This window comes from Rhizobium sp. 01L419 (assembly GCF_056400025.1).
This window is the reverse complement of sequence record NZ_JBFTSM010000001.1, coordinates 559,627-617,297: the sequence shown is the minus strand read 5'-3', so window position 1 is coordinate 617,297 and position 57,671 is coordinate 559,627. Positions and strand designations below refer to the sequence as shown.

Annotated in this window: 54 protein-coding genes and 1 pseudogene (2 of these 55 only partly in view); 24 read left to right on the top strand and 31 right to left on the bottom strand. The window is 61.1% G+C overall.

What is annotated here, in order from left to right; translation table 11 throughout:
* From AC1DUP_RS03050 to AC1DUP_RS03040, 3 genes are all read right to left on the bottom strand, one after another.
* Positions 1-2,129, bottom strand: the 5' portion of a protein-coding gene (locus tag AC1DUP_RS03050; protein WP_477832045.1) for an AsmA family protein. It extends 1,588 nt beyond the left edge of the window; only the first 2,129 of its 3,717 coding nucleotides appear in the window; the start codon lies at positions 2,127-2,129; the stop codon falls past the left edge of the window.
* Between the two features lie 89 nt (positions 2,130-2,218).
* Positions 2,219-3,631: an FAD-binding oxidoreductase gene (locus AC1DUP_RS03045; protein WP_477832044.1), complete on the bottom strand. Its 1,413-nt coding sequence runs from the start codon at positions 3,629-3,631 to the stop codon at positions 2,219-2,221.
* Between the two features lie 101 nt (positions 3,632-3,732).
* Positions 3,733-4,785: an aldo/keto reductase gene (locus tag AC1DUP_RS03040; protein WP_477832043.1), complete on the bottom strand. Its 1,053-nt coding sequence runs from the start codon at positions 4,783-4,785 to the stop codon at positions 3,733-3,735.
* A gap of 97 nt (positions 4,786-4,882) precedes the next feature.
* On the opposite strand from AC1DUP_RS03040, the gene AC1DUP_RS03035 reads away from it, so the two are divergent.
* Both AC1DUP_RS03035 and AC1DUP_RS03030 read left to right on the top strand, forming a co-directional pair.
* Positions 4,883-5,785 carry a LysR family transcriptional regulator gene (locus tag AC1DUP_RS03035; protein ID WP_477832042.1) on the top strand — a complete coding sequence of 301 codons (903 nt, stop codon included), beginning with the start codon at positions 4,883-4,885 and terminating at the stop codon, positions 5,783-5,785.
* A 151-nt stretch (positions 5,786-5,936) separates the two neighbouring features.
* Complete coding sequence (locus tag AC1DUP_RS03030; RefSeq protein ID WP_477832140.1) at positions 5,937-7,031, top strand: AbrB family transcriptional regulator; 1,095 nt, start codon at positions 5,937-5,939, stop codon at positions 7,029-7,031.
* 42 nt (positions 7,032-7,073) lie between these two features.
* On the opposite strand, the gene AC1DUP_RS03025 is transcribed toward AC1DUP_RS03030, so the two are convergent.
* From AC1DUP_RS03025 to AC1DUP_RS03015, 3 genes are all read right to left on the bottom strand, one after another.
* A complete protein-coding gene (locus AC1DUP_RS03025) occupies positions 7,074-7,499 on the bottom strand; it encodes a GFA family protein (protein ID WP_477832041.1) in 426 nt (141 codons plus the stop codon).
* Positions 7,500-7,557: 58 nt separating this feature from the next.
* Positions 7,558-8,190 carry a DapH/DapD/GlmU-related protein gene (locus AC1DUP_RS03020; protein WP_477832040.1) on the bottom strand — a complete coding sequence of 211 codons (633 nt, stop codon included), beginning with the start codon at positions 8,188-8,190 and terminating at the stop codon, positions 7,558-7,560.
* Between the two features lie 106 nt (positions 8,191-8,296).
* Complete coding sequence (locus AC1DUP_RS03015; protein WP_113506904.1) at positions 8,297-9,223, bottom strand: AraC family transcriptional regulator; 927 nt, start codon at positions 9,221-9,223, stop codon at positions 8,297-8,299.
* Between the two features lie 49 nt (positions 9,224-9,272).
* Here AC1DUP_RS03015 and AC1DUP_RS03010 point away from each other — a divergent pair, with 49 nt between their 5' ends.
* A complete protein-coding gene (locus AC1DUP_RS03010; RefSeq protein ID WP_113300145.1) occupies positions 9,273-9,680 on the top strand; it encodes a DUF2000 family protein in 408 nt (135 codons plus the stop codon).
* A gap of 61 nt (positions 9,681-9,741) precedes the next feature.
* Here the strand turns inward: AC1DUP_RS03010 and AC1DUP_RS03005 are convergent.
* The 3 genes and pseudogenes from AC1DUP_RS03005 to AC1DUP_RS02995 all read right to left on the bottom strand — a co-directional run.
* Positions 9,742-9,924 (bottom strand): annotated as a pseudogene (locus tag AC1DUP_RS03005) (Asd/ArgC dimerization domain-containing protein); the annotation flags it as partial.
* 156 nt (positions 9,925-10,080) lie between these two features.
* Positions 10,081-10,746 carry a YiaD family glycine zipper/OmpA-like lipoprotein gene (locus AC1DUP_RS03000; RefSeq protein ID WP_113300175.1) on the bottom strand — a complete coding sequence of 222 codons (666 nt, stop codon included), beginning with the start codon at positions 10,744-10,746 and terminating at the stop codon, positions 10,081-10,083.
* A gap of 155 nt (positions 10,747-10,901) precedes the next feature.
* Positions 10,902-11,312, bottom strand: coding sequence for a winged helix-turn-helix transcriptional regulator (locus AC1DUP_RS02995; protein ID WP_115034417.1), 411 nt, complete (start codon positions 11,310-11,312; stop codon positions 10,902-10,904).
* A gap of 77 nt (positions 11,313-11,389) precedes the next feature.
* Between AC1DUP_RS02995 and AC1DUP_RS02990 the strand changes: the two genes are divergently transcribed.
* On the top strand, positions 11,390-11,983 hold the full coding sequence (locus AC1DUP_RS02990) for an NAD(P)H-dependent oxidoreductase (RefSeq protein ID WP_113300143.1): 594 nt from the start codon (positions 11,390-11,392) through the stop codon (positions 11,981-11,983).
* A gap of 66 nt (positions 11,984-12,049) precedes the next feature.
* Here AC1DUP_RS02990 and AC1DUP_RS02985 read toward each other — a convergent pair whose 3' ends face one another.
* The 5 genes from AC1DUP_RS02985 to AC1DUP_RS02965 form a co-directional block, all read right to left on the bottom strand.
* Positions 12,050-13,048, bottom strand: a complete 999-nt coding sequence (locus AC1DUP_RS02985; RefSeq protein WP_113300142.1) for a flagellin N-terminal helical domain-containing protein — start codon at positions 13,046-13,048, stop codon at positions 12,050-12,052.
* A 268-nt stretch (positions 13,049-13,316) separates the two neighbouring features.
* A complete protein-coding gene (locus tag AC1DUP_RS02980) occupies positions 13,317-16,472 on the bottom strand; it encodes an efflux RND transporter permease subunit (RefSeq protein WP_113308089.1) in 3,156 nt (1,051 codons plus the stop codon).
* Entirely contained in the window at positions 16,469-17,686 is a 1,218-nt protein-coding gene (locus tag AC1DUP_RS02975) for an efflux RND transporter periplasmic adaptor subunit (protein WP_477832039.1), read from the bottom strand. Before AC1DUP_RS02975 ends, AC1DUP_RS02980 begins: the two co-directional genes overlap by 4 nt.
* A gap of 247 nt (positions 17,687-17,933) precedes the next feature.
* Positions 17,934-18,722, bottom strand: coding sequence for a helix-turn-helix domain-containing protein (locus tag AC1DUP_RS02970; RefSeq protein ID WP_113300174.1), 789 nt, complete (start codon positions 18,720-18,722; stop codon positions 17,934-17,936).
* 192 nt (positions 18,723-18,914) lie between these two features.
* Complete coding sequence (locus AC1DUP_RS02965) at positions 18,915-19,397, bottom strand: VOC family protein (protein ID WP_115034415.1); 483 nt, start codon at positions 19,395-19,397, stop codon at positions 18,915-18,917.
* 344 nt (positions 19,398-19,741) lie between these two features.
* Between AC1DUP_RS02965 and AC1DUP_RS02960 the strand changes: the two genes are divergently transcribed.
* From AC1DUP_RS02960 to pncA, 12 genes are all read left to right on the top strand, one after another.
* Entirely contained in the window at positions 19,742-20,431 is a 690-nt protein-coding gene (locus tag AC1DUP_RS02960) for a hydrolase (RefSeq protein WP_113300137.1), read from the top strand.
* 87 nt (positions 20,432-20,518) lie between these two features.
* Positions 20,519-20,803, top strand: a complete 285-nt coding sequence (locus AC1DUP_RS02955) for a XapX domain-containing protein (RefSeq protein ID WP_113308086.1) — start codon at positions 20,519-20,521, stop codon at positions 20,801-20,803.
* 27 nt (positions 20,804-20,830) lie between these two features.
* On the top strand, positions 20,831-22,717 hold the full coding sequence (locus AC1DUP_RS02950; protein WP_477832038.1) for an amidohydrolase: 1,887 nt from the start codon (positions 20,831-20,833) through the stop codon (positions 22,715-22,717).
* Between the two features lie 11 nt (positions 22,718-22,728).
* Positions 22,729-23,157, top strand: a complete 429-nt coding sequence (locus tag AC1DUP_RS02945) for a DoxX family protein (RefSeq protein WP_477832037.1) — start codon at positions 22,729-22,731, stop codon at positions 23,155-23,157.
* A gap of 128 nt (positions 23,158-23,285) precedes the next feature.
* Positions 23,286-24,107: an alpha/beta fold hydrolase gene (locus AC1DUP_RS02940; protein WP_113300133.1), complete on the top strand. Its 822-nt coding sequence runs from the start codon at positions 23,286-23,288 to the stop codon at positions 24,105-24,107.
* 49 nt (positions 24,108-24,156) lie between these two features.
* Positions 24,157-25,038, top strand: a complete 882-nt coding sequence (locus AC1DUP_RS02935) for a glyoxalase (protein ID WP_477832036.1) — start codon at positions 24,157-24,159, stop codon at positions 25,036-25,038.
* Positions 25,039-25,067: 29 nt separating this feature from the next.
* Positions 25,068-25,745, top strand: coding sequence for a YoaK family protein (locus AC1DUP_RS02930; RefSeq protein ID WP_113300131.1), 678 nt, complete (start codon positions 25,068-25,070; stop codon positions 25,743-25,745).
* A gap of 138 nt (positions 25,746-25,883) precedes the next feature.
* Positions 25,884-28,379: an ATP-dependent helicase gene (locus AC1DUP_RS02925; protein WP_477832035.1), complete on the top strand. Its 2,496-nt coding sequence runs from the start codon at positions 25,884-25,886 to the stop codon at positions 28,377-28,379.
* Positions 28,380-28,539: 160 nt separating this feature from the next.
* Entirely contained in the window at positions 28,540-29,052 is a 513-nt protein-coding gene (locus AC1DUP_RS02920; protein WP_477832034.1) for an EF-hand domain-containing protein, read from the top strand.
* Positions 29,053-29,171: 119 nt separating this feature from the next.
* The gene (locus tag AC1DUP_RS02915; protein ID WP_477832033.1) at positions 29,172-29,498 is read left to right on the top strand and encodes a hypothetical protein; all 327 of its coding nucleotides are present in this window, start codon (positions 29,172-29,174) and stop codon (positions 29,496-29,498) included.
* Positions 29,495-30,004 (top strand): GNAT family N-acetyltransferase, encoded by a 510-nt coding sequence (locus tag AC1DUP_RS02910; protein ID WP_477832032.1) that lies wholly within the window; start codon positions 29,495-29,497, stop codon positions 30,002-30,004. Before AC1DUP_RS02915 ends, AC1DUP_RS02910 begins: the two co-directional genes overlap by 4 nt.
* Before the next feature lie 206 nt (positions 30,005-30,210).
* Complete coding sequence (gene pncA, locus AC1DUP_RS02905; RefSeq protein ID WP_113308099.1) at positions 30,211-30,837, top strand: bifunctional nicotinamidase/pyrazinamidase; 627 nt, start codon at positions 30,211-30,213, stop codon at positions 30,835-30,837.
* 13 nt (positions 30,838-30,850) lie between these two features.
* Here pncA and AC1DUP_RS02900 read toward each other — a convergent pair whose 3' ends face one another.
* Together AC1DUP_RS02900 and AC1DUP_RS02895 are read right to left on the bottom strand one after the other, a co-directional pair.
* Entirely contained in the window at positions 30,851-32,443 is a 1,593-nt protein-coding gene (locus tag AC1DUP_RS02900) for a hypothetical protein (protein WP_477832031.1), read from the bottom strand.
* 99 nt (positions 32,444-32,542) lie between these two features.
* A complete protein-coding gene (locus AC1DUP_RS02895) occupies positions 32,543-32,788 on the bottom strand; it encodes a DUF2164 domain-containing protein (protein ID WP_477832139.1) in 246 nt (81 codons plus the stop codon).
* Positions 32,789-32,922: 134 nt separating this feature from the next.
* On the opposite strand from AC1DUP_RS02895, the gene AC1DUP_RS02890 reads away from it, so the two are divergent.
* Positions 32,923-33,654 (top strand): AzlC family ABC transporter permease, encoded by a 732-nt coding sequence (locus AC1DUP_RS02890; RefSeq protein WP_113308078.1) that lies wholly within the window; start codon positions 32,923-32,925, stop codon positions 33,652-33,654.
* A gap of 1 nt (position 33,655) precedes the next feature.
* On the top strand, positions 33,656-33,964 hold the full coding sequence (locus tag AC1DUP_RS02885) for an AzlD family protein (RefSeq protein ID WP_477832030.1): 309 nt from the start codon (positions 33,656-33,658) through the stop codon (positions 33,962-33,964).
* A 9-nt stretch (positions 33,965-33,973) separates the two neighbouring features.
* Here AC1DUP_RS02885 and AC1DUP_RS02880 read toward each other — a convergent pair whose 3' ends face one another.
* A complete protein-coding gene (locus tag AC1DUP_RS02880) occupies positions 33,974-35,809 on the bottom strand; it encodes an aminopeptidase P family protein (RefSeq protein ID WP_477832029.1) in 1,836 nt (611 codons plus the stop codon).
* 278 nt (positions 35,810-36,087) lie between these two features.
* Between AC1DUP_RS02880 and AC1DUP_RS02875 the strand changes: the two genes are divergently transcribed.
* Positions 36,088-36,261: a hypothetical protein gene (locus AC1DUP_RS02875; protein ID WP_477832028.1), complete on the top strand. Its 174-nt coding sequence runs from the start codon at positions 36,088-36,090 to the stop codon at positions 36,259-36,261.
* 170 nt (positions 36,262-36,431) lie between these two features.
* On the opposite strand, the gene AC1DUP_RS02870 is transcribed toward AC1DUP_RS02875, so the two are convergent.
* Both AC1DUP_RS02870 and AC1DUP_RS02865 read right to left on the bottom strand, forming a co-directional pair.
* Positions 36,432-37,310 (bottom strand): 50S ribosomal protein L11 methyltransferase, encoded by an 879-nt coding sequence (locus AC1DUP_RS02870; protein ID WP_113300123.1) that lies wholly within the window; start codon positions 37,308-37,310, stop codon positions 36,432-36,434.
* A gap of 59 nt (positions 37,311-37,369) precedes the next feature.
* On the bottom strand, positions 37,370-37,972 hold the full coding sequence (locus AC1DUP_RS02865; RefSeq protein WP_477832027.1) for an SCO family protein: 603 nt from the start codon (positions 37,970-37,972) through the stop codon (positions 37,370-37,372).
* Between the two features lie 371 nt (positions 37,973-38,343).
* On the opposite strand from AC1DUP_RS02865, the gene AC1DUP_RS02860 reads away from it, so the two are divergent.
* Entirely contained in the window at positions 38,344-40,311 is a 1,968-nt protein-coding gene (locus tag AC1DUP_RS02860) for a methyl-accepting chemotaxis protein (RefSeq protein ID WP_477832026.1), read from the top strand.
* A 2-nt stretch (positions 40,312-40,313) separates the two neighbouring features.
* Entirely contained in the window at positions 40,314-40,787 is a 474-nt protein-coding gene (locus AC1DUP_RS02855; RefSeq protein ID WP_007814360.1) for a chemotaxis protein CheW, read from the top strand.
* 257 nt (positions 40,788-41,044) lie between these two features.
* On the opposite strand, the gene AC1DUP_RS02850 is transcribed toward AC1DUP_RS02855, so the two are convergent.
* Complete coding sequence (locus AC1DUP_RS02850; protein WP_477832025.1) at positions 41,045-41,533, bottom strand: CreA family protein; 489 nt, start codon at positions 41,531-41,533, stop codon at positions 41,045-41,047.
* A 64-nt stretch (positions 41,534-41,597) separates the two neighbouring features.
* Positions 41,598-42,188 (bottom strand): 3'-5' exonuclease, encoded by a 591-nt coding sequence (locus tag AC1DUP_RS02845; protein WP_113300119.1) that lies wholly within the window; start codon positions 42,186-42,188, stop codon positions 41,598-41,600.
* A gap of 269 nt (positions 42,189-42,457) precedes the next feature.
* Between AC1DUP_RS02845 and AC1DUP_RS02840 the strand changes: the two genes are divergently transcribed.
* Positions 42,458-42,988 carry a GNAT family N-acetyltransferase gene (locus AC1DUP_RS02840; protein ID WP_113506917.1) on the top strand — a complete coding sequence of 177 codons (531 nt, stop codon included), beginning with the start codon at positions 42,458-42,460 and terminating at the stop codon, positions 42,986-42,988.
* A 183-nt stretch (positions 42,989-43,171) separates the two neighbouring features.
* On the opposite strand, the gene ligA is transcribed toward AC1DUP_RS02840, so the two are convergent.
* The 10 genes from ligA to aqpZ form a co-directional block, all read right to left on the bottom strand.
* Complete coding sequence (gene ligA / locus AC1DUP_RS02835) at positions 43,172-45,328, bottom strand: NAD-dependent DNA ligase LigA (protein WP_477832024.1); 2,157 nt, start codon at positions 45,326-45,328, stop codon at positions 43,172-43,174.
* 75 nt (positions 45,329-45,403) lie between these two features.
* The gene (locus tag AC1DUP_RS02830; protein WP_477832023.1) at positions 45,404-45,922 is read right to left on the bottom strand and encodes a DUF6886 family protein; all 519 of its coding nucleotides are present in this window, start codon (positions 45,920-45,922) and stop codon (positions 45,404-45,406) included.
* A gap of 72 nt (positions 45,923-45,994) precedes the next feature.
* On the bottom strand, positions 45,995-47,668 hold the full coding sequence (recN, locus tag AC1DUP_RS02825) for a DNA repair protein RecN (protein ID WP_477832022.1): 1,674 nt from the start codon (positions 47,666-47,668) through the stop codon (positions 45,995-45,997).
* Positions 47,669-47,673: 5 nt separating this feature from the next.
* Entirely contained in the window at positions 47,674-48,543 is an 870-nt protein-coding gene (locus AC1DUP_RS02820) for an outer membrane protein assembly factor BamD (RefSeq protein WP_477832021.1), read from the bottom strand.
* A 271-nt stretch (positions 48,544-48,814) separates the two neighbouring features.
* Positions 48,815-49,771 carry a UDP-3-O-acyl-N-acetylglucosamine deacetylase gene (gene lpxC / locus AC1DUP_RS02815; RefSeq protein WP_113506920.1) on the bottom strand — a complete coding sequence of 319 codons (957 nt, stop codon included), beginning with the start codon at positions 49,769-49,771 and terminating at the stop codon, positions 48,815-48,817.
* Between the two features lie 261 nt (positions 49,772-50,032).
* Complete coding sequence (gene ftsZ / locus AC1DUP_RS02810) at positions 50,033-51,736, bottom strand: cell division protein FtsZ (RefSeq protein WP_113300113.1); 1,704 nt, start codon at positions 51,734-51,736, stop codon at positions 50,033-50,035.
* A 56-nt stretch (positions 51,737-51,792) separates the two neighbouring features.
* On the bottom strand, positions 51,793-53,124 hold the full coding sequence (gene ftsA, locus AC1DUP_RS02805) for a cell division protein FtsA (RefSeq protein ID WP_113300112.1): 1,332 nt from the start codon (positions 53,122-53,124) through the stop codon (positions 51,793-51,795).
* Positions 53,121-54,053 (bottom strand): cell division protein FtsQ/DivIB, encoded by a 933-nt coding sequence (locus tag AC1DUP_RS02800; protein WP_477832020.1) that lies wholly within the window; start codon positions 54,051-54,053, stop codon positions 53,121-53,123. Before AC1DUP_RS02800 ends, ftsA begins: the two co-directional genes overlap by 4 nt.
* The gene (locus AC1DUP_RS02795) at positions 54,041-54,967 is read right to left on the bottom strand and encodes a D-alanine--D-alanine ligase (RefSeq protein ID WP_477832138.1); all 927 of its coding nucleotides are present in this window, start codon (positions 54,965-54,967) and stop codon (positions 54,041-54,043) included. The genes AC1DUP_RS02800 and AC1DUP_RS02795 overlap by 13 nt, the downstream gene beginning before the upstream one ends.
* A 276-nt stretch (positions 54,968-55,243) precedes the next feature.
* Positions 55,244-55,930 carry an aquaporin Z gene (gene aqpZ, locus AC1DUP_RS02790; protein WP_113300109.1) on the bottom strand — a complete coding sequence of 229 codons (687 nt, stop codon included), beginning with the start codon at positions 55,928-55,930 and terminating at the stop codon, positions 55,244-55,246.
* A gap of 276 nt (positions 55,931-56,206) precedes the next feature.
* On the opposite strand from aqpZ, the gene AC1DUP_RS02785 reads away from it, so the two are divergent.
* Both AC1DUP_RS02785 and AC1DUP_RS02780 read left to right on the top strand, forming a co-directional pair.
* Entirely contained in the window at positions 56,207-57,502 is a 1,296-nt protein-coding gene (locus AC1DUP_RS02785; protein ID WP_113300108.1) for an MFS transporter, read from the top strand.
* Positions 57,503-57,615: 113 nt separating this feature from the next.
* On the top strand, positions 57,616-57,671 hold the beginning of the coding sequence (locus AC1DUP_RS02780) for a UDP-glucose 4-epimerase family protein (RefSeq protein WP_477832019.1). The gene runs 895 nt beyond the window's last position; 56 of the gene's 951 nt are visible here — the first part of the coding sequence; the start codon lies at positions 57,616-57,618; its stop codon lies beyond the right edge, outside the window.

The window sequence follows — 57,671 nt, the reverse complement described above, 5'->3', positions numbered from 1 at the left end:
ACCTTCAACGTCATGCGGCCGTTGGCGCCTGCATCGATCGGCAGCGGATCGAGACCCGCCTGGCCAAAGAGGATCGATGGAACGGCGTTGTCGAGCGTCGCCTCCAGCGTCGTCGTGCCGTTGCCGGTCAGCGCCAGAAGGTCTGACATACGGTAGTCGAGATTGACGCGGCTACCGTTCGAAACACCTGCCAGCGTCACCGACAGCGCATTGCCGTCATCGCCCCCGAGCGTCAGCGCGCCGCGAAGAGCAGTATTGCCGTACCAAGCGGCATTACGCACCAGCCGGTCCATAACCGGGTGATGCGGCAGATGCTCACGCAGCATGGCAAAGAAGGAGCCGGGATCTGCGGACTTGAAGGTGATCTCGCCGGTGCCCTTGTAGTCGAGCAGCGACCCTTCCGCTTTGCCGGTCGCCGTCAGCTCGGCACCCGCAAGGTTCTTGATCGACATCCGGTCGACGGAAAGAGCTCCGTCGGCGAGCGTAAAGGTGGTCTCGACATTATCGGCCTGCACCCCGAAAGCCGTAAATTTGTCGGCCTTGAGCTGAGCCGCAATCTTGTGGTCGAGCACGTTGTCGCCGGCATCCTGGCCGGTAAAGAGGCCCGTTAGCGCCCGCAGCGCATCGAGATCGAGCGTATCGCCGTTCAGTGCGACGGATAGAGACGGCGTCTGGCCGTTGGTCGCCTGCCGCTCCAGCCGCCCCTTCAGCGTCGCAGCACCGATCGCGATCTCCAGGTTTTCGAAGCGCTGCAGATCATGCGTCAAGCTGACATTGGCTGAAAAGCCCGCCCGCCGGAGCTGGCGGATGGCCGGATCGACCGATCCCGCCAGCCAGGAGGCAAGCCCGGTCGGCTGGTTGGAGGCAACCACCATCTGGCCGTTGAAGGACGGATCGCCCGTGAGCGTCAGCTTACCCTTGCCTTCCACCTGCGTGCGGCCGGGCAGCGTGCCGACGGCATTGCCGATCATCCAGCCATTGCCGGCGGGCTCCAGTTCCAGCGCCACATCGCGGATCGTCGTATCGCCGGCAACGATTGCAGGCAGGCGCACGGTCGCCTTGCCCGGCACCTGCGGGATCGGCACCTGGGCGATGATCTCGATCAGCGAATTCAATCGCTGACGTGCCGAAACCGCCGGGTCGCGGTTGGTTTTGCCGGCAGCGCCCTGATTGCCGATCCGGTTCACGTCGATCTGCTGACCATCGGCGGTCAGCAGGAATTCCGGCGCGGTGCCGGTATCGAGCGTCGCCTCGCCGGAGATCACATAGGGGTCGTCCGTCGAGCCGACTTCCATGCGGTATTCGGGAATGCGGATGCGGTCGTTGGTGAGCTCGAAACGGCCCTTGAGGCGCGGCGGCGGCGGCTCCCCCTTTTCGGCCTTGCCTTCGCGGTTTTCGATCGCCGCAGAGATCGTGCCCTGATAGTTCGGACGGCTGTCGACGAGCTTCAGCTCACCATCGAGATCGACGGTGACCGGATGTTTGTCGGGTGCAAGCCGGGTGCGCATGCGCAACACGCCACTCTCGTCCGGCTGATTGCTGGAGATCGAAAAGCTGCCATGCTCGCCGTCGAGCGCGCCGTCGCCCTCGATGTGCCACGGACCTGCGAGCGACTTGGCCGACATCTCGGCATTGAGCCCGGTCACGTTCCGCGAACGGCCGGACTGGTCGTCGACGAATTCGATCTCGCCACCGCTGACATGCACATTTTCCAGAACCACGGTCTTGGCCGGAATTTCCGGCCGGCTGCCGCGCGTCCAGTCCAGCGCACCATCCTTCAGAAGCCGCAGCCGCACCTTGGGGTTGACGACGCGCATGTCGAAGATCAGCGCTTCGCCCGACAGGAACGGCGCAAGCTCGGCATCCATGGAGAACTGCTCGACCTGCACCACAGGCGTGCCGTCGTCCTCCTGGCCGACGCGCACATCGTGCAGCGTCACGGACGGAAACGGCAGAAGCCGTGCGTCGACCGTGCCATGCACCGTCACCTTCTTGCCGATGATGCGGCTTGCCTGATCCTCGAAATTCTTGCGAAAGTCTGTCCAGTCGATGAACAACGGCGCCAGCAGTGCCACGAAGAGCACTACGACGATCACTCCTCCTAGAAAGACGAGGAAGCGGCCTACCAAGTCAGGGATTCTCCATTCGGGATTCTGTTGCCGACACTAGCGCTATTCATGCCGGGAGCAAGGGCCAAGATCATGAGATTATTCCATTTTCAGCCCAGATGAAAAATCTTGCCGGGATTGAGGATATTGTCGGGATCGAGCGCCTTTTTGATCTGGCGCATCAAATCTACCGTACCGCCGAGCTCCTGCTCCAGAAACGCCATTTTCCCCTGCCCGATCCCGTGTTCACCGGTGCATGTGCCATCCATTGCGAGCGCCCGCGCATTCAGCCGGGCCACGAATTCCTCGGCTGTCGCGATCCCCGCGGCACTCTTGTCGTCGAACAACAGCTGCACATGGAAGTTCCCGTCGCCCGCATGGCCGACGATCGGCGCCAGCAAACCATTTGCCTCGATATCGGCCTGCGTCTCGGCAACGCAATCCGCAAGCCGCGATATCGGAACACAGACATCGGTCGAAAGTACGGCAAGTCCGGGTGCGAGCGCGCGCACCGACCAGTAGGCGTCATGGCGCGCCTTCCAGAGTTTCGTCCGCTCCTCGGGGCTCGCCGTCCACTTGAATTCGCCGCCGCCGCATTCGGCCGCGATCTCGGCGAAGGCCGCCGATTGCAGCGCCACCGTCTCATCCGTGCCGTGGAATTCGAGGAAGAGCGCCGGGCTCTCCTCATAAGGAAGGCCTGCATAGGCGATGCTGGCACGCATCTGCAGCGCATCGACGAGTTCGATGCGGGCCACCGGAATGCCCATCTGGATCGTCATGATGACGGCGTCGCAGGCCGCCTTCACGCTCGGAAAGGCGCAGACGCCGCCCGCGATCTTCTGCGGAATGCCATGCAGCCGCAGCGTCACCGAAGTGAGGATGCCGAGCGTGCCTTCCGCGCCGACGAAAAGCCGCGTCATGTCGTAACCGGCCGACGACTTGCGAGCGCGGCGCGCGGTGCGGATTTCCTCCCCCGTCGCAGTGATTGCCGTCACTGAAAGCACATTGTCCTTCATCGTTCCGTAGCGCACAGCATTGGTGCCGGAGGCCCGCGTCGAGGTCATGCCGCCGATCGAGGCGTTGGCGCCGGGATCGATCGGGAAGAACAGGCCGGTATCGCGCAGATGGATGTTGAGCGCCTCGCGGGTGATGCCGGGCTCGACCGTGCAGTCGAGATCCTCAGGATTGACCTCGATCACCCGGTTCATGCGGCTGAAATCGATGGAAATGCCGCCATCCGGGGCATTGACCTGGCCCTCGAGCGAAGAGCCGGTACCGAAGCCTATAACAGGCACCTTATGGTCGGCGCAGGCTCGCACAGCGGTCTTGACGTCGTCAGCCGTCTCGGCAAAGAGCACGCCATCGGGCAGTTGGGCAGGGATATAGGTGGTCGTGTGTGCATGCTGGGCGCGAAAAGCCTGGCCGGTCTGGAAGCGCTCCCCGAAACGCTGTTTCAGAATGCCCGTGACGGCTTCGATCCCCGCTTCGTTTCGCACCCCAGCCTTCGCGTCGCGCAGTGCCATGCCCTTGATCTCCCTGCATTCCACAGCCTGCTACAGTATCTGTAGCAGGCTGGGTATGAGGCAAGTCAAAGCGGCTGTCCAGCCGGGATGCCGGGAAGATTTCATCCCATCTTTGTTGCAGGGACAGCGGGTGGATTGAGCCGCGCAAAGCCCTCCTGCCGATAATAGGGGAAGTAGGGATAAGGCGGCGTCACGGCACTGACTGTGTCCAGCCGCTCGATCTGCTCCCGCGTCAGGCTCCAGCCGACGGCACCGAGATTTTGCCGCAGCTGCTCCTCGTTTCGCGCACCGATGATGACGCTTGAAACCGTTGGCCGGCCGATCAGCCAGTTGATGGCGATCTGCGGCACCGTCTTGCCGGTCTCGGCCGAGATCTCGTCCAGCACATCGACGATATCGAAGAGCTTTTCGTCATCGACAGGTGGACCGTAGTCGGCGGTCTGATGCAGGCGGCTTCCCTCGGGCAGCGGCGCACCACGACGGATCTTGCCAGTCAGCCGGCCCCAGGCGAGCGGGCTCCAGACCAGCGCGCCTACCTGCTGGTTTGCGGCAAGCGGCATCAGCTCCCATTCGTAATCCCGCCCGGCCAGCGAATAATAAACCTGATGGGCAACATAAGGCGGGTAGCCATATTTCTCGGAAATGCCGAGCGATTTCATCAGCTGCCAGCCGGAGAAATTGGAAACGCCGATATAACGCACCTTGCCGGCAGCTACGAGCCCGTCGAGCGTCGAAAGCACCTCCTCCACCGGTGTCGACGCATCGAAGGCGTGAAGCTGCAAGAGGTCGATGTAGTCGGTGCCCAGCCGGCGCAGCGCATCCTCGGTCGCGCGGATCAACCGCGCCCGCGAGCTGCCCCAGTCATTTGGCCCCTCGCCCATTGGCAGCGCCGTCTTGGTGGAGATCAACACAGCATCGCGCCGGCCAGAGACTGCCTGTCCCAGCACCTCCTCCGAAGCACCGGCGGAATAGACATCCGCCGTATCGAAAAGCGTCACGCCGGCCTCCAGGCAGATATCCACCATCCGCCGCGCCTCCTGTGCATCCGTCGTGCCCCAGGCGCCGAAGAGCGGGCCGCTGCCGCCGAAGGTTCCGGCCCCGAAGCTCAGCACCGGCACCTTCAGGCCCGATGCGCCGAGATTTCTGTATTCCATGATCCGATCTCCTATTCTCTCAGGTAGAGATAGACCCCACTATTACGATGATATAGATTGCCTGTGAGCATATCATCTGTGATTTGAATTCATCATCATGAGCCGTCAGGACATCAATCGATCCGGCGAAATGGAAGTCTTCGTCAGCGTCGTCGAGCGCGGCGGCTTCTCCGCTGCCGCGCAGATGCGGCGCATGACGCCGTCAGCCGTCAGCAAGCTGGTCGCACGGCTGGAGACCCGGCTCGGCACCCGCCTCGTCAACCGCTCGACGCGCAAGTTTCAGCTCACGCCGGAAGGCTGCGCCTTCTATGAACGCAGCGTCGCAATTCTCGCCAACATATCGGAGGCCGAGCGTTTCGCCTCTGCCGGGGAGCAGGCGGCGGGCCGCATCAGTATCAACACCAGCGGCTCCTTCGGCAATCATGTGCTGGCGCCGCTGATACCGGACTTCATGGCCGAGCATCCGGACGTCACACTCGATATCACCCACACCGACAAGATCGTCGACCTGCTGGAAGAGCGCGCCGATGTCGCAATCCGCGCCGGCCCGCTGAAGACATCGAGCCTGATCGCCCGCAAGCTCGGGGCCGCCGGAAAGATCATCGTTGCCTCGCCCGATTATCTGCAGCGACACGGTGAACCGCGCTCAGCCGCCGAACTGTACAATCATCGCCGCATCGGCTTTTCCTATGCCCGGGCGCTGGAAGGCTGGCCGCTGATAGACAATGGTGAGACGATCACCATTCCCCTGACACCGGGCCTGCAGGTCGGCGATGGTGAGGCCATGCGTTACCTGGCGCTCTCTGGCGCCGGCCTTGCCCGCATGACCGAATTCACCGTCCGCGCCGATATCGCCGCAGGCCGGCTCGTTGCCGTGCTGGAAGAGCTCAGCCCCGGTGATGTCGAAGAATTCTATGCCGTCTATATCGGCCAGGGCGGACCACTGCCGGCGCGCGTGCGCGCCCTGCTTGATTTCCTTGCCAAACACGTCAGGCTTTAGGGAGAGAAAGGCCAGATTCCGCAATTGACCCTCTGGCCGCCCCGCGCCTATACCGGGTCTGCGCCTGCCGGCCCTCGCAGCCGGCCTCTTCATAATGCCGGGGCCTCCTCCCACCTGCGCCTTCGGGCTCGCTCCGGTCGAAAAGTTCGGGATTATAGTTTTGGACGCAAGCAGCTTCCTTCAGAAAGCGAGCCTGCCCAAATGGGCATTGCTGCTCGCCTTGTCGGCCATATCAGTCCTTTTCCTCGAACTCTTCGCGCTGCCCGCCTCGCTGCTGATCGGCCCGATGGTTGCGGCCATCGTACTGGCCCTGACCGTCGGCAGGGGTCAGCTGCGCGTGCCCTACTGGCCACTGCAGTTCGGCCAGGTGCTGGTCGGCCTCTTGATGGCGCGCAACATTACACCCGACATCCTCGGCACCATGGCCAAGGATGCGCCGCTCTTCTTTCTCTTCATCGTCTCGGTCATCGCCATTGCCGCCGGCCTCGGCTGGCTGCTCACGCGCTGGCAGGTGCTGCCCGGCACGACCGCCGTCTGGGGCTCTTCACCCGGCGGTGCCTCGGCCATGGTCATCATGTCGGAGGCCTATGGCGCCGATGCTCGCCTCGTCGCCTTCATGCAATACCTGCGCGTCGTCTTCGTCGCCGTCGGCGCCTCCGTCATCTCCCGTCTCTGGATCGCCGCAGATGGCGAGGAGCCGCCGCCGGTGATCTTCTTCCCACCGGTCGACTGGCCGGCCTTCGCCATGACCATGGTCTTCGCTGCTATCTGCTGCTACGGCGTCTTCCGCCTCCGCATCCAGGGCGGCAATATCGTCATCCCGCTGATTGGCGGCGCCGTTCTGCAGGGCTTCGGACTGTTGAAGATCGAGCTGCCGATGTGGATCCTGGCGCTGAGCTACGCACTGATCGGCTGGAGCATCGGCCTGCGCTTTACCCGCTCGATCATCAAGCATGCCGCCCGCGCCTTGCCGCGCGTCTCCGCTTCCATTCTCATACTGATGACGCTCTGCGGCTGCATGGCGGTGGCGCTTCACAAATTCGCCGGCATCGACCCGCTGACCGCCTATCTGGCGACCAGCCCCGGCGGCGCCGATTCCGTCGCCATCATCGCCGCCTCAAGCGATGTCGACGTGCCCTTCGTCATGGCCATGCAGACCGGCCGCTTCATGATGATCCTGTTGATCGGCCCGGCGCTCGCCCGCTTCATCGCCCGCCGGTCGGGGCTTGCGGAGCAGTCCGTCTAAGTTCGCGGCGAAAACCGAATTTTGCCCTTAGCGGGCATGATCTCAGGTCGTCGGCTCGAACCGGAGTATCCCGGCCACCTGCGGCCCGGACCCGGAATCCGCGGGATGGGAGACACCATCCATGACCTGAACCTCCGGGAAATCAAAGGGGCTGACGCCCGCAATGCATGCGACGTTGATGCCGAACTGGTTTGGATTCGAGCGGCGCTGATGATGGGTATAGATGCCGCAGGTCTTACAGAAATAGTGCCTGGCGATGCCGGTATTGAATTGATAAAGCGTCAGATTGTCCTCACCCTGGACAAATTCGATATCCGAAAGCTGTGCCGAGACGGCAATCGCACCCCGCATCCGGCAGTAGGAGCATGAACAGCGGCGGATCGTGTTGAATGCGTCGGCGAGCCGGACGCGGAACCTGACGGAACCGCAGTGACACGCTGCATCATGTTGTTGTCTCTCGTCGCTCATTGCCAGCCACCCTCGTTGTTCTCAGTAGAAGCGCTACACATTTTTTGCTGAGATTGTTCTACGACCAGCGCTCGCAGAAGGCCTCGATGTCGTTGGACTGAAAGTCCGCGAGCCGCTCCATGATGGTCTCGAAAGGCCAATCCCACCAGGCGATGGAAGCAAGCTTCTCTGCGATATCGCGCGTGAACCGCTCGCGGATGAATTTGGCAGGAACGCCGCCGACGATCGTATATGGCTGGACGTCTTTGGTGATGACCGCGCCTGCAGCAAACACGGCACCGTCTCCGACCTTTACACCCGGCAACACGATGACCCCGTGGCCAATCCAGACGTCATGACCGATGACGGCGCGATCCTCCTTGCGCTCATCGAAGAAGGACTGGTCGCGCACGGCATCCGCAGAGTAATATTCAGGGCAATAGCTGAAACGATGCATGGACGGGCGGTCCATCGGATGATTGGGCGCGCCGATCCTGACCTCTGCTGCAATAGCGCAGAATTTTCCAATCGTCGCGTCACCGACGATACAGCGAGGCCCCAGATAGGAATAGTCCCCGAGTTCGACCGTGTGCAGAGATGTGTCCGCCAAGATCTCGCAGCATCTGCCTATATCGGAATCTCTGATACTCGCCGTCGAGTGGATAACGGTCTCGGCGATTTTGGGGCGATTTGGTTGTGTGGTCGAGTGCATTGACAGTCTCCAGGTGTTGGCCTGCCTACCCGGGGACAATGAAGGATATGTGACGCTAGACTGCCAAAGAACCGGGCAGCGAAATCAGTTATAGAAGGCCATCAGATCAGGAGCGCGGCAGGCTGCCATCGCTGGCCTTCGCCGCATAAAAACGCTGAAGCCCTGCCCAACGCCCCGGCGTCACGCCATAAGCCTTCTTGAAATGCCGGATGAAATGCGCCTGGTCGGCAAAGCCGGTCGCGGCCGCCACATCGGCAAAACCTTCGCCCTCGCCCATTAGGGCCTTTGCCTGCTGCAGCCGCCGCATCACCATGTAACGGTGCGGGCTGGTGGCAAAGGCTGTGCGGAAATGCCGTGACAGGGTGAAACGGTCGAGCCCGGTAATGCTCTCCAGCTCGCCCGAGCGCACCGGCCGCAGAGCATGCGCCTCCAGATAATCCCGCGCCGCCCGCACCTGTTTCCAGGCAACAGTGCCCAGAACCCGTCGGCGCACCTGCGAATGCCGCGACAGGCCACCTGCTACGCGGCTGACGAAATCATCGACGAAGAGTTCGTCCAGCTCCCGGTCCAGTTCGCCGAGTGCGGCGAGCAGTACCTGGGCCAGCGCTCCGTCGGCGATCACGGGCTGGTCGACGAAGGGAAGACCTATCTTTTCCGCCTCAAGGCATTCCATCAGCAGCGCCGGCTCCATGTAAAGCATGCGGTAATGCAGCCCGGCTTCGGTCGCAGCTCCTCCATCATGCTCCTCGTCAGGATGCAGCACGATGACCTGCCCCGGCATGCTGAAGCGCCGCTCGCCGCGATAGGTGAAGGTCTGCACGCCGTGCAGGGTGACGCCGAGTGCATAGGTATCATGCCGGTGCGGCTCGAACATGTTGCCCGAGAACTGCGCCTCGATGCGCTCGATGCCGGGAAAAGCCGGCGCAGTCAGGATACCGCTGCCGGCAGGCGCGGCCAGTATGCCGCTGCCGGCCTGCGGCTCGCACAAACGTTCAAGACCTTCGAAGACCTGCGGCGTTAGATCCTGGCTCAATGCCCGTAACTACCCTTATGAAGTCGATACCCTGATGAAAGAGACTGGAATGTTTGATACCAAAATTGCGATCGTCCTGCGAAACAATCTTGCCGGCTGGCAGAAGCTGAATGTCACAGCCTTCCTTTCGACAGGCATCGCCGGGCAATATCCTGACATTATCGGCGAACCCTACAAGGACCGCGCCGGCAATCTCTACAACCCGCTATCCATCCAGCCGATCATCGTCCTATCGGCCGACGAAGCGACGATATCGACGATCCACCGCCGCGCGCTGGAACGCGAGGTGACCTCCTCGGTCTTCATCGAAGAAATGTTTTCAACCGGCCACGACGCCGCTAACCGGGCCGTCTTTGCCGAATACGCCCCGGACGACGCCAAGGTCGTCGGCATTGCGCTCCGCGCCGACAAGAAGATCGTCGACAAGATCACCAAGGGCGCGACGATGCAGCATTGAGGCAAGACGCCGGGTGACCCCCGGCCGCTGGCGTTTCAGCCTGGCAGCAGCTGTTCGGCTTTCAGCGCCGCCCCTTCAGCAACTGGTCGACGACGACGAAGAGCGCAATGCTGCACCCGGAGGGATCGCCGAGATCTTTCCTGACGCGGCCGACCAGCACATCGTCCTGGCCTGATGCTTCCGACGGCATCGGGAAATGATTGTCCGCGCGGTCGTCCACCAGCAGCAGGCCGGGAGCACCGGCACCCGGATACAGGTGATGCCGATCGCAAGCTCATCCGCGCCAAGGATACACCTGCCCTCTCTTCGATTCGACGCCTGAAACGCAAACGTCCCCCGCATCGCTGCGGAGGACGGTTAAAATCGACCAAGGACAGGGCAGCCGTCAGGCGCCGCCCGATCAGCTCTGGGTGATCGGCGCGATCTGGATTTCGACGCGGCGGTTCTGGGCGCGGCCGGCTTCGGTTGCGTTGGAAGCGACCGGCTGCGAAGGACCGTAGCCGACGGCCGAAACGCGGCGCTGGTCGATGCCCTGGCCGCCGAGATAATCGGCAACGGACAGTGCGCGGCGCTGCGACAGGTCCTGATTATGCTGCAGGCTGCCGGTGGAGTCCGTATGGCCGTTGATGTCGATCAGCGTGCGGTTGAACTTGCGCAGCACGATCGCGACAGAATTCAGCGTCTGGTAGAAGCCCGGCTTCACCGCATCCTGGTCGATGTCGAAGGTGATGTTCGACGGCATGTTGAGGATGATGTTGTCGCCCTGACGGGTGACTGAAATGCCGGTGCCTTCAAGCTGGGCGCGCAGCTCGGATTCCTGCTGGTCCATATAGTTGCCGATGGCGCCGCCCGTGAGCGCGCCGATGCCGGCGCCGATCAGCGCCGCGTTGCGCTTGCCATGGCCGCCGCCGCCGACGGCGACACCGACGAGAGCACCGCCGAGCGCGCCGAGAGCGGCACCGCCGGCGGTATTGGATACCTTCTGCTCACCAGTGTAGGGATCGGTCGTCGTGCAAGCCGAGAGGTAGCTCGCCGCAACGGCCAGAAGGATGAATTTCTTGATCATGGACAGGAGGTTCTCCGTTCGAAGCTGATCCGAGCAAAATGTTAAGGAATGCGGCAACAAGATGAAGATGCTCACCTCATAGGTCAAATTCCGTTGGAGAAACATCGGCCTGTTGCAGCCGCGCCCCGATATCACCAGCTTTATTGGTAAAACCGCTATTCGAGGCCTCTCCGTTTGGCATAGGCCGCACGCGCCTCGTCCATCCGCGCGGAATTTGCAACCACCCACTCGGCCAGTCCCCGAACCGGAGCAAGGAACTCTCGGCCGAGGTCCGTCAGCGCATATTCCACCTGCGGCGGCGTGACCGGCGTGACAGTGCGCGAAACGAAGCCGTTCTCCTCAAGCTCCCGCAGAGTCGATGCCAGCACTTTCTGGCTGATCTCCCCGACTTCACGGCGCAGCGCATTGAAGCGAAGGGGGCCATGTCCGAGCACCCGCACGACCAGCAAAGACCACTTGTCGCTGATGCGTGCTAGCATGCGGCTGATATGATCGCAGGCGCGGACCTGCTGGCAACTGTCCGTGGTCTCGCAGGCGGCGGTATCCTCGTGGTTATCTGGTTTCAACAAAGTGCCTCCTTGTGCAGTCGCGCAAACCATTCGTAATCTGGTTACTGTAGGAAACCAGCATACAGGAGGTTACTTTGAATTCTAAGCCCCGCATCGCCGTTATTATCGGCTCAACCCGCCCCACCCGATTCGCCGACGCCCCGGCACAATGGATATTGAAACAGGCTCAGGCGCGTGATGACTTCGACGTGGAACTGATCGACCTGCGCGATCACCCGCTCCCCTTCTTCGAGGAGATGGCGTCGAATTTTTGGATGCCGAGCCAGAATCCGGAAGCGGTCCGCTGGCAGGAAATGATCGGGCGCTTCGACGGCTATATCTTCGTCGTCGCCGAATACAACCATTCTATCACTGCCGTTCTCAAGAACGCACTCGACCAGGCCTACAAGGAATGGATGCGGAAGCCGTTCACCGCGATCGGCTATGGCGGCACGGGTGCCACGCGCGCGGTCGAACATCTGCGCGGAATCGGCGTTGAGCTTCATATGGTCTCCACCCGCAGTGCCGTGCATATCGGCGGCGGCGACTTCATGTCGATCCACCCGGCCTTCGGCAACAAGCCGATCGAAGAGATCGAGGCGAACCTGCTGCCGACAGCAAAGGCAGCCTTCGACGAACTGGTCTGGTGGGCCAAGGCAACGATGGCCGCAAAGGCAGCCGCAGCCTGACCTCTCCGAAAAGAAAACCGCGCGGCGAGCAGGGCTTGCCGCGCAGTCATGATGCTGCATCAGAACTTAGAAGTTCTGGAAGAGCTGGCGGACCTTGTCATAGGAGGCGTTGGCGATGTTCAGCGATTGCAGGCCGAGCTGCTGCTGGGTCTGCTGGGCTTTCAGCTTGCTCGACTCCTCTTCCATATCGGCATCAACAAGACGGCCGATGCCTTCGGTGATGTTGTCGGACAAGCTCTTGGCGAAGTCGTCCTGCATGCTGATGCGTTTTTCCAGCGCGCCGAAGGCCGAGCCGACAGTCGTCAGCTGCTGGAGCGCGGCATCGACGACGCTGATCATCTCGTTGAGGTCCTGTTTGCTTGTCGCCGCCGTCAGGCCGATTTCCACCTGGCCGGCCGTATTGCCGTTCTTGCTCTTCGTCAGCACCCAGTTTTTCGCCGTGCCGAGTTCAGTTGCAAAGAAGGCGGAAGTCAGCACACCATATTCGCCGGTGCCCCCTGCCCGGTCATCGATCACATAGCGCGCATCCTTGGAGGAGGTCGCGCCGCTCGGCGGGATGTCGATATGGTAGCTCAGCATGCCGACCGATACCGTACCATCCGAATTACGGATGAAGGAGGCCGGGATCTGTCGCGGCTGAGTCGGCGTGGAGGTATTGTCGAGGATGATCCAGTTGTCGTTGTTGAAGCCCGCACCTTCCGAAACGCTGCGAAGCTGCGCCTTCAACTGGTCGAGCTCTTCATTGATCTTGGTTTTGTCGACGCCCTGCTCTGTTGCGGCGACAAGCTTTGCCTTGATCTCGGTGACGACGTCGATGACGCTATTAACGCCGGCAGATGCAGTGCCCATGGTGGCGGCAGCCATGCCGAGGGCATCCTGAACGGCCGACAGGGCCTTATTGTCGTGGCGCGCCGTCGTCGCGACCGACCAGTAGGCGGCATTGTCCTGGGCTTTTTCGACGCGCAGACCCGTCGTGATATGGTTCTGCGTAACCTTCATATTTCGATTGATGTCACGCAGCACATAAAGCGCCGCATCCACGGAGGTGCGCTGATAAATACTCACGGTACGAACTCCAAAAACACTACAAAACGCAACGAAACAGGATGTACCGAAATCACACGGACGTTCATGTCCGCCGTCGCTGGAGGCAGCGCAATGGCCTTCGAAAAACTGAGAAGACCGGCCGGTTACTGATCGCAATCATTGCGGGTTATGCTTAAAAAACGACTAATCTTCAGAAGTAATTTATCTTATTTCACAAGACTTCATATACCATAGAAAAGCCCGCCGATGAGGTCCGGCGGGCGCTTCCGAAAGTATTGATAAAGACTTACTCAGCAGCCTGGAGGTGTTTTTGCGGACCCGGCCGCGGACGCGTCGCCTGCGTCATTTCCTCATGCAGGCGCGCCTCCTCATGGGCATGCGGCTTGGCGAAGCGGGCAATCAGCAGATAGGCGACGGGCGTGATGAACAGCGTCACTAGCGTCGCAAAGCCGAGACCGCCGACGATCACCCAGCCGAGCGCTACGCGTGCTTCGGCACCGGCACCATGGGCAAAGACCAGTGGCACCCCCCCAAGAATGGTCGCGATCATCGTCATCATGACCGGACGCAGACGAAGCGCGCAGGCCTTCTCGATAGAAGTGCGCACATCTTCGCCACGGTCACGCAGCTGATTGGCGAATTCCACGATCAGAATACCGTTCTTCGCCATGACACCGACAAGCAGCACCAGGCCGATCTGGCTGTAGATGTTGAGACTGGAGCCGGTGATGACAAGCGCGAAGACGGCGCAGGCGAGGCCGAGCGGCACCGTCGACATGATGATCAGCGACGACAATACGCTTTCAAACTGTGCGGCAAGCACCAGGAAGATAATGACGATCGCAAAGCCGAAGGTCAGCGCCATGCCGCTGGAATTCTCTTCGAGAGTCGCGGCTTCAGCGAGCGGCAGCAAGCGCGCGCCGGGCGGCAGCAGCGGCTCGGCCATTTGCGTGACGTTCTTCACGGCATCGCCGAGCGACATGCCGTCCTTCAGGCCGGCGGTGATCGCAACAGAAGCGAGCTGCTGTTCGCGGTTGAGCTGCGGGGCGACCGAGCCTTCCTTCAGCGAAGCGATGACCGACATCGGCACGATCTTGCCGTCGCCAGTCTTCAGGAAGACGTTTTCGAGATCGGTCGGATCGTCGATCGGCCGCATCGTCGAGGTCAAAAGCACCGGATAGGATTCGCCACCGACGAAGACGTCCACCACCGAGCGGCCCTCGAGCAGCGACTGGATGGCGGTCGAAAGCCCTGTTATGTCGATGCCGAGGTCGGAGGCCCGCTCGCGATCGATGGCGACCGAGACCTGCGCCTGCGACGGTTCGTTGGTCAGGCGCGGCGTATCGTACTGACCGCTCGCGTCGAGTTGCTGCACCAGCTTGGCGGCGGCCGCCGTCAGCGCCTCGTGATCGTTGCCGATCAGCGCCATCTGCAATCCGCTGCCGGCGCCGCGGATGCGCAGGCTGTTCGACGAAATCGCATTGCCACGCAGCGCCGGCACCTTTGACGCCGCCTGGTTGATGTCGCGGACAATCTCGGCCTGCGTGCGGTCACGCTCGCCCCAGGGCGCCAAGGTCAGGACCATGAAGCCGCTATTGGAAGAGCCGCCCTGGCCGGAGATCGAGAAAATGTTCCTGATGTCGCCGCTGTCGACGAGCGGCTGGAGGTATTCCTCCACCAACTGCATCTTGTCGCGCGTATAGTCGAGACTGGAGCCTTGCGGCGTCGTTAGCCGCATCATCACCATGGCGCGGTCTTCTTCCGGCGTCAGCTCGCTATTGACCGTACCGAAGGCGACCACAGCGGCCGCACCGAAGATGAGCGAAAAGACGATGACGATGAAGGGTGCATTCAGGCAGGCATGCAGCCCCCATTTATAGACGCGGGCGAAAGCCTCGCCGAAGCGGCCGAGCAACCCGTGATCCTCGATCATCGGCTTGGTCAGCATGCGCGAGGCGAGCATCGGACACAGCGTCAGCGCCACGATCGACGACAGGCCGACCGAGAAGGCGAGCACGAAACCGAATTCGCGGAACAGGCCACCCACCTGCCCCGGCAGGAAGGACAGCGGAATGAAGACGGCGGCAAGCGTGGCCGTCGTCGCAATGACCGCGAAGAACACCTCGCGTGTGCCGAGCACGGCAGCCGCACGCGGCCCCATGCCCTCGGAGCGCCGACGCACGATGTTTTCGAGCACGACGATGGCGTCGTCGACCACGAGACCGGTTGCCAGAACGATCGCGAGCAGCGTCAGGATGTTGATCGAGAAGCCGACCATGTAGAGCGCTGCCAGCGTGCCGATCAGCGCCACCGGCATCGAGACGGACGGGATCAGCGTCGCGCGCCAGTCGCGCAGGAAGAGGTAGATGACGATGGTGACGATGACGGCCGACAGCAGCAGTGCCAGCACCACTTCGTGGATCGCGCCCTCGATGAACACTGCGTCGTCACTGGTGATCGCGATCGTCGTGCCCTTCGGCAACGTCTTGGAAAGCTGGTCGACAGCAGCGTGAATGCCGGTGGAAATATTCAGCGTATTGGATTGTGCCTGGCGGATGATGCCGAGACCGATGCCCGGCTTGCCGTTGGAGCGCAGCGCCGTCTCACCGTCGCGCGGCCCGAGTGTCACGGTCGCAACGTCACCGAGGCGCACATTGTGCTGCAGGATGACATTCTGGAAGTCTTCAGGCGTCTGCAGGCTGGCGGTGGCGCGCACCACGATATCCTGCATCGGGCTCTTCAGCGAACCGGCCGGCACGTCGAGCGCGGCATTGTCGAGCGCCTTGGTCAGATCGCCGATGGTCAGCCCGCGGCTTGCAAGCGCGCTCTGATCGACGTCGACGCGGAAGACCTTTTCCTGATCGCCATATTCTTCGACGTCGGCAACGCCGTCCACGGAGGCCAGACGATCGACCACCTCGTTTTCGACGAGCAGCGTCAGATCGTCCATGTTGAGCGTATCCGACGTCACCGCAAGGCGCATGATCGCCGAAGAATCCGAGTCCGCCTTGACGATCTGCGGCGCATCCGCCTCGTCGGGCAGGTTCTGGGCGATGCGGCCGATGGCGTCGCGCACGTCATTGGCGGCAACGGCCAGATCGATGGAATCGGAAAATTCCAGCGTCACGCGGCTCTGGCCGAACTGGGAACTGGAAGAGATGGATTTGAGACCGCTGACGCGCGCGACCGCGCCTTCGATGACCTTGGTCAATTCCTGGTCGACCGTCTGCGGCGAAGCGCCGTCGAAGGCGGTGCGAACCGTCACGACCGGCCGGTCGACATCAGGCAGCTCGCGTACTTCGACGCCTACATAGGCCGCAAGGCCGGCCACCACCATCAGCGTGTTGAAGACCAGCGCCAGGATCGGCCGGCGCACGAAGAGCGCAGTGAAGCTCGCCTTGCTGGATTCCGGTTTGTCGTGGTGGATCTCGGTCACGCTCATTGGGCGGCGACCTTATCGTTCGAGGCGACATCGGTCGCCACGCGCACAGCGCCGTTCTCGCGCACGCGCTGCAGGCCCTGCGTGACGATCTGATCGCCATCATCAAGATCCGCGTTGACCAGCACATAGTCCGGATTGCGCTGCACGACCGTGACCCGCACCTTGTGCGACTTGTTGTCGGTCACCTGCCAGACGAAGGAGCCCTGTGCATCCCACTGCACGGAGAGCGGGTTGACGGCGGGATATCTATCGCCGGCAAACTTCATACTGACCGAAAAGGACATGCCGGCGCGCAGCTCGTCCGAGCGGTTGTCGATGCGTCCACGCAGGCGCAGCGTGCGGCTTGCCGGATCGATGCGGTTATCGACCGCTTCCAGCACGCCGGAGAACACCTTGCCCGGCCGCGCCACCGACGTCGCCTCGACCCCCTGGCCGACCGAAACCGTATTGGCGAAGCGTTCCGGCACCCAGTAGTCGACCAGGATTTCAGTGCGGTCGTCCAGCGTGACGATCGGCGTCGAGGTGGTGACATTGTCGCCGATATTGACCGGCACGATGCCGACGATACCGTCGATCGGCGCCACGATGTTGCGGCGCGTGAGATTGAGCTCGGCGGCCTGCAGCTGCAGTCGCGCGTTCTGCTCGGCGATCTCGGAATCGAAGACGTCCATGCGCGAAACGCTGGACTTGATACTGTGGTAGAGGTTTGATTTCTCGAGCGCGCTGTTCAGCGCCACCTGTGCCTGCCCCTGGGCAATCACCTGCTCTTCGCTGTCGAGCTTGGCGAGAACCTGGCCCTGTTTGACCATATCGCCTGACTTGATGAGGATTTCGCGGATCGTGCCCGTCGCCTGCGGCGTCACCGCAACGGAGCGGATCGCGTCGCCCGTGCCGATTGCGTTCAGCCGGTCGTTGACGATGCCCTGAACGACGGCTTGCGTGACGACGAGCGTAGCTGCGTTGCGTCCACCGCCACCGCCGTTACCTCCGCCATTGCGACGGCTCTGACCTTGCCCCTGATTTTGACCGCCCTGACCTTGTGCCTGCTGCACATCAGCCGTTTCGTCGGCTTTGGGCGCAATCATGGAAACGATATTGTCGGGAATTCCTGCATTCCGCATCGTCTCGCCGGCACCGGGCACAAAATAGACCCACGCGGCAAAGCCGGCCATGATGACGACGATACAAAGTACAAACTGCTTCCAAAAGGGCATTCACGTCTCCGGAGGGACTCGAGGTTGTCCAGGGTCTGTCGAAAGAGGCGTACGAGACAAAAAGTCTCGCTGGTGCGACAATATCGCACCTTTCCCCGGCCGGCAGCAAGCGCAACCACCCGTCATTACGGATTTGTAATATCAGCAGACTTTGAAAATAACCCGTCCGCTCACTTTTACTTGAGTGGCGCTAGAGTAGTGCCGGCAAAAGCGTGCAGCGGTTTTCCGTCCGTAACTGGACCATGCTTTAAATACGCCGCTCCCGCCGCCATGTTCCGGGCGAAATTCCGTTGAGCGCGGTGAAGACCCGCGTCAGGTGGCTCTGGTCTGCAAAACCGCAGGCAACCGCGATCTCGGCGATGGAGGCCGTGCCGAGCAGCATCTGCCGCGCCTTCTCCGCCCGATATTCCATCAGCCAGCGATGCGGCGTGCGGCCCGTCGATTTCTTGAAAGCGCGGATGAAGTAGCTGGTCGAAAGCCCACATTGCGCCGCGACATCGGAAACCGTCGCCTCCCGCGCCGTCAGCGAGGCAAGAAACGCCGTCGCCATGTTGAGCTGGCGGGCCGAGAGCCCACCCGATCGCTCCGCGGGCAAGCTGACACCGCCGTAGCGGGTCACCAGATGCGCCTGCAGCGCCAGCAGGACGTGATCGATGAAAAGCGCACTTGCATGCGCCGGTTGGCTCAACGCCGGCAAGAGCGCCATGGCAAGCCCCTGCACGACGGGATCAAGCTGCCCCTGCTTGCAATCGAGCCCCTTGAAGCCAGGCCGCCCCGCCTCGTAGCTGAAATCGGAGAGGCCCTGGCGCGAGATGTTGAAACGCACATTGTCGAAGGAGGAGCGGTGATGGCAGCGCCATTCCTCGCCCAGATCGGTGATGGCGAGCGTTCCCTCGGAATGCCCGCCCTCGAAGACGAGCTTGCCGCTGCGCCAGAGGCGATGGCTGTCGAAGGACTTCAATTGCGCGATGACACTGAAGGCATCCGCCTGGGGAATCGGCCCGCTCTCGTTATGATCCGCGCTGTTGCTGCGCATGCGCACGATCGAAACCGCGCCGGCTCTAAGCAATGAAATCTGTGGCCGAGTTGCCAATTCAATCTCACCCCCGTTTTCGAATTGCCTCCCGTTATCACAATCGCATGATTTTCCCTCAAAAACCACTCACGGAAACCGAAACGGCAGCCACCGTTCCCGAGGCTGCCGTCCGTCATACCGCTTCCTGAAAGATCAGGCGGCCTCCTGAAACGCCTTTTCCAGCGTGGCAATGTCGATCTTGACCATCTGCAGCATCGCCTCGGTCATGTTCTTGGCATTACCCTTGCGCGCGCCGGTCATCATCTCGATCAGCGCCTTGGGTACGATCTGCCAGGAAAGACCCCAGCGATCCCTGAGCCAGCCGCATTGTTCCGCCGTGCCCCCGTCGGCAAGGAAGCCATCCCAGATGCGGTCGACCTCCGCCTGATCTTCGCACATGACCTGCACGGAGTAGGCATGGTTGAACGGTTCGAACGGCCCTGCCTGCATGGCGACAAAATTCTGGCCGCCGAGCGTGAACTGCACGATCTCGACGCTGCCCGGAGGGCCGCTCGGCGTTTCCGCCGGCACGGTGGTGATCTCGCCGATCGCAGAATTGGGCACGAGCGAGACATAGAATTCGACCGCTTCGCGAGCGCCTTCGGCAAACCAGAGATGTGAAATGACCTTGACCATGAAACGTCCTCCTTGGGTCTGTTGGTCTCTGTTCATGGCTCTAGGACGCGTGAGCCTCGCCCGTCCCGACAGAGAAGTACGAGAATTTTACCGGTTTCCCGTTTTCGGCCTCCCGTTTCTCGGTCTTCCGAAGCCTCAACGAGGCCCTGCAGGTCAGGACAATTTTCGACAAAAGAGGGTGAAAACAAACAATCGGAATTGGTTTTTGCCAAGTAGGTTCGCCGGCAATACGCGGCCCCGCTCTTGCGGGGAAGCGATGCCGACCGACGCCCTGCCCCTCTCGGGCACGCATGCCGGCAACACATTTCCAGCCTTTAAGGCCTCATGACCAGGGAGAACGACCAATGTCCGGATATCTTGAAGTCCTCACACCCCAGAACAGCCAGCTTATCTTCATCGATCAGCAACCGCAGATGGCCTTCGGCGTCCAGTCCATCGACCGCCAGACCCTGAAGAACAACGTCGTCGGCCTCGCTAAAGCCGCCAAGACCTTCAAGGTACCGACCACCATCACCACGGTCGAGACCGAAGCCTTCTCGGGTCACACCTATCCGGAACTGCTGGCCGTCTTCCCCGAAAATACGATTCTCGAACGTTCCTCGATGAACTCCTGGGACGATCAGAACGTCCGCGACGCGCTGGCGAAGAACGCTGCCAACGGCCGCAAGAAAGTCGTCGTTTCAGGCCTCTGGACCGAAGTCTGCAACACGACATTCGCGCTATCCTGCATGCACGACACCGATTACGAAATCTACATGGTCGCCGATGCCTCCGGCGGGACGTCTGCCGATGCGCATAAATACGCCATGGACCGCATGATCCAGGCTGGCTGCGTTCCCGTCACCTGGCAGCAGGTGCTGCTGGAATGGCAGCGCGACTGGGCTCGCCGCGAAACCTATGACGCTGTGACCGGCATCGTGAAGGAGCATTCCGGCGCCTACGGCATGGGCGTCGATTACGCTTACACCCATGTCCACAAGGCGCCCGAACGTGTCAAGCACGGCGATCGCATCGGCCCGAACCCGGCGAAGTAAGCTCCATCGGCGGAGGCGGTCTGTTGTCCGCCTCCGCCTGCCTTGCATGCCGCCCTTCCTTGAATGCGGAAATGAATCGAGGATCCAATGAAAATCTATCTCCTCTCCCTCGGCGCCGGCCTTCTCGTCGGCATCGTCTACAGCCTGCTGAATGTCCGTTCGCCAGCTCCGCCCGTGATCGCGCTGGTCGGGCTGCTCGGCATCCTCGTCGGCGAGCAGGTCATTCCGTTCGCCAAGACGCTGATCAACAAGGAGCCGGCCGCAGTCTCATGGCTGAACCAGATCAAGCCGCACATGTTCGGCCACCTGCCGAAGGGCGGCCAGCTCTCAGACATCAAGGCCGCCGACATCAAGCCCTCCGACAAGGTCTGATAACGCTCGCGCTCGAGGACGAAGACTATGGAAAACACGACCGCCGACCTCATCCTGCATCACGGTCTGATCACCACGCTCGACCGCTCCAATCCGACCGCCAGCGCCGTCGCCGTCAAGGATGGCAGGTTCCTCGCTGTCGGCMATGACGCCGAGATCATGGCGCTCAAGGGGCCGGATACGAAGGTGGTCGACCTCAAGGGCAAACGCGTCCTTCCCGGCCTCATCGACAACCACACGCACGTCATCAGAGGTGGCCTGAACTTCAACATGGAGCTGCGCTGGGATGGCGTGCGATCGCTCACCGATGCCATGGACATGCTGAAGCGCCAGGTGGCGATCACCCCGCCGCCGCAATGGGTCCGCATCGTCGGTGGCTTCACCGAGCATCAGTTTGCCGAAAAGCGCCTGCCGACCATCGACGAGATCAACGCAATCGCCCCCGATACCCCTGTCTTCATCCTGCATCTTTATGACCGCGCGCTGCTGAATGGCGCGGCTCTGCGCGCCGTCGGCTACACCAAGGACACGCCGAACCCGCCGGGCGGCGAAATCACCCGCGATATCAAAGGCAACCCGACTGGTCTGCTGCTCGCAAAGCCGAATGCCGGGATCCTCTATTCGACGCTCGCCAAAGGGCCGAAGCTGCCCTTCGACTATCAGGTCAATTCCACCCGTCATTTCATGCGCGAGCTCAATCGCCTCGGGGTAACAGGCGTCATCGATGCCGGCGGCGGCTTCCAGAACTATCCCGATGACTATGCCGTCATCCAGAAGCTTGCCGATGACGGCCAGATGACCGTCCGCCTCGCCTATAATCTCTTCACCCAGAAGCCCAAGCAGGAGAAGGAAGACTTCCTGAACTGGACCGCCTCGGTGAAATACAAGCAAGGCTCCGATTACTTCCGCCACAACGGTGCCGGCGAAATGCTCGTCTTCTCCGCTGCCGATTTCGAGGATTTCCGCCAGCCGCGGCCCGACATGCCGCCGGAAATGGAAGGCGAGCTGGAAGAGGTCGTACGCGTACTTGCGGAAAACCGCTGGCCCTGGCGCCTGCACGCCACCTATGACGAGACGATCAGCCGTGCGCTCGATGTCTTCGAAAAGGTCAATCAGGATATTCCGCTCGAAGGCCTCAACTGGTTCTTCGACCACGCAGAGACGATTTCCGAACAGTCGATCGACCGGATCGCCGCTCTCGGCGGCGGCATCGCCGTGCAGCACCGCATGGCCTACCAGGGCGAATATTTCGTCGAGCGTTACGGAGTTGGTGCTGCCGAGGCCACCCCGCCCGTCGCCCGCATGCTGGAAAAGGGCGTCAAGGTCTCCGCCGGCACCGATGCCACCCGCGTCGCCTCCTATAATCCCTGGGTGTCGCTCTCCTGGATGATCACAGGCCGCACCGTCGGCGGCATGGCGATCTATCCGCGCCGCAACTGCCTGGATCGCGAAACGGCGCTGCGCATGTGGACCGAAAACGTCACCTGGTTCTCCAACGAGGAAGGCAAGAAGGGCCGCATCGAAAAGGGCCAGTTCGCCGATCTCATCGTGCCGGACAAGGATTTCTTCGCCTGCGCCGAAGAGGAAATCTCCTTCCTCACCTCGGATCTGACCATGGTCGGCGGCAAGATCGTCTATGGCGCCGGCACCTTTGCCGCACTGGACGAGAACGAAGTTCCGCCCGCCATGCCCGACTGGTCACCAGTGCGCAGCTTCAAGGGTTATGCCGCCTGGGGCGAACCCGAAGGTGCCGGCAAGAACTCGCTGCATCGCCGCCTGATCTCTGGTTGCGGCTGCGCCAATGATTGCAATGTCCACGGCCATGCGCATGCCAGTGCCTGGGGCTCGAAGGCGCCGGTTTCCGATCTCAAGAGCTTCTGGGGCGCACTCGGCTGCGCCTGCTGGGCAGTCTGAGGATCGATGCCATGCATGCCCTCGAAATTCGACTTGCGTCGCTTGCCCGTCCCCTTTTCGGCGCGGCCCTCATGCGCTTCATTGCCTATCTCGGCCTCTGCGCCGCCTATCTGCAGGGCGGCCTCAACAAGCTCACGGACTTTCCGGGCGCGATCGGCGAGATGAGCCATTTCGGCCTGTCGCCTGCGCCGCTCTTTGCGGTGCTCGTCATCGTCCTGGAGCTTGCCGCCTCGGCCATGATTCTCTTGGGTCTCCTGCGATGGCTGGGTGCGCTCGCCCTCGGTGGCTTCACACTCATGGCCACCTTCCTCGCCCTGCGTTTCTGGGAGTTACCCGCTGGAATGGAGCGCTTCATGGCCGCCAATTCCTTCTTCGAACATCTGGGTCTTGCCGGCGGCTTCCTGCTCGTCGCCTGGCTCGATCTGAGTGAAAAAGCATAGGGCAACCTGCACCTAAGCATCACTTCCGCTGACCATTGCAAAATGTTTCCTGACCGTGTCAGCACCGCGGTGCAAACCATTCGCCCCCTGGGCGTAGATCCTGCCAACCCCAGCATAGGACAAGTTCAATGCCGACGATCACCACCAAAGATGGAACGACGATTTACTATCAGGATTGGGGCAACGGTCAGCCGATCCTCTTCTCCCACGGCTGGCCGCTCTCGGGCGACGCCTGGGAAGTGCAGATGCTCTATTTCGCCCAGCAGGGCTACCGCGTCATCGCCCACGATCGCCGCGGCCATGGCAAGTCCTCGCAGCCGTGGAACGGCAACAATATGGATCAGTATGCCGATGACCTCGCCGAGCTCATCGAGAAGCTCGACCTGAACAACCTTATCATGATCGGTCATTCCACCGGCGGCGGCGAAGTCGCCCACTATATCGGCCGCCACGGCACGAGCCGCGTAGCCAAGGTGGTGCTCGTCGGCGCCGTTCCGCCGCTGATGCTGAAGACGCCCAACAATCCCGAGGGCACGCCGATCGAAGTCTTCGACGGCATTCGCAAGGGCACGGCTGGCGACCGCTCGCAGTTCTACCGTGACCTCACCATGCCCTTCTACGGCTTCAACCGCGATGGCGCCAAGGTCAACGAAGGCCTGCGCGAAACCTTCTGGCTGATGGGCATGGCCGGCGGCATCAAGGGCCACTACGATTGCATCCGCGAATTTTCAGAAGTCGATTACAGCGAAGACCTGAAGAAGATCGACGTTCCGGCCCTGCTCATCCACGGTGATGCCGACCAGATCGTGCCGATCAAGGCTGCCGCCGAAAAGGGCATCAAGCTTCTGAAGAACGGCACGCTGAAGGTCTATCCGGGTGCCCCGCACGGCCTCGCCCAGACGGAAGCCGACAAGTTCAACGCCGACGTTCTCGCCTTCATCAAGGCCTGAACCGCCTTTGCACTGATTTAGCGGCCGGCCGGGCCGAAGGAGATCACCTATGCTTCGTTTATCCCTAGCTTTTACCGTTCTTCTCGGCCTGGCCGGCGTCCCGGCCTATGCCGCCTCGCCGCAATTCGGCGTCGGCGCGCAATATGATACGACCCATGTCTATGTCGCGCCAGGCGACGTGGACGCCTTCGCCAAAAGCTTCCTCGCCACCTTCGGCGGCACCAGCACAAAGCAGGTGACGGCAACCGTCACGCCGACGCCGAGCAGCACTACATCGCAGCTTCTGCAGACGCCATCAGGCACCGTCTCGCTCTTCGGCTTCAAGACGCCGATCCCCTATCCCTTCGGTGCCGAACGATCAGGTTACCTCGTCACCGATCTCGACAAGGCGATCGCAGCCGCAAAGGCCGCCGGCGCCGATCTCATCGTCGCCCCCTTCCCGGATCCGATCGGCCGCGATGCCGTCATCCAATGGCCGGGTGGCGTCAACATGCAGCTTTACTGGCATACCACGGTGCCGAACTATCCGGCCTTTGCGTCCGTTCCGGAAAACCGCGTCTACGTCTCCGCCGACCGTGTCGCCGCCTTCACCCACGCCTTCCTCGCCTTCTCGCAGGGCAAGGTTATCACCGACGAGGAGAAGGCGCCGGGTATCGAGATCGGCCTGCCGGACAAGACTTTCCATCGCCTGCGCATCGACTCCATCTTCGGCCGCATGACCGTGCTCGTCACCGATGGCCAGCTGCCCTTCCCCTATGGCCGCGAGATGAGCGGCTATGAGACCGCCGATCTCGATGGAACGCTGCAGAAAGCCAAGGACAGCGGCGCCGAGATCCTCGTCGCGCCCTATCAGTCGGGCGACCGCCGCGCTTCCATGGTGGAATTCCCCGGCGGCTATATTGCCGAAATCCACGCCGTCGCGGCAAAGTAACGACACTAAACGATAAGAGGGAAAAAACGATGCGCCCAGCCCTGCCCGTGCTTCTGAGCCTTACCGGCGGTTATGTCGATACCGCCGGCTTCCTGGCGCTTGGCGGCCTCTTTCCCGCCCACGTCACCGGCAACTTCGTGACGCTGGGCGCGGCGCTCACTCACGGGACATCAGGCATCATCGCCAAGCTTCTGGCTCTGCCCGTCTTCTGCCTGACGATCCTCCTGCTGCGTTACATCACGCACAATGTCCCGGCCGGCGACGAGAAGGGCCTGCGCATCCTGCTCGTCATCAAGCTTATGTTCCTCATTGCCGGCGGCGCCTGCGCCATCTGGCTGTCGCCCTTTACCAACCCGGACGGCCTGCCGCTGGTCGCGACCGGCATGCTGCTCGTCGTCGCCATGGCGATCCAGAACGCCGCTCACCGCATCCATCTCGGCGCAGCACCCCCGAGCACGCTGATGACCGGCACCACGACACAGATCATGATCGACCTCGCCGACCTCGCCCATGGCAGTGCCGGCGATCAGGCAAAACCCCTAAAGACCCGCCTGTCGCGCATGGTGGTCGCTGTTTTCGCCTTCGCGCTCGGCTGCGGTCTTGCCGCTCTGCTTTACGCCACGGTCGGCACCTGGTGCTTTGCTCTGCCGCCGCTTTTTGCGCTCGTCTCGGTCTGCCTTGCCTTCGCTGGCCCTCAAACCGCCTGAAGCAGGTCGCGCAAAACTGTGCAGCGGTTTTGCGATTGCGACTTGCGTCAAACAAGGACTTGAGGATAGCTGAGCGCCTGGGAATGAAAGCAGAACAACTTTCTGGTCTTTCCTTCCCGAATCACTACATTACGCGGCATGAGCAATAGTTTCGACGATATGCCCTTCTTCGACGAGGAACCGGGCGAAACGCCGCGCAAGCCGCAACAGCCCGCCGCACCCGCCGGAAGAGCACCTGCCGCCGCCGGCGGTATCGCCGCCCGCGCCATGGCAGCCCGCGATGGCGGTCGCGCCGATTATCTCGCCGGCCTCAACCCGGAACAGCGTGAAGCAGTCGAGACGCTGGAAGGCCCAGTTCTCGTACTCGCCGGCGCCGGCACCGGCAAAACGCGTGTGCTCACCACTCGCATCGCCCATATCCTGTCGACCGGCCGCGCCTTCCCTTCGCAGATCCTGGCAGTGACCTTCACCAACAAGGCAGCGCGCGAGATGAAGGAGCGCATCGCGGTTCTCGTCGGCGGCGCCGTCGAAGGCATGCCCTGGCTCGGCACCTTCCACTCGATCGGCGTGAAACTTCTGCGCCGCCACGCCGAACTTGTCGGCCTGCGCTCCGATTTCACCATCCTCGATACCGACGATGTCATCCGCCTCATCAAGCAGCTGATCCAGGCCGAAGGCCTCGACGACAAGCGCTGGCCGGCCAAGCAGTTCGCCGGCATGATCGATACCTGGAAGAACAAGGGCCTCGGCCCCGCCGATATTCCGGAAGGCGATGCGCGCGCTTTCGCCAATGGCCGCGGGCGCGATCTCTATTTCGCCTATCAGAACCGCCTGTCGACGCTGAACGCCTGCGATTTCGGCGACCTTCTGATGCATCCGATCGCGATCTTTCGCAAGCAGCCGGATCTGCTCAAGGAATATCACCAGAAATTCCGCTACATCCTCGTCGACGAGTATCAGGACACCAACACCGCCCAGTACATGTGGCTTCGGCTTCTCGCCCAGCGCCCCAAGGGCGAGCTGCAGAATGTCTGCTGCGTCGGCGACGACGACCAGTCGATCTACGGTTGGCGCGGCGCGGAAGTGGACAATATCCTGCGCTTCGAGAAGGATTTCCCCGGCGCCAAAGTCATCAAGCTCGAGCGCAACTATCGTTCGACCGCCCATATCCTCGGCACAGCCGCCCATCTGATCACCCACAATGAAGGTCGCCTCGGCAAGACGCTCTTCACCGATCGCTCCGATCCGGATGATGCCAAGGTGCAGGTGCATGCCTCCTGGGATTCCGAGGAAGAAGCCCGCGCCATCGGCGAGGAAATCGAGCGCCTGCAGCGCGGCGATGCCGACGGCAGGAAGCATCTGCTCAACGACATGGCGATCCTGGTACGCGCCTCCTTCCAGATGCGCGAATTCGAAGACCGCTTCGTCACCCTCGGCCTGAACTATCGCGTCATCGGCGGCCCGCGCTTCTACGAGCGCCTCGAAATCCGCGACGCCATGGCCTATTTCCGGCTGGTCTCGCAGGGCGCCGACGACCTCGCCTTCGAGCGCATCGTCAACACCCCGAAGCGCGGCCTGGGCGACACGACAGTGCGCGCCCTGCACGACTATGCCCGCGCCCGCAACATTCCGATGCTCGCGGCCGCCGCCGACATCATCGAGACGGACGAACTGAAGCCCAAGGCCCGCAAAGCCCTCTTCGACGTGATTCAATCTTTCCGGCGATGGCAGGAACTGCTTGAAAACACACCACATACCGAGCTCGCCGAGCAGATTCTCGAAGAATCCGGCTATACCGACATGTGGAAGAACGACAAGAGCGCCGAAGCGCCAGGTCGGCTGGAAAACCTCAAGGAACTCATCCGCTCGATGGAGAGCTTCGAATCCATGCGTGGCTTCCTGGAGCACGTCTCGCTGGTCATGGATGCCGAGACCAACGAGAACCTCGACGCTGTCTCCATCATGACGCTGCACTCTGCCAAGGGCCTGGAATTCGACACGGTCTTCCTGCCCGGCTGGGAAGAAGGCCTTTTCCCGCATCAGCGCTCCCTCGATGAAACCGGCCGCGCCGGCCTGGAGGAAGAACGCCGTCTGGCCTATGTCGGCATCACCCGCGCCAAACACCGCTGCCACATCTGGTTCGTCTCCAACCGCCGCATCCACGGCCTCTGGCAGTCGACCATTCCCTCGCGCTTCCTCGACGAACTGCCGGAAACCCATGTCGAAGTCGCCGAGATGGAGCAGAATTACGGCGGCTACGGCCGCGGTGGCGGTTACGGCCAGTCGCGCTTCGACAAGGCCGATCCTTTCGCCAACTCCTATTCGACGCCCGGCTGGAAACGCGCCCAGGCCAACAAGACCGACGCCACCCGTGACAACTGGGGCAGCCGCTCCGGCCATGCGGTGGAGCGCATTGGCTACGGTGAAAGCGGGCCTCGCGGTCGCACCATCGAGGGCGAACTGGTAGCGAAGTCCACTGCCACCGAGCCCTCGCGCTTCGCCATCGGCGACCGCGTCTTCCACATCAAATTCGGCAACGGCTCCATAGCAGGTATCGAAGGCAACAAGCTGACCATCGATTTCGACCGCGCCGGCCAGAAGCGTGTGCTCGACGGGTTTGTGGAGCGGGTTTGACCATTCCATCGCCTTGGCCTTTCCAGGGAATCACAGGCCCAACTTTTCGCTCTTCTCCAGATGACAAAACGCCGCTTTGACCCGACTCGCAAACAGGCATAGCCCGATCACTGCCCGCCCATGAAAGGCAGGCTTCACAAGACCTTCAAAGGAGGTTCAAGTGACCAGTGTTTCACCTCTGGGCAGCGCGCTGACCCAGTATAAAGCCCCCCTCAATCCACTCGATACGAACGGCGATGGTGTCGTCTCGGCAGACGAACTTGCCGCCGCTTCCCAGTCCTCAACAACCAACGCAACGACGGCTGGTAAATCGTCCGCCGGCGACGACGGTTCTTCCGGCTCCGATGTCGTCCAGAAGATCACAGCCGATATTCTGAAGCTCATGCTACAGCTCCAGAAGACGGATGACAGCGACAGCCAGTCCGGCACCGATGCCGATGGGGACGGTTCCAAGGGAGCACTCGCTGCCCTGGATTCGAATGGCGACGGCAAGCTCACTACGTCGGAAATTCTTTCGGCCGACCCGCAGAAGATTGCCGCTGCCGGCGGTGACGATGATGACAGCGGCCTGATGGCCAAAGTCCTGACCGACATGCAGACTGCGCTTCGCGCATACCAGACGACCTATGGCAACTCGCCCGCCGCTGCCGGCGACAGCGACCAGACGGCCTGACGCAATGAGGCTCCGCCGGGGGAGCCTCGCTGAACAGGCAAAACGCTTTGATAGGCGCAGAGACAGCCTCCCCGCGCCCTCCGCTTGTGCTGGCGTGATTTATCGGAGAGGTTGCCAACATGATTGACCCTTCTTCGATCGACATGAAAGTCTTGCGGCAGATCGGCTGGGATCACTGGGATCCGATCGGCATCACGCCGTGGAAAGATCCGGCATGGCGCAGAGCTGTAGCCGACGAATACGATTCCTATCTTCTCCGCGCCGCCGGCATGATTCTCCAAAACTCTTCACTGGAAACAGTTGCGGCTTACCTAGACGAGATCGTCGTCATCAATATGGGGCTTGGGCCCGTTAGTGCTGCAATTCATGGCGCGTCGGTTCGAACCGTCGAAGCGATGGCCGCCTGTCTTCGAACCGAATCTCACGACGCACGAGATGTCCAATGACGGCAATCCCCACGCTACAAACCGAACGACTGATCCTGCGGCCTCCCGTGATGGAAGACTGGCCGGCCTACCACGCCCTGATGATCACCGATCGCGCCCTCTACATGGGCGGCCCGCACTCGACCAAGGCGGCCTGGGGCATGTTTTGCCATGACGTTGCCCTATGGACGCTTGAAGGCCACGGCGCCCTGATGATGGAGGATCGCGCCACAGGAGAATGCCTCGGCCAGGTCGGGATCAACTACGGCCCGCTTTTCCCGGAGCGTGAGCTGGGCTGGCTCGTCTATCGCCAAGCCGAGGGCAAGGGCTATGCCTACGAGGCCGCTGTCGCCTTGCGCGACTGGGCCTTTGCGGTGCGCGATCTGAAGACGCTGGTGAGCTACATCGCTCCCCAGAATGTGCGGTCGATCCGGCTTGCCGAACGACTGGGCGCCATACCGGATGCGATGGCAGAGCGTCAGGCCGGCGATGAGGACGATATGGTGTTCAGGCATCCGGTCCCGTAGTGCATGCATAAACTCTAATACAAAAGGCGAGATACTTGTCAAATTCGCGTATAGGACGAGCATCACCAGAAAAATTACCTTGATGCTGCCATTTGCCACCCTTCATACTAGAAATAGCACTTGCGCGTTGCCTCCCGGAAATCCACTAGTTGATTGCGCTGACACGGGTTGGCATTTTGCAGTGCGATATGCGTAAGGATGGCTTGATGAAGGCGTTGCTGCTCGTCGATATTCAGAATGGTTTCTGTCCCGGAGGCAATCTGCCGGTTCTCGATGGCCATGAAGTCGTTCCCGTCGCCAACAGCCTCATCGACAGCGGCAAGTACGATCTGATCGTCGCCTCGCAGGATTGGCATCCGGCCGATCACGGCAGTTTCGCCTCCTCCCACACCGACAAGAACCCTTTCGAAATGGGCGAACTCTCCGGCAAGCCGCAGATGCTGTGGCCGGATCACTGCGTGCAATATACGCGTGACGCCGAACTACACCCACAGCTCCACTCGGCGCAGATCGACCTCATCCAGCAGAAGGGCGAAAACAGAAACGTCGACAGCTATTCCGCCTTCCGCGACAACGATCAGCATGCCCTGACAGGTCTTGCCGATTTCCTGGTTGATCAGGGTGTCACCGAACTCGACGTCTGCGGGCTGGCGACCGATTATTGCGTGAAATTCTCCGCGCTCGATGCGCTGGAACTGATCCCTGGCGTCAAGGTACGCTTCATCGAGGATGCGAGCCGCGGCATCACGCCTGAAGGTGTCGCTGCCGCCATCGACGAGATGCGTGGACACGGCATCGCCTTGGTCAACAGTGCGGACGTTTTAAGCGAATAGGCGGCTCGTCGCTTTATTTCAGCAGGTAGGCGTCGAATGTCTCATCGCTTCCGGCAGTCGGCCCGAATCGCTTCAGGAGGCCTGTCGCACTCCGGAACGCGGAAATATTCTCCGGTGTGAGAGACAATTCCCAGACGTAGCTTTCCCGTACGGAGAGGGGCGCAGTAATCTGGTCAAGCCGTTGCGAAAGAAGGATGACGACAGGCACTCCCTCGCTTTGCCGCAAGTGGTTGGCCGTCTGCAGTACATCGGCAAGGCTGAGCGACAGGCGAGCGTTGCGGGTAAATCGCACGGTATTGCCGAAACGCTCTTCGCGCATGAGATAGGCGCGATTGGAGATGTAATAGGGCAAGGGTTCCACGAGATAATCGGGATCCGCGATGATAATCGCATCCTTGAGATCAGGGCGCGATTGCATAAGCGTGCCGAAATCCTTGCTTCGGCTCATCGGTATATCGGCAATGAAAGTCTGGTAGACCTTTTCGAGGCCGGCTACGACCTGCAGCGACAGCACTATCAGGAAGCACAGCTGGCCGATCCTTACGACGCGGCTCGCAGCGTCGTTGCCGGCAATGACCGGCGCCCTGTGCGGAGAACGTGAGGTCAAGGCGGTCATCGCGAGCATGAAAACCAGCCAGAGCGCCTGATGCCTGTATCCACCGGGATAGACAAAGGTAAAAAGCAGGCAAAGTCCGAGCAGCACACCCCCCGCCGCGATCATCGCTGGTGGCCGGCTCGCCAATCCCAACAGGCTACCATAGAGGAGAACGGACATCAGCGACACGAAAATGCCGTAGAGCGCCGAGTGCACACGCATCAGATTCAAAACATAGGCGGGATAAAACGCCAGAAAATTCGAGCCGGGAGCGAGGATAGCACGAAGGGCGAGCGAGACGGGATTCTGCCCGCCGAGATCGAGCGTGGCAGCATCATTGAAGGTCGGATAGACCGTCAAGATACATAGGATGACGCCAATCGCGGCAATGACAACGCTTATCGCAAAGGCCCGGCAGCTCTCGAATGTGGGCCTTGGCCGCTCCTGAATGAGATCGAAAAACCAGTAGGTGAAAAAACCCCCGATCAGGATGACCGAATGTACGTTAGTGTTCGCCAGCAAGGCAAACAACAGGCCGAGCAACAATCCGTTGCTCTTCCTCTTCTCCCAGATCACCACGATCAGGAAGACAAAAAGCATGCTGATGCCGTAATTTCGCGACATCGCGGCATATTCGAAAATCGAAAAGTTGCCGAACAATGCCAAAAGCATGACGGGACGCGGAAGTTCCAGCCTGAAAACAACCAGATAGGCTGAAACCGCCGCAACCGCCAGCGCGACGATCTTCAGGACGACAGGCGAGCCGACCACGCTATAGCCGGTGCGCAGCAGAATGTGCCAAAGGGCAGGATGTCCGTCGCCGCGCACATGGCGAAGCATATCGAACAAGTTGTCGCCCTGAAGAGCGAACGACAATGCGCGAACCTCATCACGCCAGACGACTTCGGACCAACAAAGCGCCGATGCCAGCGCCAACCAGACGACAAAGATCAGCGTCTTGCCGACTGTGGCCGAACGGGAACCATCAATATCGGAGACAATCGCAGCCAAACAACGCGAAACCTGGTGGATGAAAGTGCTGCCACGATATCCGTGCGGCCATAATTTAGCGTTAAGCAATGAGCAAGCTCGAGCAACCTTTGCTGAGATCTAGAACTTCTCGTACCTCTCGATAAGCTGAATGTCATCGACCACGTCTTCCATCCTCTTCAGGAACGCGGCCTGCGCATCTCTGACTCCTCGGTTGTAGAAGTACGGGCAGATTTCCTCAGCGAAAAAGTCGAGCAGGAATTCCGCCGGCAGGGCGCCGATCGGATCGAGCTCACGGTCGAAATAAGCGCGGATGCGCGAAACGATTTCCGCTTTTTCTTGCTTCGTAAATTCGATCTTCTTCATTGTCTCCCTCACCTCGCCGGTGACGTAAACCGGTAACGCTTCAGCAAAATCGATTGATGAATCAAGGAAATTCAATTGCCGCAGCAGGTGAGACACCATAGAGGGAAATTTCAATTCCAACAGGATGAATTCCCATGAATCGCGCCGACTTTGTCGAAGGTGTGCGGGGTGGATTTGCCGTGGCACTCGCCTCTGCCCCTTTCGGAGCGCTGTTCGGCGCCCTTGCAGCCGAGCAGGGCATGTCGCTCTCCGAACTCACCTTCATGAGCGCCACCGTCTATGCGGGCGCAAGCCAGATGGTCGGCATCGAGCTCTTCGGCCATGATGTCCAGGCCTGGGTGATCGTGCTGTCGATCCTCGCCGTCAACTTCCGTCACGTGCTCTATTCGGCAGCGATCGCCCGCTACATCGGGCATTTCACGGCGATCCAGAAGTTCTTTACCTTCTTCCTGCTGGTCGATCCCCAATTTGCCGAGACCGTCAAGCGTGGCGAAGCAGGTCAGCCGGTTACCTTCACCTGGTATCTCGGCTTCGGCATCGTCATCTACATCCCCTGGGTTCTCATCAGCCTCCTCGGCGGCATGCTCGGCTCCTTCATCGGCGATCCCAAGACGATCGGCCTCGATATCCTCCTGCCGGCCTATTTCCTCGCCATCGTCCTCGGCTTCCGCAAGCGTGACAATTTTCTGGCTGTGGCGCTGACGAGCGCTGTCGCCTCCGTCATCGCCTATCATTTCGTCGGTTCCCCATGGCATGTGAGCCTGGGTGCTGCGGCCGGCATTCTGCTTGCTGCGCTGATGCCCCTGCCCACCCAGGAGCCGGATCTCGAAGCCGACGCCCTCAACACCGAAAACCACGAGGTCTGAGATGGAATTCGATCTCCACATGGCTCTCGTGATCCTCGCCGCCGCAGCCGCGACCTTCGCGACCCGCATCGGCGGCTACATCATGATCACCCGCATGAAGCGTATTCCGCCGCGCATGGAAGCGGCGCTGAATGCCGTACCGGCGGCAGTGCTGACGACGCTCGTAGCCCCCGCCTTTTTCATGGGCGGCTGGGATTCGAAACTGGCGCTCGCCGTCGCCCTCGTCATCGGCTTGCGCTTCTCACACACATGGATGCTCGTGGCCGCCTGGATCATCGTGATGATCTGGCGGCGCACGATCGGTATTTAAGACCGCCGATCAGTATTCCAGCGGCAGCGTCGCGTTCTCCAGCCATGCCTTGACGTCATGGTTATGGATCAGAGGCATCAACGCTTCGCGCGTTTGGTGGTGATAGTCGTTGAACCAGTGCAACTCATCATGCGTCAGCAATTCCGGAATGACGAGGCTGCGGTCGATTGGGCAGAAGGTCAGCGTGTCGAAGCCGAGCATCGGCATATCGCCCCCATCGATGGCTTCGGCCTCCCGCACATAGATCAGGTTCTCGATGCGGATGCCGAAATGGCCCGGCCGGTAGTAGCCCGGCTCGTTGGACAGGATCATGCCCGGCAGCAGCTCCTGCGTCGACAGCCGCGAAATGCGCTGCGGCCCCTCGTGAACCGAAAGATAGGATCCGACGCCATGCCCCGTGCCATGCGCGAAATCGGCCCCTGCCCGCCATAGCGCGATGCGAGCCAGCGGATCGAGGTCGCAACCACGCGCACCCTTCGGGAAACGCGCCGTGCTGATCTGGATCATGCCCTTCAGAACCAGCGTGAAGAAGCGCTTGTGCTCCTCGCTGACGGTGCCGATGCCAACCGTGCGGGTAATATCCGTCGTGCCATTGATATACTGCGCGCCGGAATCGATCAGGAACAGTTCTCCCGCCTGGATGTGCCGGTCGGTCGCCGTCGTCACCCGGTAGTGCATGATCGCCGCATGTTCGCCGGCACCCGAGATCGTGTCGAAGGAAATATCCTTCAGCGGGTTCTGCATGCTCTGACCGACCTTGGCGCGGGCCACCTCCAGCCGCTCGGCTGCACCGATCTCGGTGATCGTGCCGGGCTTGCTCTGCGACAGCCAGTAGAGGAATTCCACCATGGCAGCCCCATCCTGCAGATGGGCGGCGGCCGAGCCATTGATCTCGACGCTGTTCTTCACGGCTCGCGGCAGCTTTGCCGGATCGACACCCTCCACGACCTCGCCGCCCGCCTTGCGAATGATCTCGGCGAGTGCATAGGAGGTGATATCCGGATCGATGAGGATACGGCCGCCATCCTTGGCGACGGCTGCAAGCTTCTCATCCAGCAGCGAGGGCGCAAGCTGGGTGGCGATCTGTGCCAGATAGGCTTCCGGCTCGATGCTGGTCTTGCGCTTATCGAGGAAGAGCTCCGCCTTGCCGTCTGCATGGATGATAGCGCGCGCCAGAGGATGCGGCGTATGCGGCACGTCTGCGCCGCGGATGTTGAAAATCCAGGCGATGGAGGACGGATCGGCGATAAGCACCGCCTTCAGGTTCTTGTCTCCGAGATCGGAGGCGATGGTGGCGATCTTGTCCTTGGCGAGAATACCTGATTGCGCCACGTTCTGGATGACGACAGCGCCAAGCGGCTCTGCCGGCCGGTCGGCCCAGAGCCTGTCGAGCGGATTGTGCGGCAGGAAGACCAGCGCACCGCCGATTTCGGAGAGCGCCTTTTCGAGCTTGCGCACTTCCGCACCCGAATGCAGCCACGGATCGATGCCGAGCTTCAGCCCCTTCTTGCCATGCGCCGGCAACCAGACGTGCGGCGGCTCGTTGACAAGATCGCCGCCGGTGAAAACCGAGCCGTCCACCTGCTCGGCAAGCTGCGTCACATAGCGCCCGTCGACATAGACGATCGCCTCCGTCCGGGCGATCAGCGCAATGCCCGCCGAGCCGGTGAAACCTGTCAGCCACGACAGCCGCTCCGCGCAGGCAGGCACATACTCGCCATTATATTCATCGGCGCGCGGCACGAGAAAAGCGTCGATGCCGAGTGCATCGAAACTGGCGCGGAGTGCGGATACCCGTTCCCTGCCGAATTGCGGCGTGGAGGTGACTTCGAAAGACTGGAACATGCTGGAAACCCGAATGAGTGAGACGAATCCGGTTAATGGGATAGCGGCCATGTTAGCGAAATTTCAGTCATTAGGGAGAAAAAGCGACGCGAAGCACCGAGAAGCCGCCTGCCGCCCAATAATTTGGCAGAAATGTGTCTCGATCTGAGAAACTGGCACGCTTCATGCATTGCGCGCATGGCTCCCATGAAACAAACCCTCTGCCGCTGCATGAAGGAATAGCTATATAGAGCCCATCGAACGGTTCACGACGAACCACCAACAAAGGATTTCTTGAAATGACCGCCTCTCTCTCGCGCTTCGCTTACAGCAGCCCGGTACAGGCTGGCGAACGCCAGACTGTGCGTCACATCATCGGCGCCCGCCGCCCGCAGAATGAGGATAGCCTCAAGATGCTCGCAGCAGGCCAGCGTTCCACGCGCCACAAGGGCGCACCGAGCTACGCATTCTGAGCTTAAAGCCTTTCCGATCCTCCTCCCTCCACCGGACAGGCCTATCGGAATGCAGTAGTGCCCGCTCGAGCATCCTCCTCCTTCGAGCTCGCGGGCAAGACCGGATTTAAATGCCGGTCCAAGGCGGTGCCTCTGGCACCGCCTTTTTTCTTGTTCGGAATTCGCTGAGATTACGGGCGATCGAGATGGATCGTCACCCAACCATTGCGCCAGATCGTGCGCACGTGGCGAAGCTTCGCGCCATTATAGGCGGCAATCACCTTCCAGCGCTGGCTGGCAAGGATGCCGGATAGAATCACCGATCCACCCGGCGCCAGATTGGTAACCAGCTGCGGTGCCATCCTGATCAGCGGCCGCGCCAGAATATTGGCGATGATGAGGTCGAAAGGTCCATGCTCGGAAAAGGCGGTCGAGTGGAAGCCGGGTGCGGTCACCGTGCTGATGCCGCTGGCAATGCCGTTGCGGCGGACATTCTCGGCCGCGACGCGAATGGCAATGGGGTCGATATCGGTCGCGAGAACGGGAATGTTGCGAAGCTTGCGCACGGCAATCGCCAGCACGCCACTGCCGGTACCGAGATCCAGCGCATTGCGCACCGTGCGCGCCCGAAGCACCCGGTCGATCACCTCCAGGCAGCCGGCCGTCGTGCCGTGATGGCCGGTGCCGAAAGCCTGGCCGGCATCGATCTCGATGGCAATATCGCCTGTGCGGAGCTTGTCGCGATCATGCGAGCCATGCACGAGAAAGCGCCCTGCCCTGACGGGCTTCAGCCCTTCCAGGGATTTTGAAACCCAATCCACATCAGGGATAACCTCACGCGACAGCGCCGCATCGGGAAATGCTTGGCTCAGCGCCGCCTCGACGCGAGAGCGCACGTCCGCCTCGTCCTCCGCCATCATGTAGACAGAGGCTTCCCAGATATCTTTCTTTTCGTCGATCTCGGTGGTGCCGATGGCAAAATCTTCTTCGCCGAAGACCTCGCCCAGAAGGTCGAGGATTTCCTCGGCCTGCTTCTCGGTCGTCGATACGTAAAGGCGAATTTCACTCACGATAGGCGGTCTTTCCGGTTGCGCCGCCCGCCCCCGGTTCCAACACATTCAGCGACCGGTCATCCCTTGGCGACGAGATTCTCAAGCTTCTTTATCGCCGTATCCGGGTTTTCGCCATAGGAGATCGTTCCCGCAAAGCGCCCGGACGAATCGAGAAGGAAAACCGAGGCCGTATGGTCCATCGTGTAATCGCCGTTAGGATTGTTCTCGTCGACCGGCACCTTCTTGGCATAGACGCGGAAGCCCTTGATGACCTCGGCGATCTTGTCCGGCGCGCCGGAAATGCCGGTAATGCGCTTGGAAACGTTGGAGACGTACTGGTTCATGATGTCAGGCGTATCGCGCTCGGGATCGACGGTCACGAAATACGCCTGCAGCTTGTTGCCCGGGGGATCGACCTTTTCCATCCAGCCGTTGAGCTCGAAGAGCGTCGTCGGGCAGACCTCGGGGCAATGCGTAAAGCCGAAGAACAAGGCGGTGGGCTTGCCACGCAAGGCCTGCTCCGTAATCGGCTGGCCGCTCTGCGATACCAGCGTGAACGGCACGCCGAACGGCCCCTCGGCCACCACCTCCCGCGTCCGGCTCTGGTCCAGCGTAAACCAGCCGAGCACACCGGCAAGCGCGAGCACTGCGATCCAGACGGCGATACGGAAATTCTTCATGATACGTTCCTTGATGCGCGGGTGCCCCACCCGTCTCGCCCGTGTGATTATAGTCGCGATCGCGGACGCGCAATTCAAGAATGCGTTTTCTCACCCGTGATTAATTGCCCCAGCTTGATGAATGCCAAATGCGGGCAAACATCCTGAGAAAAACTTGTACAAAACAAATTATCGCGCGTTTCTAACGGCTTGCGGCCACCACCCCGAAGCAACGCAGGAAAAACATCGTTAGGAAAAGCTTAATCGCGGATATCTATATTTAGTAATGCATACAGTGCTTCAGCGCTGTTCTGACATGACGTCGGCCGGGCATGAACCGGATCAGCATAAAAATCGAGGGAATGGAACCGCCTGGGGCGGAGGGTGGCTTTATGACAAATTCGACGGTTCGCAGAAACCTTTCGGTCGGGCAGCGGCTATGGATGCTCGGCGGCGCTGCCTTTATCGGCTTCGGCTCGATGCTCGGCATCGGCTGGTACGAAAACACACAGGTCGATATCGCCCTGGGCCGCGCCGATGAGATCCAGCAGAGCGTCGATCATATCAACGACATGCGCGTCGCCAATTTGACGCTGATACTCGCCGCTATGGATACGATTGTCGACAAGGACGACAAGACCATCCAGCCGGACCGTCTGAAGCTCGTTGCCGACTCGCTTGCAGCGCTCTCCAGCGGTTCGAAGGAAATGGGCACCCTCGCCGAGGAGCTGAAAGCCGGCGACTTGCTGAAAAGCTACGATTCCGATGTAGCCGGGCTTCGTCAGGCTATCCAGGTGGACCTCAGGGCGCTCGTCGAACAGGGTGCCTCGGATGCCGAATTCGATAAGATCGACGACCGCATCGACGCTGCCGGCGACAAACTGACCACCACCCTCGATAAATTCGCCGATGACGGCACCGTCTTTGCCCGCAGACACATCGAAAGCGCCAACGAAACCTCCCACAACTCGCTGGTCATCCAGATCATGCTTGGCGTCATCGCCATCCTTACCATGGCCGCGCTGCAATATATTCACGGCGGCTCCATCCGCCGCGGCATCGCCGCCGTGCGCGAAAGCATGCTGCGCATCATGAACGGCGATTTGAGCAGCAATGTTGCCGGCAAGGAACGCGGCGACGAGATCGGCGAAATGGCCCGCGCCGCCGAAAGCTTCCGACTTGCCGCCATCGAAAAGATTGATATGGAGGCTCGTACCGAGACCGACCGCCAGCGCAGCGACGCCGAGCGCCGAGAGCGCGAATCTGCCAAGCTCGCCGATGCAGAGGCGCTGAGCGCCGCCGTCATGGCGCTCGCTCAAGGCCTCACCCGCCTTGCCAAGGGCGATCTGACCGCGAGCATCGACCAGCCCTTCCGCGACGAGCTGGAAAGGCTGCGTCAGGACTTCAACCAGACCGCCTTGCGCCTGCGTCAGGCGATGGGCGATATTGCCTTGAACAGCACGTCCATCCAGGCCAACAGCCGCCAGATGAGCGCCGCCGCAGACGATCTTGCCAAGCGCACCGAGCAGCAGGCAGCCTCATTGGAAGAGACGTCAGCAGCTCTGGACGAGATCACAGCCACCGTCCGCAACGCCACCAGCCGCGCCGAGGAAGTCGGCAACATGGTCGCTCATACTCGCCAGAATACCGAGAAATCCGACGCAATCGTCGGTGATGCAATGGCGGCGATGGAGCGAATCGAAGGCGCCTCCCGCGAGATCGGCACTATCATCAACGTCATCGACGAGATTGCTTTCCAGACGAACCTGTTGGCACTCAACGCGGGCGTCGAAGCGGCGCGTGCGGGCGAAGCCGGCAAGGGCTTTGCGGTCGTCGCCCAGGAAGTCCGCGAACTGGCCGGCCGCGCGGCGGGAGCAGCCAAGGATATCAAGACCTTGATCGGAAAATCCGGCGCCGAAGTCAAAATCGGCGGCGAACTGGTGACGGCCGCCGGCGAGGCTTTGCGCCAGATCGGCGAAGATGTTTTGCGCATCGACGGTCATGTTAAATCAATCGTAACCTCTGCGCGCGAACAATCGGTTGGACTGAACGAGATCAATACAGCCATCAGCCAGATGGATCAGGTGACGCAGAAGAATGCGGCCATGGTGGAAGAAACGAACGCCGCCAGCCACACTCTTGCAACCGATGCGGAAAACCTGACGCAGCTGGTACGGCAGTTCAATATCGGCGAGGGCATGAGCGCCCGTCAAACGCCGCGAGAAGCCTCCGCAGCCTCGCATCCGAAGTCTTCACCCGCACGGCGCCTTATGGGCAAGGTTGCGGGCGCATTCACGGGCGGCGCAGCCGCCAGGACACTCGCCTCCTCTCCCGCCGGGGACAACTGGGAAGAATTCTGATCATGAACAACAACAACGCCATCAAGCAGTCGGGTGCCTATCTCGAAATCGTTTCGTTCCATCTGGGCGATCAGGAATTCTGCATCGACATCATGGCCATCCGCGAAATCCGCGGCTGGGCACCGGTGACGCCGATGCCGCATACCCCGCCCTACGTCCTCGGCCTCATCAACCTTCGCGGTGCGGTGATCCCGGTCATCGACATGGCCTGCCGCCTCGGCATGAAGATGACGGAGCCGTCGGAGCGTTCCGCCATCATCGTTACCGACATCGCCGGCAAGCTGGTCGGCCTGCTGGTCGAACAGGTCTCCGACATGATGACCATCAAGAGCGAAGACCTTCAGCCGCCGCCGGAAATCATCCCGGAAGCCCAGCGCGCCTTCTGCCGCGGCATCGTCGCCCTCGAAAAGACCATGGTCTGCTTCCTCAACCTCGACACCGTCATCGCCGACGAACTGTCCCGCGAAGCTGCCTGATAGGTTTGATATCTCGATTGCAAAGGCCCGGCTTGTCCGGGCCTTTTTGTTTGAGTGGAGACGACGTCGGCATAGTTTCAGGCTGGAAGAAAACCCCTCCCCAACCCCTCCCCACAAGGGGGAGGGGCTAACCCGGAGCCCTGCCTCCTTCTTCCCGAAACGTCTAAGATCTGCAAAGTGGGTGCGGCAAGTTAAGCCCCTCCCCCTTGTGGGGAGGGGTTTGGGGCGGGGTCTTTAATCGCGAGTACAGAAGCCCCTCACGGCTTCCCATTCTTCCAAACCACATCCTGCCCATAAAGCGGGATCGTAGAAATCGACATCTTCGCCGAGCCATCCGTGAGCTCCCGCGAATGAGCGAGATAGATCAGCGTATTGTTGGCCTTGTCGTAGATGCGGTTGACCGCCAGCGTCTTCCAGATCAGCGACATGCCCTGGCGAAACACCTCGTTGCCATCCTTGGAGAGATCGATATTGCCGATCTCGATCGGCCCCGTCTGACGGCAGGCGATGGAGTTGTTGGAAGGATCTTCGAACCAGTTGCCGTTCTTGAAGCGATCGATGAGGCTGCGGTCGAAATAGGTCACGTGGCAGGTCACGCCCTTCACTTCGGGGTCGGAGACCGCCTCGATGATGATATCGTTGCCGATCCAGTCGACCCCGACCTTGCCGACGACTTCTGCAGAAGTCGCACCTGCGGAAACGGTCAGGAATGTTGCAGCGAAAAAAAGATTGCGGAAAGCGGACATGGCAACTCCCGTGTTGATCCCGCTAAGATAAGAAGGGCCAAACCCTTTGCAAGAAAGCGAGGGCTCAGCCCTTGCGGCAGGTGCAAGGCTCGTAGCCGGCAGACATGAGCCTGCCGGGCTTCATGCCGATCAGTCCGGGAATCGCAGCAACCGTCGCCGCCTTGACCGCTCTCGCCATCTCGATGGCCGCTGCCGCGCAGACGGCAGCATCTTCAGCCGCATTGTGATGGACGAAACGCAGGCCGAGATGCTCGGCGATCAGGTTCAGCCGGTGCGACAGAAAATGCGGCCAGATGCGCTGCGCCATCTTCAGGCTGCAGAGATAGGTGAGTTCCGGATAGGATTGCCGGTAGAGGTCGAGACTCGCCCGCCAGACGCTGAAATCGAAAGCGGCGTTGTGGGCGATCATCGTCGCACCCCTGAAGTCGTCATGGAACTCGTCCATGACTTCAGGAAACTCCGGCGCATCCTCCACATGCTCCGGACGGATGCCGTGGATGGCAATATTCATCCCGGAGAAGCGCATGTCCCGCGGGCGGATCAACCGCTCCTCGACCCGCGTTACCTGCCCGTCCTTAATCCAGGCAAGGCCGACCGAGCAGGCGCTGCCGCGCTGTTCGTTGGCTGTCTCGAAATCGATGGCGATGGTTGTCAAGGCAGATATCCGAATCGTCTGTTCCTACCGGAATAAAGATAGCCGCATCCGAAGGCAAATTTTGACCTGTTGACATCTGCACGCAAATGGCGAAGCTTCCGCCCATGATCAACTCTATGACCCACGCCATGCATCTCATCAACACGACCCTTGCAGGGTACGCGGGAGCGATGGTGCGTCACTAGCAGCCGATCATCCCGAAAACCCTGCCGAGGCGAGCAGGGTTTTCTGAAACTCCGCTCTCCTCTTTTCAAACCAAGGAGAGCATGATGTTAGCCAATCAGGATATCCCGCCCAAGAAGCCTTCTCTGAAGGGCCTCACCGTTCGCGCGTTGCGTGTAAGCGATGCCGAAGCCGTCACTGATCTGATCAACCTGCCGGGCTACCGCGCAGGCACGCTGCGCCCGCCCTTTCAAAGCATCGACGCGGTGCGCAAGCGCATGGAATCCCCCTCGCCCGGCGCGCTCAATCTCGTCGTCGAACTCGACGGCAAGCTCGTCGCCAATGCCGGCATGAACCGCTTCGAAGGACGGCGCCAGCACGCCGCCAGCCTCGGCATGGGTGTGCACGACGATTTCACCGGCCGCGGCGTCGGGACCTTCCTGATGGCCGCCATGGTCGATGCTGCCGACAATTGGCATGACATCAAGCGGCTGGAGCTGACCGTCTATACGGACAACGACGCGGCCGTCCGTCTCTACGAAAAATTCGGCTTCGAGAAGGAAGGCCTGCTCAGGTCCTTCGGCTATCGCGACGGGCAATATGTCGATGCCTATACGATGGCGCGGCTGAGGGGCTGAAAGGGAGCGGCAGGCACCAACGACGGACAGAGGCCGCTAACTTCTCTTCCGTCATCCTCGGGCTTGTCCCGAGGATCTGCTACATATCGACAGGCAGTAGATCCTCGGGACAAGCCCGAGGATCACGCCAAATAAAGGCGGCCATACGAAAAAACAGAAAAGCTCGTCAGCTGCCGCCGTCCGTTATCCGCCGATCAACGCCAGCCACTCGTCCTCGTCCATCGTCTGGACGCCGAGTTCGCGGGCCTTGTCGAGCTTGGACCCGGCACCGGGGCCTGCAACGACGATGTCGGTCTTCTTGGAGACGGAGCCCGCCACCTTGGCGCCGAGGCCCTCCGCCCTGGCCTTTGCCTCTTCGCGCGTGAACTTCTCCAGCGAACCGGTGAAGACGACGGTCTTGCCGGCAACGGGGCTGCCCGACGTGACCGGCTGTTCGGCCTCCTGCGGCGTCACCTCGTCGAGCAGCCGGCCGATCACCTCGATATTGCGCGGCTCCTTGTAGAATTCGACGATGGCGCGCGCCACGACCTCGCCGATGCCCTCGATGGCGTTTAGCTCGTTCCAGGCATCGCCGGAAAGAACAGCTGCCTCCTTCATCGCCGCGGCAAAGGCCTCGTAGCTGTTGTAGGAGCGCGCCAGCAGCTTTGCGGTCGTCTCGCCTACATGGCGGATGCCGAGCGCGTAGATGAAGCGGTGAAGGGCAATGCTGCGCCGCTCGTTGATCGCCGCATAGAGCTTGCCGACACTGACCTTGCCGAAACCGTCGATATTCTCCAGCTTGGTGATCGACTGCTGCTGGCGCTTCTCCAGCGTGAAGATATCGGGTGCGGTACGGATCTGCAGCGCAGGATCCTCATTCTCGAAGAAGAAATCCACCTGCTTGGAGCCGAGCCCTTCAATATCGAAGGCATTGCGCGAGACGAAATGCTTCAACTCCTCCGTCGCCTGCGCGCGGCAGATGAAGCCACCAGTGCAGCGGGTAACGGAATCGAGCTTGCCGGTCTTCTCGTGCCGTTCACGCACCGCATGCGAACCGCAGACCGGGCACACCTTCGGAAACTGATAGGGCTGTGCATCGGCCGGCCGCTTTTCCATGACGACATCGAGCACCTGCGGGATCACGTCGCCGGCGCGCTGCACGATGATGGTGTCGCCGATGCGGATATCGTGCTCCTCCTCGCGGATGCGCTCGCCGCTATTGCCGATACCCTTGATGTAATCCTCGTTATGCAGCGTCGCATTGGTCACGACCACACCGCCGACGGTGATCGGCGTCAGCCGCGCGACCGGCGTCAGCGCACCGGTACGGCCGACCTGGATGTCGATCGCATCGACAACCGTGAAAGCCTGTTCGGCAGGGAATTTGTGCGCGGTCGCCCAGCGCGGGCTACGCGAGCGGAAGCCGAGGCGCTGCTGCAGTTCGAGGCTGTCGACCTTGTAGACGACACCGTCGATATCGTAATCGAGATCCGGCCGTTCGAGGCCGATCTCGCTGTAATGGGCAAGGATATCGTCAACCGAGTTCAGTCGCTTCATCAGCGGATTGACCGGAAAACCCCAGCTTTTGAAGGCCTCGACCATGCCCATCTGCGTATCGGCAGGCATGTCCGACATCTCGCCCCAGGCATAGGCGAAGAATCTCAGTTTGCGGCTCGCCGTTACCTTCGGGTCGAGCTGGCGCAGCGACCCCGCGGCCGTATTGCGCGGATTGACGTAAGTCTGCTTGCCCTCGGCCTCCATCTGGGCGTTCAGCGCCATGAAGTCGCTCTTGGCCATGTAGACCTCGCCGCGCACTTCCACGACGGATGGAGCCCCCTTCGGCAGCTCGTTCGGGATTTCCTTGATGGTGCGGATATTGGCGGTAACGTTCTCGCCCGTCGTGCCGTCGCCGCGGGTCGCGCCCGTTACCAGCTTGCCGTTCTCATAGCGGATCGACATGGAAAGCCCGTCAATCTTCGGCTCGGCGGTAAAGGCGATGGAATTATCCGGCAGGCGGCCAAGGAAGCGATAGACGCTCGCAACGAAGTCGCGCACATCTTCCTGCGAGAACGTATTGTCGAGCGACAGCATCGGCCGGGAATGGACGACCGGCGCGAAGGTGGCGGAAGGGGCTGCACCGACCCGGCGCGACGGGCTGTCTTCGCGGATGAGTTCGGGGAAGCGCGCCTCGATCGCATCGTTGCGGCGCTTCAGCGCGTCATAATCCGCATCGGAAATCTCCGGCTGGTCCTTGCCATGATAGAGCGCGTCGTTGCGCGCTACCTCCTTGGCCAGCCGTTCCAGTTCGATGGCAGCGTCTTCAAGTGTCAGGTCCTCAACAGCGACGGATTCGGTCGACATGCAGCTTCACTCCAGAGAATCTGCAATGGTTTTAGAGCAAAATTCCGCGATTGAAATAGCACCAACGTTTTGAAATCATGGCCGCGCATTGCGCAGCCTTATACCACTGACATGCAGCGTGCTGTCTCTCAGGACCTTCAGCGGCGTCAGGCTGTCGACGACGCGAAGTTCGATGCCATCAGGCGCAAACTCTCGGTCGAGGTGGGACACCGCAGTAAGCGCGAGCGGCGTGACGGCCCTGCGCGACACCCACATTCCCGCATCCCGCAGGTCCTCGAAATCATCTGTCGGCATCTCGTAGCGGTGGATGGTTTCGCTCTGCAGCCTACCCAGCCAGCCGCGCTCGATATAGGCGGCACCCCGCCAGCCACCGAGCAATGTCAGGTCCTCCGCAGTCGTCCCCGGCTTCGACCAGATCAGGATGCGCGGACACTCACGTGGAAAGCGATACATGAACTCATTGAGATCATCGATCGCCCAGACGAGCGGGCCATTCAGCCATTCCATTCCCGCCAGACGCTCCGAGGGAACGCGCACGGGGCGCGGCTCAAAGACCGCAATAGTGGGATCATCGCTGAAATGGAAAAGCCGCATGAATGGCTGGACCTCGCCAGTGGATGACGTCCCATACCCTCGCCGCCGAGATTTGTCACCGGCGGTCCATGCCTAGCCGTTTCCGGCCAGCAACCGCACAGCCGCCGCCCTCGCCTCTTCCGTCACTGAAGCGCCGGCGAGCATGCGGGCGATTTCTTCGGTGCGGTCCTTCTGGGCCATGGTGGCAACGCGCGTGGCGATCTTGTCGGAGCCCTCGCCGGACGGTCCCTTGGAGATGAGCAGATGCGTGGCAGCACGAGCCGCCACTTGCGGTGCATGGGTGACGGACAGAACCTGCACGCGCTCGGAAAGCCGTTTCAGCCGCTGGCCGATCGCGTCAGCCACCGCCCCGCCGACACCGGTGTCGATTTCATCGAAGACGAGCGTCGGCGCGGAGCCCCGATCGGCGAGCGCCACCTTGAGCGCCAGCAGGAAGCGCGAAAGTTCGCCGCCCGAGGCAACCTTCATGATCGAGCCCGGCCGCGTGCCCGGATTGGTCTGGACGTGGAATTCGACGATATCGATGCCTTCGGCCGTCGCCTCCTCCGCATCGGTGGTGATCTCCACCATGAAGCGGGCGCGATCGAGCTTCAGCGCCGGCAGTTCGGCCATGACGGCCTGCGCCAGCGCATCGCCGGCATGGTGACGCTTCTCGGAAAGCGAGCGGGCGGCCGCATCGAAATTCGTCTTGGCGACGCCCACCTCGGCCTGGAGTTTGGCAAGCCGCTCCTCGCCGGCATCGAGATCGGCAAGATCGTTGATCATGCGCACGGCAAGTGCCGGAAGCTCGGTGACGGGAACGGAATATTTGCGGGATGCGGCGCGCAGCGCAAACAGCCGCTCCTCGACGCGCTCCAGCTCCTTCGGGTCATATTCGGTCTTGCGCAGTGCCGCCTCGACTTCCATCTGCGCATTCGACAGCTGGTCCAGCGCCGCATCCAGCAGCGCCACAGTGTCTTCGAGCAGTCCGGGCGCCTCATGGCTCTTGCGCTCCAGACGGCGCACCAGCGAGGCTATATGCGGCACGGGAGAGGCATTGCCGTTGAGGAACTCGGAAGCCTCGGCAATATCGCCGGCAATACGCTCCGCCTTCATCATCTTCTGGCGACGATCGGCAAGCTCGTCTTCCTCGCCATCGCGCGGCGAGAGCTTTTCAAGCTCCTCGACGGAAGAGCGCAGATAATCCGCTTCGCGGGCCGCGGCCTCGACCTTCTCGCGATGCTTCTTCAGCGTGCGCTCGCTATCGCGCCACTGGCGGTAAAGCGTGGCCACGCCCTGCACATCCTCGCTGATGCCCGCGAAGGCGTCGAGCAGCGTTCTGTGGGCATTTGTATCGACCAGCGCGCGGTCATCATGCTGGCCGTGGATCTCAACCAGCATCTGGCCGGCCTGCCGCATCAGCTGCACGCCGACTGGCTGGTCGTTCACATAGGCCTTGGTGCGGCCATCGGAGGATTGCTGGCGGCGAAAGATCAGGTCGCCTTCGTCATCGATTCCGTTTTCGCGCAAAAGCTTGCGGGCACCATGATCCATGCCGACATCGAAGACGGCCGTTACCTGGCCCTTGTCCTCGCCATGGCGAACGAGACCGCCATCGCCGCGCCCGCCAAGGGCCAGCGAAAGACTGTCGAGCAATATGGATTTGCCGGCACCCGTCTCACCCGTCAGCACGGAGAGGCCGGTCTCGAAGGCAAGATCCAGCCGCTCGATCAAAACGATATCGCGGATCGAAAGCTGGATCAGCATTGGCCTCAGGAACCGAGAAGGAGTTTCTTGCCCGCTGCAGCGATCCACGAACCCTTGTTTTCACGCGGTTCCGCGCCACCCGACTGCAGCAGCTTGTAAGAATCAGCATACCACTGGCTGTCGGGATAATTGTGACCGAGAACGGCAGCCGCAGTTTGCGCCTCCTCGACGACACCCATCGCATAATAGGCTTCGACGAGACGGGCGAGCGCCTCCTCGACCTGATTCGTATTCGGATATTTCTCGACGACGATGCGGAAACGCGAGATCGCGGCGAGATATTCCTTGCGCTCCATATAATAGCGGCCGACCTGCATTTCCTTGCCGGCGAGCTGGTCGCGCGCAAAGCGCATCTTGGCCTGTGCGTCATCGACATATTCGGAGTCGGGATAATTGTCGACGACGGCCTGCATCGCCTCGATGGTCTTCTGCGCGGCGCGCTGGTCCTGCGTCACGTCGACGATCTGCTTGGAATAGGTGAGACCCACGAGATACTGCACATAGGGCGCATCCTTGGACTTCGGATACTGCGCCATATAGCGGTTGCCCGATGCGAGCGCGTCGTCGAAGCGACCCTGGCGGTACTTGACGAAGGTGCTCATGACGAGCGCCTTGCGCGCCCATTCAGAGAAGGGATTCTGCTGGTCGATCGCATCGAACTTGCGCGCCGCCTCGGCCATGTTGCCGGCCTTCATGTTGGCAAGGCCCTGCGTGTAGAGCACATCCGGCGGATCGGTTTCGAGGCCGAGCTTGGTGATGTCGATGTCAGGGTCCGACTGGCAGCCGGAAATCAAGGCGCCTGCGCTCAGCACCATCACGGATGCGAGCAAAGCGCGCACTGTCTTCATCATCATGTCAGACCTTGCATAAGCCATTCGAAAGAATCCCACCGCCGCCGTCCACTCCACAGCAGCCACGCCTAGCTGGCGTTTCTAGCCACAAATGTACATCGAGAGCAACGCAATGATCACGCATTAACGCATTTTTGTGGCAGCGCCGCCGAGAATGTCGGGCTTTTCACCGGCATTCGAGCTGGCAGCGGCTAAAGATATGCCGCAAAACATCTATCGCGCGCCATCCGCCCCTTCCCCATAAAAAAACCGCCCCCGTTAGGAGGCGGCCCTGGCCTTAATTGGTATCTGGAGGTCATGCCGACCAGGGGGCGAATTCCGGAGCGCTGATTGCAATGAATTCACGAACCGCAACGCGCTGACGCGGCGTCGAGGTCTCGACCACTTCATAGGCCGAGGGATCGCTGAGCAGTGCCTTGAGGGCGTTGGCGTTCATCTTGTGCCCGCCGCGATAGGAACGGTAGCAACCAATGAACTGTGCGCCGGCAAGCGCCAGATCGCCAACGGCATCGAGCGTCTTGTGACGCACGAACTCGTCCTTGGCGTAGCGCAGGCCTTCGACATTGATGACGGTGTTGTCATCGGAGATGACAACGGAGTTTTCGAGCGAGGAGCCGAGAGCATGGCCCGAAGCCCAGAGACGCTCGACATCGCGCATGAAGCCGAAGGTGCGCGCGCGCGACAGCTCAGTCTTGAAGACGGTTGCGGTGAGATCGCCTTCCCACTTCTGACGGCCGATCAGCGGGCATTCGAAATCGATCTCGACTTCGAAGCGCGTGCCGTCATAGGGGCGGAACTCGCTCCAGGAACCGCCATGCTCGATACGAACCGGCTTGGTGATGCGGATGTAACGGCGCTTGACGCCGAGGGAAACGAGGCCGACCTGCTCGATGGCTTCGACGAAGGGAACCGAACTGCCATCCATGATCGGCATTTCGGTGCCGCTGACTTCGATCACGACATTGTCGAGGCCGAGAGCATAAACGGCGGCCATCACATGTTCGACCGTCGCGACGGAATGTGCAGCCGAGAAGCCGAGCACGGTGCAGAGATCGGTATTGCCAACCTGCGAGGAAACAGCCTTCAGTTCGGTAACGTCGCCATTGTCATGGATGCGCTGGAAAATAACGCCGGTGCCGGCTTCGGCCGGATTGAAGGTGATCGAAACGTCAGCACCCGAATGAACGCCGATGCCCGAAAGTGTCACCGGACGCGATACCGTCGTCTGAAAGCCCAGCAAGCCAATGCCCATAAAATTCTGCCTTTATTATTCCGTACCCGTTGATGCCAACCGGTCCGCTTATCTTCTATGCTGCCCGGCACCACTCGAGGCGGAGTCTTGGGGCAGTTCGCTTGCTTCATACTTACGTGGACGCGCGCTGCAATCCAAATCACTGTTTCTTTCGCTTTGTTACGAAATCACACAGACTAAAAACATTTAGAATTCAGGCATATAGAAATGCAAACGCCCGGGATTTCGGTCCCGGGCGTTTTCTGTGGAGAAGTGCTTTTCTCAGTTCGACTGACGGCGCAGGAAGGCCGGGATTTCCAGCTGGTCGTCTTCCTGCATCATGCGGGCCTGCGGAACCGCACGCCCCTGGTCGTCTAGGTTGCCGCGACGCGGTGCATAGAGGCTTGCTTCCGGCGACAACGGGCGGCGCTGCTGCGATGAGGCAGCCGGCGCAGACGTCATTTCCGGCGCGACTTCCTCTTCGCGGCGGCCAAGCGAATTGGTGATTCGCTTAAGCAGACCCATCGGGCCACGCTCTTCCTGGACGTGCGAAGCAGCAGGCTGCGAGCGATGGTCGATCTCGGCCTGGACGACCGGCGGGAAGTCTTCGACCTTCGGCATGCGAACCTGTTCAGGAGCCTGACGGATCACCGGCTCGTGACGCTGCTGCATGACCGGCGTCGGAGCCGGCTGATGCATGACCGGAGCCTGCTGTACCGGAGCCTGGCGCATGACCGGGGCTGCTTCCGGTGCAGAAGCGAAGATCTTGCTCTGCGGACGGAAGGTTTCCTGCATCACCGGCTGCTGCTGGATCGGAGCAGCGGCACGCGGGGCCGGCATTTCCAGTTCGCGTTCCATTGCGATTTCAGCTTCGCGAATGGTCTGTGCAATCTGGTCGGCCTTCGGTGCCTGCATGATCGGAGCAGGCTGAACTGCGGCCGGTGCCGGAGCAACGGCCGCGGAGGGACGGATAATCGGCTTTGTTGCCGGCTGGAACGTGCGGTCGGTTCCTTCGCGCATCGCACGGTCGATGCCGGTAGCGACGACCGAGACGCGGATGATGCCTTCAAGCGATTCGTCGAAGGTTGCGCCGAGGATGATGTTGGCGTCCGGATCGACTTCCTCGCGGATGCGGGTCGCAGCTTCGTCGACTTCGAAGAGGGTGAGGTCGCGACCGCCGGTGATGGAGATCAGCAGGCCCTGTGCGCCCTTCATCGAGGTTTCGTCGAGCAGCGGGTTGGCGATCGCCGCTTCGGCGGCCTGCATGGCGCGGCCCGAACCGGAAGCCTCGCCGGTACCCATCATAGCGCGGCCCATTTCTCGCATGACCGAGCGGACGTCGGCGAAGTCGAGGTTGATGAGGCCTTCCTTCACCATCAGGTCGGTGATGCAGGCAACGCCCGAGTAGAGAACCTGATCGGCCATGGCGAAGGCGTCGGCGAAGGTCGTCTTGTCGTTGGCGATCCGGAAGAGGTTCTGGTTCGGAATGACGATCAGCGTATCGACGGACTTCTGCAGTTCCTGGATGCCGGATTCGGCCAGACGCATGCGGCGTCCGCCTTCGAAGTGGAACGGCTTGGTGACCACGCCGACCGTCAGGATGCCCTTGTTGCGGGCGGCCTGTGCGACGACGGGAGCAGCACCCGTACCCGTGCCGCCGCCCATGCCGGCGGTGACGAAGCACATATGCGTACCGTTCAGGTGATCGACGATCTCGTCGATGCATTCTTCGGCGGCCGCACGGCCGACTTCCGGCTGCGAACCGGCGCCAAGGCCTTCGGTAACGCTGGCGCCGAGCTGGATGATCCGTTCGGCCTTCGTCATGGTCAGTGCCTGGGCATCCGTGTTGGCAACGACGAAGTCGACGCCCTGGAGGCCTGCGGAAATCATGTTATTGACGGCATTGCCGCCGCCGCCGCCGACGCCGAACACGGTGATGCGCGGCTTCAGCTCGGTGATGTCAGGCTTTTGCAGCTTGATAGTCATGGTACCAGTTCCTTCTCTCTCTGGCCGCATCGCCACGCCGGCCAATTCACTCAATTTCAAAAGCTTTCCTTCAGCCACTGGCCCATGCGGGCGATGCGGCTGTTATTACCCCCAAGCGACATGAGCAGGCTGCTCTGTGACGCATGTGTCTCCATGTCCGCGACTTGCGGATAGATCATCAACCCGACAGCCGTCGAAAAGGCCGGGCCCTTGGCCGCCGTCGGAAGACCCGAGACGCCCATCGGACGACCGATCCGGACGTTGCGGGCCAGAATGCGCCGTGCCACTTCGGCAAGACCCGTCAGCTGGCTGGCGCCCCCCGTCAGAACGACACGCTTTCCGACGATCGGGCTGAAGCCCGAACGCTGGATCCGGTCGCGGATGAGTTCCATCGTCTCCTCGATGCGCGCCGAAACGATGCGCGAAACCAGAGCCCGCGGCACCTGGCTAGGCTGATCACGGTCATCCTCGCCGATCGGCGGAATGGAGATCAGTTCGCGCTCGTCGGAAGAATTGCTCAGCGCCGAAGCGTGGACCACCTTCAAACGTTCTGCATCCTCGATCCGAGTGGAAAGGCCGCGCGCAAGGTCGGTCGTCACATGATGACCGCCGAGGCCGACAGCATCGGTATGGACAAGCTTGCCTTCGGCAAAGACCGAAATCGTCGTCGTGCCGCCGCCCATGTCGATGGCCGCACAGCCAAGTTCGACTTCATCGTCGACGAGTGCGGCAAGACCAGATGCATAAGGTGTTGCAACGATTCCTTCCACCGAAAGATGCGCGCGATTGACGCTAAGTTCGAGATTTTTGAGTGCCGAGCGTTCCGCCGTCACCACATGCATGTCGACGCCGAGCGCATCGCCATACATTGCCAGCGGATCGCGGATCCCGCGTTCGCCGTCGAGCGAAAAGCCGGTCGCCAGCGAATGCAGGACGGCCCGGTCCTGGCGCAGCGACTGCTGGCAGGCGGCGGACAGCACTTTCTTCAGGTCGTTTAACTCGACTTCCTGGCCGCCGAGATCGATGGTCGCCGTGTAGATGTCGCTGCCGAGACGGCCGGCCGTCAGGTTGACGATCAGGCTTTCGACTGTGAGCCCCGCCATGCGTTCGGCCGCATCGACAGCGAGACGGATGACGCTTTCCAACGCATCGAGATCGGCGATCACGCCGGTCTTGATGCCGCGCGAGCGCTGATGGCCGATGCCGATGATCTCGATATTGTGCGTACGGCCAGGCAGGATCTGGCTTTCCTCGCGCGGCGTCAGCCGGCCGATCATGCAGACGACCTTGGTCGAGCCGATGTCGAGCACCGAAACGATATGCGACCGCTTCGACGAAAGCGGCTTCAGGCGCGGCAATCCAAAATGGGACGAACCGAACAAGCTCATATATTCTGCCCCGCCTTCTTCAAGTCCTTGGTGCGCGTCGTAACTGCTGCCTGTCGGCGGGCTGCCGCCTCAGGCGTCAGCTGGATCGTCGTGCGATCCGGCAGCCTGAGATCGACTGCAGCGATATCGCGCTCCAGAAGCTGCTGTTCCGTATCAAATTTCGAAAGCGTCGCGAGTGCCTGGTCGATATCATCTTCCGGCAGCTTGACGACGACGCCATTATCCATGTGCAGGTCCCAGCGACGGCCGGAAACCCAGACAAAGGCCTTCACACGGCCCTTGACGTCAGGCCACTTGGCGAACGCATCCTGGATGGACGCTGCAGCCGTTTCGGCATCGCGGCCAACGACGAGCGGCAGGGTCGAAAACTTGTTGTCGCGAAGCGGTGCAATCACGCTGCCGCTCTTCTCGATCAGCGAAAGTTCCTGGCCATGCTGCCAGATGGCGTAAGCGCTACGCTCCGAGAGCTTCACCTCGATCGTCTTCGGATAGACCTTGCGGACTTCGACATCTTCGACCCAGGGGAGGCGCGCGATCTTCTGGCGCGCAGCATCGACGTCGAGGGCCACGAGCGACGTCGCGCCATCAAGGCCGAGAAGCTGCAGGATCTCGATTTCGGAGGTCTGATTGTTGCCGGAAACCTTCACGTCCTCGATGGCAAAGCCGACAGCGCTGGTCGTTGCCTGCGCGACGGCCTCCGTATGACCGCCGAGCGACATGCCGTAGAGACCGGTTGCCACCAGGAAGCCGAGCGCCGAAACCGTCCCCGTATGAACAGGGATATGGATGCGGCCGCTACCGAGGCTGACGAGGAAGCGCACGACGCGGCGCAGCGGACGCGGCAGCACGCGGCGCTCGTCGGCTTCCATAACGGGAAGCTCGGTATAACGGCTGGGGCGCCCTATCCTTTTGACCGTCAACGCAAACAAGACGCGTCCTCCACCATCCACCGGAGAAATGCACCAAAGGAATATCCGGCATAGCCGGCCATTTCGGGCACAAGGGAGGTTGGAGTCATGCCCGGCTGGGTATTGACCTCCAGCCAGATAAGCTCGCCGTCTTCGGAGAAACGATCGTCGTAACGAAAGTCGGACCGACTGACGCCGCGGCAACCGATTGCTTGATGCGCCCTTAACGCCAATGTTTGTATTTTTTGGTAAATTTTCGGTGAAATTTTAGCCGGCAAGACATGTTTTGATCCACCCGACGCATACTTGGAGTCGTAATCATAGAAATTGTGGCCCTGTGGTACCACCTCGATGACATCCATGGGTTGATCGCCCATCACACCGCAAGTCAGCTCGCGGCCGTGGATGTAGCGCTCGACGATGACTTCTTCGCCATAGCGCCACTCTGCCGAGCCGATGACCTGCGGCGGATGCGCCTGATCCTCGCGCACGATGACGACGCCGAAGCTGGAACCCTCGCGCACCGGCTTCACCACATAAGGCGCCTTCATCGGATGTTCCGACGGGAATGAGAAGCGATTCAGTACCTGCGATTCGGCAACCGGAACGCCTGCGGTGCCGGCCACACGCTTCGCCCGGCCCTTGTCCATGGCAAGCGCCGAGGCGAGCACGCCCGAATGCGTATAGGGGATCTGCAGATATTCGAGGATGCCCTGGATGGTTCCGTCTTCGCCGAAAGGCCCGTGCAAGGCATTGAAGGCAACATCGGGCTTCAGAGCAGCGAGCTTTTCGGAAATATCGCGCTCGACATCGATGCGCGTCACTTTGAAGCCTTCACCTTCGAGGGCGTCGGCACACGCCTTTCCCGAGGAAAGGCTGACAGGCCTCTCCGAGGAAAATCCGCCCATCAGGACAGCTACGTGTTCGCGACTCATCAACACCCCCAAAAAATAACTTTCACTTTGCAGAACCGAGGCTTGCGCGGAGCTGGTCTGCGCGGTTCGTGGCCTTTGTCTGACTTGGGTGCATTAGAGCATCATTATGGTTAACGAATCGTTTACTTTCGTTAACTCCGCCTTTCAGCGCGCTTCATTTTCTGCCCCTCGCGACCGCGCAAATATCGCAGCGGACAGGCCGCGAGGACGATGGGAAACGAAAAACCCGCGCGGAAAAACCACGCGGGTTCAATGGTATGTCCAGATATTTTGCAGTCAGTCCTTATCGCCGAAGATTTTCCAGACGAGGCCGCCGATCGCGCCTCCGACAAGTGGCGCGATCCAGAACAGCCAGAGCTGCTGCAGCGCCCAGCCGCCGACGAAAAGCGCCTGCCCGGTGGAACGCGCCGGGTTGACGGAGGTGTTCGTCACAGGAATCGCGACGAGATGAATCAGCGTCAGCCCCAGGCCTATCGCAAGCGGCGCAAAGCCGGCGGGCACCCTGCTGCTGGTCGATCCCAGGATGATGATCAGGAAGAACATGGTCAGCAGAACTTCGATCAGCAGCGCTGAAAGCAGCGAATAACCGCCCGGAGAATGTTCGCCATATCCATTGGCGGCAAACCCGCCGAGTTCGAAACCCGCCTTGCCGCTGGCGATGAGATAGAGCGCTGCAGCGGCGACAATGGCACCGATCACCTGTGCGACGATATAGGGAATGAGCCGCGCCGCGGGAAAACGTCCGGCAGCAACAAGGCCGAGAGAGACGGCGGGATTGAAATGGCCGCCGGAGATACCGCCCACAGCATAGGCCATGGTGACGACAGTCAAACCAAACGCCAGCGCCACGCCGGCAAACCCGATTCCAAGTTCGGGATAGGCGGCCGCGAACACGGCGCTGCCGCATCCGCCGAAGACCAACCAGAACGTGCCGAAAAACTCGGCGGCAAGACTTTTTTGCATATATGCCCCTTTATTCCCTCAACCAGGGAGTTTTTATAAATCAAATACAATTCGATTCCGGTCAAGAATCGGGGTTAGCCCGCGGCAAGCCTGATGCAAGGTTGAGAAAAGCGGTGAGCCTGGGAAGACGGATACCCGCATCGAGAGATGCCCTGTCACTTCAGCGGATGTCGCTTGCGTCATATTCTTGCGTGTCCGGCATTTTCTCGACCTTAAAATTGCGTTAAGAGCGGCAGCCTCCCAAGCAAATCGATAAAAATACTGATTGGAATGAACATGACAGAAGCGATCTCCGTATCGCCGAGCCCTTCGAGCAGCACGCAAGTCAATTCCCCCGCACGCGTCCTGATCGCCAGCCTCATCGGCACGACCATCGAATTCTTCGACTTCTACGTCTACGCGACGGCAGCCGTCATCGTTTTCCCGCACCTCTTCTTCCCCTCGAGCGATCCGACCTCCGCGCTCCTGCAGTCGCTCGTGACCTTCTCGATCGCCTTCTTCGCCCGCCCCTTCGGTGCCGTGGTCTTCGGCCATTTCGGCGACAAGGTCGGCCGCAAGGCGACGCTGGTGGCCGCCCTCATGACCATGGGCCTGTCGACCGTCGTCATCGGCATCCTGCCTGGCTACGATGCGATCGGCATCGCCGCTCCGCTGCTGCTGGCGCTGTGCCGCTTCGGCCAGGGCCTCGGCCTCGGTGGCGAATGGGGCGGTGCCGTGCTGCTCGCAACCGAAAACGCGCCTCCCGGCAAGCGCAGCTGGTACGCCATGTTCCCGCAGCTCGGCGCGCCGATCGGCTTCATCCTCTCCTCCGGCTTCTTCCTGATCCTGGCTGAAACCATGAGCAACGAGGATTTCCTCGCCTATGGCTGGCGCATTCCCTTCATCGCCAGCCTGGCGCTGGTCGCCGTTGGCCTCTACGTCCGCCTGAAGATCGCCGAAACGCCGGAATTCCAGAAGGCCGTCGAAAAGCACGAGCGCGTCGCCGTTCCAGTCGCGACCGTCTTCCGCGGCCATCTGCGCAGCCTGATCCTCGGCACCTTCATCGCGGTCGCCACCTTCGTGCTCTTCTACCTGATGACGGTCTTCACGCTGTCATGGGGCACCACGAAACTCGGATACTCACGTGAGCAGTTCCTGGTGGTTCAACTCGTCGGCGTGGTCTTCTTCGGCCTGACGATCCCGCTCTCCGGCTGGCTCTCCGACCGCTATTCGCGTCGCCTCATCCTGACCCTGACGACGATTGCGATCGCCATCTTCGGCTTCTTTTATGCAAGCCTGCTGACGTCAGGCCTGACCGGCGCCTTCCTGTGCTCCATCATCGGCCTTGGCCTGATGGGCTTCACCTATGGTCCGATCGGTGCTGCCCTGGCAGCCCCCTTCCCGACCATGGTGCGCTACACCGGTGCCTCGATGACCTTCAACCTCGGCGGCATCTTCGGGGCTTCGCTCGCCCCCTACATCGCCACCTGGCTCGCGACCAACTACAGCCTCAACTATGTCGGCTACTACCTCACCGCCTCGGCTGTGATCTCTCTGATCTGCATCCGGCTGTCCGGCCGCGAAGAAGTCTGAAGCTCACACTTCCTAAACAAGGAGCCGCGATGCTTGCCGTCGCGGCTTTTTTTATTGCTGCGATCGGCAGTTCCGGTTAGCGAAGACCGTCACGGGCGCAAAAGGAGAAGATCATGCGATGCCTCGTCACCGGCGCAGCCGGCTTCGTCGGCGCTCCTCTCGTCGAGCG

Bases quoted from the DNA above. Each gene is read 5' to 3' on its own strand.
- AC1DUP_RS03045 (WP_477832044.1), bottom strand. From the start codon at position 3,631: ATGGCACTGCGCGACGCGAAGGCTGGGGTGCGAAACGAAGCGGGGATC.
- AC1DUP_RS03040 (WP_477832043.1), bottom strand. From the start codon at position 4,785: ATGGAATACAGAAATCTCGGCGCATCGGGCCTGAAGGTGCCGGTGCTG.
- AC1DUP_RS03035 (WP_477832042.1), top strand. From the start codon at position 4,883: ATGAGCCGTCAGGACATCAATCGATCCGGCGAAATGGAAGTCTTCGTC.
- AC1DUP_RS03025 (WP_477832041.1), bottom strand. From the start codon at position 7,499: ATGAGCGACGAGAGACAACAACATGATGCAGCGTGTCACTGCGGTTCC.
- AC1DUP_RS03020 (WP_477832040.1), bottom strand. From the start codon at position 8,190: ATGCACTCGACCACACAACCAAATCGCCCCAAAATCGCCGAGACCGTT.
- AC1DUP_RS03010 (WP_113300145.1), top strand. From the start codon at position 9,273: ATGTTTGATACCAAAATTGCGATCGTCCTGCGAAACAATCTTGCCGGC.
- AC1DUP_RS03000 (WP_113300175.1), bottom strand. From the start codon at position 10,746: ATGATCAAGAAATTCATCCTTCTGGCCGTTGCGGCGAGCTACCTCTCG.
- AC1DUP_RS02980 (WP_113308089.1), bottom strand. From the start codon at position 16,472: ATGAGCGTGACCGAGATCCACCACGACAAACCGGAATCCAGCAAGGCG.
- AC1DUP_RS02975 (WP_477832039.1), bottom strand. From the start codon at position 17,686: ATGCCCTTTTGGAAGCAGTTTGTACTTTGTATCGTCGTCATCATGGCC.
- AC1DUP_RS02970 (WP_113300174.1), bottom strand. From the start codon at position 18,722: ATGCGCAGCAACAGCGCGGATCATAACGAGAGCGGGCCGATTCCCCAG.
- AC1DUP_RS02965 (WP_115034415.1), bottom strand. From the start codon at position 19,397: ATGGTCAAGGTCATTTCACATCTCTGGTTTGCCGAAGGCGCTCGCGAA.
- AC1DUP_RS02960 (WP_113300137.1), top strand. From the start codon at position 19,742: ATGTCCGGATATCTTGAAGTCCTCACACCCCAGAACAGCCAGCTTATC.
- AC1DUP_RS02955 (WP_113308086.1), top strand. From the start codon at position 20,519: ATGAAAATCTATCTCCTCTCCCTCGGCGCCGGCCTTCTCGTCGGCATC.
- AC1DUP_RS02945 (WP_477832037.1), top strand. From the start codon at position 22,729: ATGCATGCCCTCGAAATTCGACTTGCGTCGCTTGCCCGTCCCCTTTTC.
- AC1DUP_RS02940 (WP_113300133.1), top strand. From the start codon at position 23,286: ATGCCGACGATCACCACCAAAGATGGAACGACGATTTACTATCAGGAT.
- AC1DUP_RS02935 (WP_477832036.1), top strand. From the start codon at position 24,157: ATGCTTCGTTTATCCCTAGCTTTTACCGTTCTTCTCGGCCTGGCCGGC.
- AC1DUP_RS02930 (WP_113300131.1), top strand. From the start codon at position 25,068: ATGCGCCCAGCCCTGCCCGTGCTTCTGAGCCTTACCGGCGGTTATGTC.
- AC1DUP_RS02925 (WP_477832035.1), top strand. From the start codon at position 25,884: ATGAGCAATAGTTTCGACGATATGCCCTTCTTCGACGAGGAACCGGGC.
- AC1DUP_RS02915 (WP_477832033.1), top strand. From the start codon at position 29,172: ATGATTGACCCTTCTTCGATCGACATGAAAGTCTTGCGGCAGATCGGC.
- AC1DUP_RS02910 (WP_477832032.1), top strand. From the start codon at position 29,495: ATGACGGCAATCCCCACGCTACAAACCGAACGACTGATCCTGCGGCCT.
- pncA (WP_113308099.1), top strand. From the start codon at position 30,211: ATGAAGGCGTTGCTGCTCGTCGATATTCAGAATGGTTTCTGTCCCGGA.
- AC1DUP_RS02895 (WP_477832139.1), bottom strand. From the start codon at position 32,788: ATGAAGAAGATCGAATTTACGAAGCAAGAAAAAGCGGAAATCGTTTCG.
- AC1DUP_RS02890 (WP_113308078.1), top strand. From the start codon at position 32,923: ATGAATCGCGCCGACTTTGTCGAAGGTGTGCGGGGTGGATTTGCCGTG.
- AC1DUP_RS02885 (WP_477832030.1), top strand. From the start codon at position 33,656: ATGGAATTCGATCTCCACATGGCTCTCGTGATCCTCGCCGCCGCAGCC.
- AC1DUP_RS02880 (WP_477832029.1), bottom strand. From the start codon at position 35,809: ATGTTCCAGTCTTTCGAAGTCACCTCCACGCCGCAATTCGGCAGGGAA.
- AC1DUP_RS02875 (WP_477832028.1), top strand. From the start codon at position 36,088: ATGACCGCCTCTCTCTCGCGCTTCGCTTACAGCAGCCCGGTACAGGCT.
- AC1DUP_RS02865 (WP_477832027.1), bottom strand. From the start codon at position 37,972: ATGAAGAATTTCCGTATCGCCGTCTGGATCGCAGTGCTCGCGCTTGCC.
- AC1DUP_RS02860 (WP_477832026.1), top strand. From the start codon at position 38,344: ATGACAAATTCGACGGTTCGCAGAAACCTTTCGGTCGGGCAGCGGCTA.
- AC1DUP_RS02855 (WP_007814360.1), top strand. From the start codon at position 40,314: ATGAACAACAACAACGCCATCAAGCAGTCGGGTGCCTATCTCGAAATC.
- AC1DUP_RS02850 (WP_477832025.1), bottom strand. From the start codon at position 41,533: ATGTCCGCTTTCCGCAATCTTTTTTTCGCTGCAACATTCCTGACCGTT.
- AC1DUP_RS02840 (WP_113506917.1), top strand. From the start codon at position 42,458: ATGTTAGCCAATCAGGATATCCCGCCCAAGAAGCCTTCTCTGAAGGGC.
- ligA (WP_477832024.1), bottom strand. From the start codon at position 45,328: ATGTCGACCGAATCCGTCGCTGTTGAGGACCTGACACTTGAAGACGCT.
- AC1DUP_RS02830 (WP_477832023.1), bottom strand. From the start codon at position 45,922: ATGCGGCTTTTCCATTTCAGCGATGATCCCACTATTGCGGTCTTTGAG.
- recN (WP_477832022.1), bottom strand. From the start codon at position 47,668: ATGCTGATCCAGCTTTCGATCCGCGATATCGTTTTGATCGAGCGGCTG.
- AC1DUP_RS02820 (WP_477832021.1), bottom strand. From the start codon at position 48,543: ATGGCTTATGCAAGGTCTGACATGATGATGAAGACAGTGCGCGCTTTG.
- lpxC (WP_113506920.1), bottom strand. From the start codon at position 49,771: ATGGGCATTGGCTTGCTGGGCTTTCAGACGACGGTATCGCGTCCGGTG.
- ftsZ (WP_113300113.1), bottom strand. From the start codon at position 51,736: ATGACTATCAAGCTGCAAAAGCCTGACATCACCGAGCTGAAGCCGCGC.
- ftsA (WP_113300112.1), bottom strand. From the start codon at position 53,124: ATGAGCTTGTTCGGTTCGTCCCATTTTGGATTGCCGCGCCTGAAGCCG.
- AC1DUP_RS02795 (WP_477832138.1), bottom strand. From the start codon at position 54,967: ATGAGTCGCGAACACGTAGCTGTCCTGATGGGCGGATTTTCCTCGGAG.
- aqpZ (WP_113300109.1), bottom strand. From the start codon at position 55,930: ATGCAAAAAAGTCTTGCCGCCGAGTTTTTCGGCACGTTCTGGTTGGTC.
- AC1DUP_RS02785 (WP_113300108.1), top strand. From the start codon at position 56,207: ATGACAGAAGCGATCTCCGTATCGCCGAGCCCTTCGAGCAGCACGCAA.